This is a genomic window from Alysiella sp., from assembly GCF_030525755.1.
Lineage (GTDB): Bacteria > Pseudomonadota > Gammaproteobacteria > Burkholderiales > Neisseriaceae > Simonsiella.
The window spans coordinates 1-40,487 of record NZ_JAUNEC010000011.1; the positions used below are offsets into that span (position 1 = coordinate 1).

Sequence of the window (40,487 nt, forward strand, 5' to 3'; positions counted from 1 at the left end):
CTTTGAACGGTTCAGGTTTGGCGGTGGGTCGCGCTTTGGTGGCGGTGTTGGAAAACCACCAAAATGCAGATGGTTCAATCAATATTCCTGTGGCATTGCGTCCGTATTTGGGTGGCGCGGAGAAATTGGGTGGTTAAACCCATCCAAAATTAGGGTATGTGTTTTATCAGCAAGGTTGAAACTTTTGCAAAACTCGATTCGTAGGGGCAGATTTCATATCTGCCCTGTTTAGAATTGCAGAAATTTTTATTTTTATCAATAACGTGAACTCGGGATAAGTAACTGTCAATTTGCCAACAAACCTGCCCTCTCTCCCTATGGGAAAGCGTTGGAGAGAGGGCTTGTTGAGCAGCATACCCTCTCCCCAGCCCTCTCCCACAGGGAGAGGGAGCAAAGTGACTTAAATTTATCAATCACTTTTATCCCGAAATCGCGTTATCAATAAATTGAAAAAAGGGCAGATATGAAATCTGTCCCTACGAATTGAGTTTTGCAAAAGTTTTAGGTTGGGTATGGCACCCACATTTCCCATTATTTTGGAAAGGGATTTGTTGGCTTGGCAACCCAACCTAATTTGTTGATGGTCAATTTTAGACGAAGATAGCAATAGGGTATCCATGTTTCTTGTTGATTTGAAAGAATTATCTTGGCATATTGATTACGATGGGTTTTCTTGGTTGCTTAATGAAAGTAAATGGCGTTTTGAAGAAAATAAAGCCCATTATGCAGATAATTTAGGCTTAACTGAAGATATGTTACAAATGTCTTATATTCATAATGATGATTTATATGTGATAGATGTAGGGTGGTATCCTGATGGTGATGTTAATGGCAATTTTTGCATTGTTTTAATTAAAAATTCAGATTGGGTTCGCCCATTAGCCAAATATATTGTTCACTATCCCGATGAGGTTATCAATACAATTAAACAGCTCCAAGATAATGGTATAAAATAAGAATAAAAAAATTATCGTGAACCAAATACAAAATGGGGCATTATGTAGGGTGCAACAAGTGGCTCCCTTGTATGTTCAAACAGTTATCAACACAGCCATCACGCCCATTCCCTTGATTGGCAGATTCAGCGATGACATCAGCAAAGTTTTCGTTCATATGCTGAAAACATTGGTGCCTTTGCTGGCTGTGTATGCCTATGAACAAAGCAAAAATACGGTGAAAGCCAAGCTCAATTTGGGTGCAAAATCGCCCAAGTAAGCGCAAACCACACATCATTAAAGCTGTCTGAAAATGTTTTCAGGCAGCTTTTGGTGATAATTGCGCCCATTATCCAAGCATAGGGTGGGTGCTTTCACCCACACAATTTCAATATATCAAATCATTAAGCCATTATTTTCAGGCTGAGACCTTTGCAAAATTCCTAAAATTTGATTTTTAAAAATTTTAATATATTGAATTTTAAGAAATTTATTTTTCAGAAAAGTTCAAAAATAGGTTTTGCAAAGGTTTCAGGCTGCCTAAAACCCAAGTTGTTTTTTAGGTAGCCTGATTTTGAAATTAAATCAAGATTACGCTTGATTTTCTACTTGTTTTACGCGCAAACGCAAACTTAAATCACGCAATTGCTTGTCATCAACGGCATTGGGCGCATTGGTCAGCAAGCATTGAGCGCGTTGCGTTTTCGGGAAAGCAATCACATCACGAATGGATTCCGCGCCCGTCATCAGCGTAACCAAGCGGTCCAAACCAAACGCCAAACCGCCATGTGGTGGCGCACCGTATTTCAAGTTATCCAACAAGAAACCGAATTTTTCCTGTTGCTCTTCGGGCGTGATTTTCAATGCGGCAAACACTTTTTCTTGAATGTCTGCGCGGTGGATGCGGATTGAGCCGCCACCGATTTCCCAGCCATTCAACACCATGTCGTAGGCGCGCGCCAAGCAGTTTTCAGGGTCGGATTCCATCAAATCTTCGTGTCCCACTTTGGGCGATGTGAATGGGTGGTGTACGGCAACATAGCGGTCGGCTTCTTCATCGTATTCAAACATGGGGAAATCCACCACCCAAAGCGGTTTCCACTCGTCCACAAAATAGCCGTCTGCCGCGCCGTGTTCGTGTCCGATTTTGATGCGCAATGCGCCAATGGCTTCGTTCACGATTTTCGCTTTGTCCGCGCCAAAGAAGATGATGTCGCCATTTTGTGCGCCTGTTTCCGCGATAATCGTTTTCAGGCAGCCTTCCGACAAGAATTTCACGATGGGGCTTTGCAAACCGCTATTTTCATCATTGGTGATGTTGTTCACATCGTTTACTTTGATGTACGCCAAGCCTTTCGCGCCGTAAATGCCGACAAATTTCGTATAATCATCAATGTCTTTGCGGCTCAATTTTGCGCCATTGGGTACGCGCAATGCCACCACGCGACCGCCTTTCATATCGGCAGCAGCACGGAAGACTTTAAATTCTTCCGATTTCATCAATTCGGTCAATTCGGTGAATTTCAAATTCACGCGCATATCGGGTTTGTCCGAACCATAATAGAACATGGCTTCGCGGTAAGGCATACGCGGAAATTCGCCCAAATCCACGCCCAAAGCGTCTTTAAACACCTGTTTTGCCATGCCTTCGGTGATGTCCATGATTTCATTTTCAGACAAGAACGAAGTTTCCAAGTCAATTTGGGTAAATTCAGGCTGGCGGTCGGCACGCAAATCTTCATCGCGGAAACATTTGGTGATTTGATAATAGCGGTCAAAACCCGCCACCATCAGCAACTGTTTGAACAACTGGGGCGATTGTGGCAAAGCGAAAAATTCGCCAGCATGAACGCGGCTTGGCACGAGATAATCGCGCGCACCTTCGGGCGTGGAACGTGTGAGCATGGGCGTTTCAATGTCAATAAAGCCTTGCGCGTCCAAATAACGGCGCACACCCATCGCCACTTGGTAGCGCAAACGCAGGTTTTTCTGCATTTGTGGGCGGCGCAAATCCATCACGCGGTGGGTCAGGCGCACGTTTTCGCTGATGTTGTCTTCGTCAATGGGGAAGGGTGGCGTGGCGGCAGCGTTCAAAATTTCAATTTCTTTTGCCAAAATTTCAATTTTGCCTGAAACCATTTTGTCGTTTTCCGTGCCTTCTGGACGCGCGCGCACGCGACCTGTGATGCTCAACACATATTCGCTGCGCGCGCTGTCTGCCAAAGCAAAGGCTTTGGGGGTGTCGGGGTCAATCACGACTTGGACGATGCCTTCGCGGTCACGCAGGTCAATGAAAATCACGCCTCCGTGGTCGCGGCGGCGGTGCACCCAGCCTTTGACGGTTACGGTTTGGTCTAAATATTGTTCGCTGATTAAGCCGCAATAATTGGTACGCATATTGTTGGGTTTCCTTGTTAAGTATTTTTAATTAAATCAAAATTTTTGGTTTCAGGCTGCCTGAAAATCAAGCCGCCAAAACATCAAATAAATAATCTATGCTGCCATTTGGGTAATCGTATTTTTCACAATATTGTTGCACGATTTCAGCAGGTAAATTCAATAATTGACGTGCTACATGTTGTTTGTGTTCAGCATTATCCAGCCAATCTGTCATGATTTGCTGGTATTCGGGTTCATCATCGTCAAAGGTATCCACTGTTTCCTGTTGCCAAACATAATAATCCCAACTGGCATGAACAAAATGGATAATCGCTTGTGGTGTATCATTATTTTGCCAACGCTGCAAAAATGGGCGAATATCAATGTGCGCCTTGTGAAACATTTCCAAATAGGAAAAAATACTTTTATAATCAGTATTTTGTGTTAATAATTTATCCAAATAAGCATCGGCAAATTGTTGCCAAATCGCTAATTCTGCAACGGTAAATTCACTTTTCGGCACATAACCCACACGTGCAAAATAGATTTCCAGCGAATGATGTAATTCTTCATTTTGTGCAAACAATTCTATCATTCTCGGCAGAAAATATTTGATTTCGTTCGAATTTTGCGTTTTATCAATCACGCCACCGTTGTATTCATAAAAATGCTTTGCCCCTAATTCGCGCAAAGGCAAGGTTCGCATTTCACGTTCTAATTCAGGGGCGAGACAAATTGGGCAAATACAGGCATGTAGCGGTTCGTTTGGTGGTGGATAATCAAATATTTGGTAGCATTTTTGGATAATTTCTTCCATGTTTTGGGGCTTTCAGGCTGCCTGAAAATGAGTAAATCATTTCAAATCAATACTTTTCATTTTATTCAACGGCAAAGTAATATTACCCACCGCAAAATTTTGTTGATTTAAAATTTCGTTCAATTTGTCTTCTGGTAAACCTGCTTGTAATAAACTTTGGCGCAACTGGTTCATTTGTTGGATAAATGCTTGACGTGCATTTTCCACGCCATCTACGATAAATTGCGCGTCCAAATCCGCCTCTAATCGGTAAAATTTCACATTGGACACGCATTTGGCAAACCAATCGTACACCGCCGCGACTTCCTGTAATGCCAATGTGCCGTGTGCCTCGCTGATGTCATCGCTTGTGCTGATGTACACGCTGTCTTGAATGTTATCAAAACCGTGTTTTTTCAAAACAGTAGCGATATTGTAATAGGCATTATTGGGCGAATTGGCGTGATAATGTTGTTTTAAACAATCTTGGTTTAAATCAAAGGCAATCAAATATTTGTTCATGTTTTTCCCTTTTCAGACTGCCTGAAAAATCAAGGTAATGGCGCATTTTTATTTGCCAAAATTTTGTGGATTTTATCGCGGTAAATTTGTATGGTTTTGGGGAAAAGTAAGACAGAAACCGCAATCGGCAACAAAACCACATAAGCCACGCCAAGATATGCCAAATAGATGCACATTGCACTACCAATTAGCACCCCCAATATCTGCACAATCAAACCCCACAAAATGCCTTTGACATATTTCTGTTTTTCAGCAGGTAAATTATGCCATTCAGTTTCAGGCGAAAGTTGTTTCAATAAAAATGCAAACATGATTTTTCCCTTTTCAGGCTGCCTGAAGCCCAAATTCACACTTTTTCAGGCAATGTTTTGGGCGATTTCATCGGCAAATCATCGGGCATGACCATACCCAGCGAAATCACATATTTCAAGGCTTCGTCCACCGTCATGTCCAGTTCACGAATGTCGCTTTCGCGCACCATGATGTAGTAGCCGCCCGTTGGGTTGGGCGTGGTCGGCACATACACAGACACATATTTTTCGCCTTCAGGTAGCCCTATGGCCAATGCCTGCGGCACGCTGCCCGATACAAAAGCAATCGTCCAAATATTCGGTTGCGGAAACGGCACCAGAACGGGTGTTTTAAATGAGCGACTGTTGTCGGAAAGCAGACTTTCGGAAACTTTTTTGACACTGGAATAAATGGACTTGACAACGGGAATACGCCCAATCAGGCTATCCCAACCTTCCAATATTTTGCGACCCAATATATTGGCTGCCAAGATACCTGTTACAAATAAAACGACAACGGCTATCACAAAACCTAAACCTGGAATGTGAAAACCGAGATAATTAGCGGGTTGCCATTGGTTTGGGATAAAGGTAATGATGCGGTCGGTGGCGGAAATAATGTGGGTAATAATCCAAATGGTTACCGCCACAGGCAACCACACGAGTATGCCTGTTATCAGGTATTTTTTGAGTGCTTTGGCGATGCCGCCTGAACTGGGTTCTGCCATTTTTTGTGTGTTTGTCCTAAATTTAATTTTTTGCAGGCTGCCTGAAAGCCTTAAAAAATAAGCACGGTATTTTAACTGATTTTTCGTGAAAATGGCGGCTTAATTTTCAAAGTCATGTTCATTAACAGCCATTGATGCTAACAGTTTTGATGATGTGGTTACTTGTTGCCTGAAAGCCATGAAAAATGCTGTTTAATGCTGTCAATAATACTTTTTTTCCTTCTTTTTTGCTAATCCCAAATGCCCACACTGTTTTATTTCACTCAAACCTCATTTTGCAATATTTAAATTTCAATTCTGATATTTTTAAATACTTTAACCTGTATTCGTAAAATAATCCCATAAATGACACCGCATCGCTTAAAACTCGCTTTCTTGTGTGGTTTCTGCCGATGCCTTTTCCGATGCGGGCAGTGGCATCAAGGCATTCAAATTCAAAGCACTTGCATCAAGTGTTGGATAAGCATGGAATGTCAAGTGATAGCCACCGTTGTTATTGGGGCGCAACTGTGCGTGTGTTCCAAGTGGAAAACTGGTTTTATTGTTGATGTGTCCAAATGGAAAACCATTGAAAACGGGAATGCCGACAGTACGCGAAATGGTTTGCGCCACATTGTTCAAATTGTAGCTGCTGTCATACACATCGCGGATATTGCCCATGCGAAAATCACCCAACACAATCGCTTGCTGTTTCTTCAAAATACCTGCCAAATGAAGTGTTTGCAACATACGCTCAATGCGATAAGGTTGTTCTGCCACGTCTTCCAAAAACAAAATACCGCCATGAATATCGGGCATATAGGGACTGCCTACCAATGATGCCAATACGCTTAAATTGCCGCCCCACAATGTACCTGCGATTTCCTGTGCACGTTGAAATTGAAAAGCGGGGACAAATACCGTACTTTGTGGCTGGGTTGTGGTACGGATAAAACTGTCCATTGTGTAAGTATCGGGAATGGGTTTGGCAAATTCGCTGTACAACATGGGACCTGCGAAACTTGGCATGCCACTTTGCGCCAATAGAGCCAATTGAATGGCAGTTACATCACTGAAACCAAACAATAAAGTTTGCTTTTCTTTCATTCGTGCGCCCAAATTAACCCAGTCAATATGTGGCAATAAACGAGCTGCACCATAACCACCGCGCACACCCATTAGCACTTTGGGCGTGGGTACACGACCTGTTGCCACATCTTGCAAATCGGCAATACGTTCGGCATCATTGCCAGCGAAACGCTGAAAACGGCGATAAGGTGCAGCGGTATTGCTGACCACGAAACCTGCTGCACTCAATAAATCCAAGCCTCGCTGAATGCGACTGGTGTCTTCACAAAAACCCGAAGAGGCAAATAAACGCATACTGTTTGAGCTACCTGAAACAGAAAAAGGGTTTACATTCATATTGGACAATCGTTGTGAAGTGGAAGAAGATTGGCTTTGTGGCAACAATTTGTTTGGCTTACCGCCACAAGCCGACAACAATATGCTGCCTGAAACTGTCAAACTGGTCTGCAACAAACGGCGGCGCGATAATAAAGTGGGCATGGTTTTATCTCGGAATACAGACAAATTAAGATTGCGGAGCATTAAGGCGTTGTTTCACATCATCAAGCCAGTTTTCAGGCAGCCTGATGGTGTTTGTGCGTTGGCTGTTTGCCCAAATGGGTGCAGGGAAATGGGCATCGTCTGCAAAACGGGCGATGACATGCCAATGCAAATGCGGCACCATATTGCCCAAACTCGCCAAATTGATTTTGTGTACAGGCAAAACCGCACGCATGGCAGCTTCTACTTGATAAACTGCGTTCATCAATGTTTGACGGTCATTTGCGGATAAATCGGTCATCTCAGCAATGTGCTCATGCCAAATCACGCGACAAAAAGCAGGCACATTGGGTTCATTGTGTACCGCAATCACACGGTATTGTTCGGTTTGCAATAAAATGTCTTCGTGTCCTGTATGACAAAGTGGGCAAGTCATGGCGTTTTCCAATCATTTAATCTGTGGCTAATGGCAATTTTCAGGCAGCCTTGTATATTCCAGCCCCAAGTTAGGGGTAAATTGTAACAGTATCTAACTGTTTCGCAATTTCCAACCTGACTTCAATACACCATAAGCCAATGCTGAAGCCAGCAAAGCAAAAAACAGGGTCATGGTTAGCGACAAAACAGGGGGTGTGTCGCTGATACCAAAAAAAGCATAACGAAAACCGTCTATCAAATAAAATATGGGATTGACATGGCTCATGGTTTGCCAAAATTCAGGCAGGCTGCTGATGGAATAAAACACACCCGATAAAAAAGTGAGTGGCACAATGATGAAGTTTTGAAATGCCGCCAATTGGTCAAACTTTTCTGCCCAAATACCTGCAATCAAACCCAATGAAGACATAAACAGGCTGCCTGAAAGCGCAAACAGCAATACCAATAACACATTGTGCGGCAGGGGCAAACCAAATGGTGCAGTTGCCAATAATACACCGATGCCCACCATTAAACCACGCAACACAGCTGCACCAGAATACGCGGCAAATAGCACAAATGGCGAAAGTGGTGGTAACAAAATAAACACTAAATTACCCGTTATCCGCGATTGCATCAAGCTTGATGAGGTATTGGCAAAGGCATTTTGTGCCATGCTCATCATTGCCAATCCTGGAATCAGAAAAGCGTGATACGGCACATCAGGCAAGACTTCGATGTGTTTGCCTACCGCATGGGCAAAAATCAATTGATACAGCAAAGCTGTCAGCACAGGTGCGCCTATGGTTTGCAGCCAAACTTTGCTAAACCGCATCACTTCTTTGCGAAACAGCGTTTGAAAACCAATCCAATTCATGCTGCTTCTCCTGTTGTTAAACCCACAAAAACCTGTTCCAAATCTTTATCCAAAGTTTTCATGTCTAAAATCTGAACACTTGCATTTTTTAGACTGCCTGAAAGGGTAAACAGAGCATCAGGATTGTCCAACAGCAACACATAATGATGTTCTGCCAAAGTTTGCACACATAAGTGCATCAGGTTTTCAGGCAGCCTATTAGACAAATGCACCGCAAGACGTATGCCTTTGTCGTTGTGCAACAGATTTTCTGTTTTGTCCAAAGCGACCAACTTACCTTGTTTCATCACGGCAATGCGATGACAATATTGTTCAGCTTCTTCCAAATAATGCGTGGTTAAAATAATGGTATGTCCTTGTTGGTTCAACGATTGCATAAAGGTCCACAAGCTGTGGCGCAATTCCACGTCCACGCCCGCAGTTGGCTCATCTAAAATCAATAAAGGTGGACGATGCACCAAAGCCTGCGCTACCATCACGCGCCGTTTCATGCCACCCGATAGATGACGCATATTGCTGTCGGCTTTGTCGGACAAACCCAAATGATGCAACATTTCGTCTATCCAATCGTCATTGTGGCGAATACCAAAATAACCCGATTGAATCCGCAACACCTCACGTACCGAAAAAAATGGGTCAAACACCAACTCTTGTGGTACAAGCCCCAAATTTAAACGTGCATGGTATGGGTCTTTTTCCACATCGTAACCCATTACCTCAATTTTGCCGCCTGTTAAACAATTTAAACCTGAAATGGCAGAAATCAAAGTGGTTTTGCCAGCACCGTTTGGTCCCAATAAAGCAAAAAACTCGCCTTGTGCCACATCAAAATCAATGCCTTTAAGTGCCACAAAACCACCTGCGTAGGTTTTTTGTGCATTTTGAACGCGAAGGGCGAAAGTCATAAAAATGCTGCCTGAAAAATCAAAATAGCGATTATAACGCAGTTGCTGTGTGTTTTCAGGCAGCATTTGTGTATTTTAGGCTGCCTGAAATTCAGGTTAAAACACAACCCCAATCACGCTTCACGTTATAATACGACCCAATTCACTTTACAACATCATCATTATGCTGACCTACTCCGCACCACACGCTGTTCACAATCGCGCCACACCTGCCCCAAAACACCCATGGGCTTTATGTTTATTGGTGTTGGCGTGGTTGTGGTCAGGCGTGTTTTCACATGATTTATGGACACCAAGTGAACCCGAACTTTATACCGCAATTGAAGCATTCGTCCACTCGCCCACTTGGTTGCCCACGCTGTTTGGCGAACCTTATTGGGAAGCTGCACCCGTTTACATTTGGTTGGCTGGCAGCTTATTGAAATTGCTCTCACCCTTATCCCTAGACCCCTACGCCACCGCACGCATCAGCAGCGTGATATTTGCCAGCATCGGTTTAACGGCTTGTGGCATTGCAGGCAACAAACTATTGGGACAAGGTTTGGGACGTACTGTGGTTTTGATTTTAATGGGTTCAGCTGGCTTGCTGTTTCCCGCCCATTTTATCCATGCAGCAATTGTGCCTTTTGCCGCGATTGGACTGATTTTTTGGGGCATTTCCATTGCCACAAAACAGGTTTTCTTCGCCGCCATTTTAAGTGCAGCAGGTTGGATTTTAATCGGACAATCAATGGGTTGGCTGGTTGCTGGTACAGCATGGTTGGTGATTTTGCTGTGTGGCTTTTCCCCCTTGTGGCGCAGCAAACGTTTCAGCGTTTTTTTCGGTGTTGCCTCCGCCATTACCTTGCCTTTTGCCATTTTGCTGCCTTTGGTTTTGTTTTTCACACAAAACGCACTCTTTACCCACTATATACAACACCATATTTGGGGCGCATTTGGTGGCACAGCCCACTTTCAGGCAGGCTTTGCTCTGCATTATTACGCCACAGAATTACTGTGGTTTGCGTTTCCTGCTTTGCCATTGAGTTTATGGACACTTTCTCGCGGTGGCACACACACGCGTGCTTATGGCATTTTACTGCTATTGTGGTTAGGTGCATTCAGCTTGGTGCTGACTTTTCTGCCAGTACGCGACCAAGATAATTTAATGTTATTGCTTCCTGCTTTGGCGTTACTCGGTGCGGCACAACTGGACAATTTACGGCGTGGTGCAGCCGCCTTTTTAAACTGGTTTGGCATCATGACTTTTGGCTTTGCTGCCTTATTTTTGTGGGTCGGCTTCATCGCCATGAACTACGGTTTCCCAAGCAAACTGGCTGAACGTGCTGCCTATTTCAGCCCCTACTACACCCGCGACATTGCCATTTTCCCCGTATTGTGCGCCTTATTGTTTACCCCGATGTGGCTCATTGCCATCACACGCCGCCACATACGCGGTCGCCAAGCCATTACCAACTGGGCAGCAGGCACAACCTTTATCTGGGTTTTGCTGATGACCTTATTTTTACCTTGGATTGATGCAGCAAAAAGCCATCGTCCCATTGTGCAGCAAATGCAAAACGCGCTGCCCGAAACCGTACGCAACAGCCTGATTTCAGGCAGCCAATGTTTGTATATTGACCCACAATCCGAAAACACACGCATTGCATGGCAACAATACGGCATTTTGCCATTTAGCAGCAGCGACACAAACTGCCGTTATCATTTGTATGCCTTTCACCCCAAAAATCCACTTGCGGTTTCAGGCAGCCTATTGTGGCAAGGACATCGTCCACGCAATAAAAAAGAATACTTTGGCGTATGGGACACCCACGCTCAACCCTAAACACAATCAGGCTGAAAACACAGCGCCCATCTCTTTTCCACACCCATCGGCATCATCATGAAAAAATATTCAGGCGAACTTGCCCTATTCAGCGTTACCCTCTTGGCAGCATTGGGCTGGTTTGTCTCCAAATACGCCATAGCCGAAATGCCCCCAGCGGGTTTTTTGGCGGTGCGCTTTGGCATCGCCGCTTTACTGTTTTTGCCTTTTTCACACCAGCAACTGCGCCAACTGGATTCAGGCAGCCTATGGCGTGCCACGGCAGTAGGTTTGGCATTTTCAGCCAATATTTTTCTGTGGATACAAGCCATAACCCGCAGTACCCATTTTGGTGAAGGCGCGTTTTTAATGAGTTTATCCGTTTTGCTCGCGCCCTTATTATCTTGGCTCTTATTCGGTCATCGCCCTTTACGCGTGTTCTACATTTCATTAATCGTTGCCATATGCGGTTTGGCATTTTTGAATACAGGACGAACATGGGCACAATTTTCCCTATCCAGTTTCTTGTACGCCACATCAGCCCTAACAGGTGCATTGTTTTTCGTGCTCAATAATCAATACGCCAAAAACCTGCCCACGCTGGCATTGGCAACCGTACAACTGGCAAGCGCAGGTGTAATATGTTGCATTTACTCCCTCTTTTTTGAAACATGGTCACCCCACATTTCTCACACAGCGTGGATTTGGACAGCCATTTCCATTTTATTGATAACAAATTGCCGCTATTTTCTGCAAACATGGGGACAAAAACGCTGCACAGTAGGCAATGCAGCCTTAATCATGATTTTGGAACCCGTTTGGACACTGATATTAAGCATCATCTTATTAGGCGAAAACTTAACATGGCAAAAAGCCATAGGTGGCAGTTTGATTTTATTGGCACTCATGCTCTACCGTTTACCTTTACAACGGCTGAACAAACGTTTCAGGCAGCCTGAAAAACACAAAATGCCCAAATAAACACCCCAATCATGTACTTTCATTACAGGCTGCCTGAAACTTTCTGCTAAAATCCAGCCTGCTTCAAAACAGAATAAACCATTATGTCCGACACACCAAAAATCTACCTTACCCCAGCAGGGCAACGCGCCATGCAAAATGAGTTATACCAACTGGTACACAAAGAACGCCCTGAAATCGTACAAATCGTCAACTGGGCAGCTTCCAATGGTGACCGCAGCGAAAACGGCGATTATTTGTATGGCAAACGCCGCATGCGCGAAATTGACCGCCGCATTCGTTTTTTAAGTAAACGCTTGGAAAACGCGATTGTGGTTGACCCTGAAACACGCGAACACACCGACCAAGTGTTTTTCGCTGCCACCGTTACCCTTGAACGCGCCAATGGCACAGAACAAACCATTAAAATTGTGGGCGAAGACGAAATAGACATTAACCAAAACAAAATCTCATGGAAATCGCCATTGGCACGTGCCTTAATCAAAGCCCACGAAGGCGACCGCGTTTGGCTCAACACACCCGAAGGACGCGAACACATTGATATTTTAGAAGTGCGTTACATCAAAATTGATTGAGAACTTGTATTCATAGGATTTTTATCGCAAAATCATGCGAATACAAGGCAGATTTTGTACCAAAAATAAATTATTTTCATTTAAATCAATGAATTAGGTTTATGATTAGGCGATAGGAAACCGCTATCAAGATAGTGAATACAGGTTCTGACATTCAGGCTACCTGAAATTCCATACCCACCTTATCAGGCAGCCTAATTCATTAACTGTTTTATCTGCCAATCCAAACCCACTTTGTGAGAACACAACCATGTCCAACCCCACTTTTGAGCCGATATTCAAACAATTCAACGCCATTATTCTTGGTAAAAACCATGTTTTAAAACAACTCATTGCCTGTATTTTGGCAGGTGGACACGTTTTATTAGAAGACGTACCAGGTGTAGGCAAAACCACGCTTGCCACTTCATTGGCTGCTGTTTTGGGTTTACGTTATCAACGTGTGCAATTCACCAACGATATGCTGCCTGCGGATTTACTCGGTGTAAATGTGTTTCAACCCAATGAAAGCAGCTTCAAGTTTCACCCCGGTCCCGTATTCAACCAATTTGTGCTGGCAGACGAAATCAACCGCGCTTCGCCCAAAGTACAATCCGCTTTACTGGAAGCAATGGAAGAAGGACAAGTCTCAGTAGACGGCAAAACCTATCGCCTGCCCAAACCATTTTTGGTGGTCGCAACACAAAATCCCTCCGAACAACTGGGTACATTCGCGCTGCCTGAAAGCCAACTTGACCGCTTCATGATGCGTTTGAGCATGGGCTATCCAATTGAAGAAGCGGAAAAACACCTATACCACCACGGCGATCGCCGCCGCTTATTGGAACAAATCAAAGCCATTGGCTCACCCGAAAAATTGGCTGCATGGCAACAACAAGTACAAAACATCACCGTTTCCGAAGCAGTTGCCGCCTACATTTACCGCTTGGTTTCTGCTACACGCCGACCTGGCGTATTCGCATTGGGTTTAAGCCCACGCGCAGGTTTGGCGGTTGCCAATGCCGCCAAAGCATGGGCATTTTTAGAAGGACGTACGTTTGTGCTGCCTGAAGACGTGAAAGCCGTTTGGATTGCAGTGGCAAACCATCGCTTGCAATCGCTGCATCAACAAAGCAGCAGTAAAGTATTAGCGGAAATTGCCGAAAATGTCGCTGTTTAAAGAAAAAGAAATCGCGCTGCTCACACAAGAAACCGTATTGGCAAACCGCCATATCTCTTTGCGCCCTACCCGTTTGTGCATCAGCCTATGGATAGTCAGCTTGGGTGTATGGGTTGGTGCAGCAAATTACCAAGTCAATGTTGCCTATCTGATTTGCTTTTGGATACTGTGCTTCACAGGCATTGCCGCACTGCTGACACGTCGCCAACTGCTGGGTTTACACATTCACATTGATTACACAGACGAAGTGTTTGCAGGACAAACTACCCAAGCTCAATTTCGCACCGATGGTTCAGGCAAACGACCGCGTTTATTTTGGTTACGCAGCGAATGGGCATACGATATCGATGAAAACGAAACCGACAACATTGATTCATGGCAACGTTGTGAAATTTCAGGCAGTCGCAATGGTGCATTCCGTCAAGATTGGTACATTCCCATTAAACGGCGCGGTTATTTTCCACGCCCCTTATTATTGCGCTTGGCAACTTCCGCCCCATTTGGTTTATTTCATGCCGAATGTCGCCTTGAATGGCAAACCGATGCCCTTGCCTATCCTGCACCATTGGCACATCACGACTTTGGCTCACAAGCCATTCCCGACCCAGAACAAACACCCCAACAAGCAGGCATGCACGGCGAAGACATTGCCTATTTAAAAAACCACCAAGACGGCATTTCGCTGCAACACATTGCCTGGAAAGTGTATGCCAAACGCGGCGAATTGATGGACAAAGTGTTTGACGAACCGCCACCAATGAAACACAGCGAAATCATCTCTTACCGCGACTACCCAGCAGGCACACCCACCGATAAACTCGCCAGCTTACTGACCCATCGCGTCTTACAAGCCGAACAAATAGGCGTTCCCTACACGCTGGAATTACCCAACACCACCCTTACCCCACAAAACCAACAACGCGAAAAATGCCTGAACGCACTCGCACTGATGTAAAAACCTGTATTTGCAATATGATGAATACAAGTTTTGAGATTACTCACATGATGCACATTACCGAAACCCCAATTACCCATGCCCCCAATATTGAAAGCCACGTTTCAGGCTGCCTGAAAATCAATGGCATCAATTATTACCAAGCCGTCATAGTAGGCAGTTGGCACATTACTGAATTGCCGTCCACATTCACACCACAAGATTTAAATACACACAGTTTTCAGGCAGCCATAGACGACAAAGCTGAAGTCATCATCATTGGAACAGGCGACAAACAACAATTCTTAAATCCCCAAATCAATATTGCCCTTGCCCAACAAGGTATAGGCATTGAATACATGAACACCGCTTCCGCTTGCCGTACCATCACATTATTACAAAGTGAAAACCGCAATGTATGGGCATGGTTGTGGGCTTAAATTTTCAGGCAACTTTTGAAAATTTGGCAAGGCAACGTCAGTTAGAAATAAAAATTGAAAAATCATGAAAATAAATGATTCATGTAGGGTGGGTATTTGAACCCACCCTTTTCAGGCAGCCTGAAAAATCCATAATCAGAGCGATAAACGATGGGTTCAAGCCCCCCTACGGAGAACTGGCAGGTCTGAACTTATACCTGTTGAGATTAAGGAGGCTGCCTGAAACAAATAAGGCTATCCCAAATGGAACAGCCTTAATTCCTACCCCAAAATTCACAGGAATTTTAATGATAACATCACACCAACGGGGTAATCCCAACCACATCCTTAACTTCTGCCAACAATTCACGTGCTTGGTGTCGTGTTTTTTCCGCACCCGCCTGCAAAATCGCTTCAATACGTTTTGGGTTCGCCATTAAATCATGGTAAACATCGGTTTTATCGTCCAATTCTTCACCAATTTTCGCCGCCAACAGTTTCTTCGCTTCACCCCAAGCCAAGCCCTCATTGAGCATTTTTTCAAATTCTGCCGTTTCTTGTAATGTGGCAAAGGCTTGATAAATTTCAAATAGAGGGCTTTCGTCTTTTTGTTTAGGCTCCCCTGGTTCTTTCAAATTCGTGATGATTTTGTTCACGGCTTTTTGACGTTGTTTTGGCGTAACAAACAGCGGAATGGTATTACCATAGGATTTGGACATTTTTCGCCCGTCTAAACCCACCAGAAGTTGCACATTTTCATCAATCTTCGCTTCAGGCAGCGTAAACAATTCTTTGCCAAAACGATGATTAAAACGTTGGGCAATATCACGTGCCATTTCAACGTGTTGGATTTGGTCGCGCCCTACTGGAACTTCATGAGCATTGAACATCAAAATGTCTGCCGTCATCAAAATGGGATAACTGTACAAACCCATTTCAATTTGAAAATCATGGTCTTCTTGTCCATTATTCACATTATCTTGCACCGCTGCCTTATAAGCATGGGCGCGATTCATCAATCCTTTGGACGTGATACACGTTAAAATCCAATTCAATTCCAGAATTTCAGGCACATCAGATTGACGATAAAACGTAGTGCGTTCGGTATCCAAGCCACAAGCCAACCAAGTGGCAGCAACAGCTTGGGTGGACTCACGTATCATGGCAGGGTCGTGGCATTTGATGATGCCGTGATAATTTGCCAAAAACAAATAGCTGTCCACATTCTCTTGTGCAGCAGCACGAATAGCAGGGCGAATCGCCCCCACATAGTTGCCCAAATGCGGAATGCCTGTGGTGGTAACACCTGTTAAAACACGTTTTTTGCTGGTCATAACAATTCTTTCCAAAATATTTTCAGGCTGCCTGAAAGGGTTGTCCGGCAAGCGGAAAAACAAAATTGCCATCTTATCACACCGCCAAACAGAAAACACGTTTCAGGCAGCCTAAAATGCAGTCTGTTTAAAATCGGTGGCTGCGATTACCGTGTACAGATTAGTCGTTCAACATAGAAATAAGACAAGGTGGCAGCGACCGCAGTGTACAAATAGTACATAAGGGGGCGCAACACAGTATTATTTCTATGTTGGACGACTATCAATAATAAACCGCTTTATTGACTGCATCCAATCAATAAAGCGGTAACAGTTTTAAAGCGGTTTCAAGGTGCGGTCGCCATCGGAATTTTGAACAGGCGTGTTGCCGTTGTTGTGAATATTGATATTAATGGGATTGGGAGAGGAAACATTGCCGTCCGTAGGGCGAGTGCATTGGTATTCCTGTTCCACACGATAATGCACACAGTTTCTGCCCAAATAAGCCAAACAGGTTTTGGCCACATAGTCAAACGCTTCGGCTCCCTGATAACCCCATGATACACAGCGTTTTCTGGCCAAAGCCAAACCCTGACAACTATCGGACGGCGTATTTATCTGCCGCGCCTCCGCATCATAGGCCAGTTTTATCATGCCTTCCGCACGGCTGCCTCCTGCCGTTTTCCATGCCATAGGTTGCACGGGGGACCGCGGCTGTACATACGCCGCAACACACACCAGCAAAGCTGCCAAACCTATTTTTCCAACCGTTTTCATTGCTAAATCCGTCCTAAATTATTAAGATTTGTTAAATTTAGCAAAAAAAAAAAATAAGATGCAAGCCATTCCCGTCAAGACAGACTTATCCCCGAAATCCCGTGCTAAAATTGTCTGATGTTTATCAAAATAAAGCAACAGCAACAGGCTGCAATCCTTTTTATCTCATGGTCAGCCGCATCTCTGCATCAACATTATTTTACATTTTCATTCAGGAAAACATCATGGCTGGCAACACCTTCGGACAAATTTTTACCGTAACCACTTTTGGCGAAAGCCATGGCGCAGGCTTGGGCTGCATCATTGACGGTTGCCCGCCCAATTTACCGCTTACCGAAACCGACATTCAAGCCGACCTAGACCGCCGCAAACCCGGCACCAGCCGCCACGTTACCCAACGCCGCGAGCCAGACCAAGTGGAAATTTTATCGGGCGTGTTTGAAGGCAAAACCACAGGCACGCCCATCGCCTTGCTCATTCGCAACACCGACCAGCGCAGCAAAGATTATGGCAAAATTGCCGAACAATTCCGCCCAGCCCATGCCGATTACACCTACTGGCACAAATTCGGTACGCGCGATTATCGCGGTGGCGGCAGAAGTTCCGCGCGAGAAACCGCAGCGCGTGTGGCGGCTGGCGCGGTTGCCAAAAAATGGTTGCGCGAACAGTTTGGCACAGAAATCATTTGCTGGGTAACGCAAGTGGGCGAAAAAGCCATTGCGTTTGAACATGAAGATTTGATTTCGCAAAATCCCTTTTTTGCCGCCAACCAATCGCAAATTGCCGAATTGGAAGACTACATGGACAGCGTCCGCAAATCGTTGGACAGCGTGGGCGCAAAATTGCACATTGAAGCGCGAAACGTGCCAGTGGGCTTGGGCGAACCCGTTTTTGACCGTTTGGACGCAGACATTGCCCACGCGCTGATGTCCATCAATGCCGTGAAAGCGGTGGAAATTGGCGATGGTTTTGATGTGGTGGCGCAACGCGGCAGTTTTCATGGCGATGAACTCACGCCCACAGGGTTTAAATCCAACCGCGCAGGCGGCATTTTGGGCGGCATTTCCACAGGACAAACGATTACCGCCAATTTTGCGATTAAGCCAACCAGCTCCATCGCCACACCACGCGAAAGCATAGACATTTACGGCAATTCGGTGGAAATTGCCACCCACGGTCGCCATGACCCTTGCGTGGGTTTACGCGCTGCACCGATTGCCGAAGCGATGTTGGCTCTGGTGTTGATTGACCACGCTTTGCGCCACCGCGCCCAAAATGCCGATGTGCGTGTGGCAACGCCCGATATTGCGCGTTTGGGTGGAAAATAAAATTTCAGGCTGCCTGAAACCATTTTCAAAGGGAAACATCATGCGACAAATCCTTTATTTTGCCTTGATTGGTTTAACTGCTTGCACTGCAACCCATTATCCCATGCGTGAAGATGTGGTTTTATTCAATCAAGCCGACAATATTTTTTTGCGCAACCACCAAAAATTGCCCGAAGTCTTACCAATTTACACCACTTTGGCAGAAAAAGGCTTTACTGAAGCGCAATTTCGTTTGGCAACGGCTTATGAGGATTTGGCTTATCAAAGCACACAGCAATGGGAACGCACGTCATACCGTCAGCAGTCAGTATATTGGTATCACAAAGCAGCAAAAAATGGACACCCCATTGCCCAAAACAATTTGGCTTTATTCTATGGCGTAGGCGTGGACAATGTGCTTTCACAGGATTTAGAGCAAAAGTTTGCTTGGCTCCAACGTGCAGCACAACAAGGTTTTGCCACCGCACAAAGTAATTTAGGTGTGATGTATCATCGTGGCGAATATGTGGCACAAGATTTTGATATGGCAGATTTTTGGTATCGCAAAGCCATTTTGCAAAATTATGGAACAGCCAAACAACATTATGAAAATCTGTTGCGAGACAGAATAAATCAATCCAAATAACTTTTCAGGCAGCCTGAAAATCACCTGACCATGCCAACTTGAATGTCATAAAACAATATGAAAATCCTGCTTGTTCGCCTGTCTAGCATGGGCGATTTAATCCATACTTTGCCAGCCATTAGTGATTTAATGCAACATTGCCCTGATATTGAGCTACATTGGTTGTGTGAAAACGGTTTCGCCGATATTGCACGACTGCATCCTTTTGTGAAAAAAGTGTTGCCTATGCATTGGCGCAAATGGCGCAAAAACCTGTTTCAGGCAGCCGTACGCAGCCAAATGGCTGATTTACGCACACAACTGCTATCTGAACGCTACGATTGGGTTTTAGACAGTCAAGGTCTGATAAAAAGTGCTGTATTTGCCAAACTAACACATGCACCGATTACGGGATTGGACAAAAACAGTGCACGTGAACCTTGGGCTTCATGGTTCTATGCGCGCCAATTTGCGGTAGAAAAAGGGCGTGATGCTGTTTGGCGAAATCGCCGTTTGTTTGCACAAGCATTTGATTATCAAGAAAATCATATTGTGAATTTTGGTATCCAAGTCCCAACAGACATTTGGCAGACCCTTTCAGGCAGCCTGAATTTGTCCACACAGTATCACGTTGCTTTACACGCCACCAGCCGAGACAGCAAACTTTGGGCACAAGAAAATTGGTTGCAACTGTTTCAGCTTTTACATGAAACAGACGGTTTACCGATTTATCTGCCTTGGGGCAATGCAGCGGAAAAAATGCGTGCAGAAAATATGGCTGCTGCTTTGCCTTTTTTGCGCGTTTTGCCAGCCTTAAATTTATTGCAAGCTGCCACTTTATTGCAGCATGCCAAAGCAGTTATCGGAGTGGACACAGGTTTATTGCATTTGGCAAATGCAGCTGATGTGCCATTAGTGGGCATTTACACCGACAGCGATCCCATCAAAACAGGCGTGCAAACTTCACCTTATGCAGTCAATTTGGGAGGAGTGGGACAAATGCCCGATGTTCAAACTGTATTTACAGCAACACAAAATGTATTGACTGCGAAAAAATAAGTAATTTAGCTGGTCATTTGCTTATTTTTTCACGATAATGCCGCCGTTTTTCACTTTTAATTTAGGGACAATTTATGAAATCATGGCGTTTTAATCTATTGGTTTTGGGTATGGGTGTTGCATTGAGTGCTTGTGGTCAAACACCTGCTGCAACAGCCACCAAACCACAAGCTGCTTCTTCTGTACCTGGCAAACCTACTACGGTGCTTTCGGTTACCCAAGATGTCCCCGAGCAAACCGCCAAAACCATTACCGCCAACTTGGAACAAAACTATGCCACGCAAAATCTAAAAGTTAAAAGCATTGCCAACACACCGATTTCGGGCATATATGAAGTGGTACTCGATGGCAAACAAGTTGTCTATACCGATACCAACGGTCATTATATGTTGGTAGGCGATTTGATTGACACCCAAACCAAAACCAGCTTAACCGAAGAGCGACAATCTCAACTGAATGCCATTGACTTTGATGCCTTGCCATTAGAAAAAGCCATTAAAGAAGTGCGTGGCAATGGTGAATTGAAAGTAGCGGTATTCAGCGATGCCGATTGTCCTTATTGTCGCCGTTTGGAACGTGAATTTGCCAAAATGGACAATATCACAATTTATAATTTCATGATGCCCATTCCTTCTTTGCACCCTGATGCCCATCGTAAATCAGTACAAATTTGGTGTCAGCCCGACCGCACAGTAGCATGGACACAATGGATGCGTGAAGGCAAAAGCATACCCAATGTAGCCGAATGCAACAATCCCATTGCCGAAACCACCGCTTTGGGCGAGAGTTTCGGCTTCAACGGTACACCTACCATTGTATTCCCCAATGGCAAAGTCCAAGCAGGCTTTTCGCCCATGCCACATTTAGCAGAAATCATCAAACAAAACCAAAAATAATCCACTTTCGCATAAGGCTGCCTGAAAGTATCTGATTGCTTTCAGGCAGCCTCATTATGATGATACCCACTCAATCAAACGGCTTTTTATGCCACCATTTTTTCTCTGCCAATTTAAAAACATCAATCTGTTTTTGTCCATCAAACTGCAAAATCAAGCCTCCTTGTTTATCAGTTCTCAATAAAGATACACCATGCGCACGCAAACGGGTTTGTACTGTTGGATGCGGGTGGCGATAAGGATTGGCAAAACCGCTACTGGCAATGCCATATTGTGGCGCAACCGCATTGATAAAGCGACCGCTACTGGACGATGCACTGCCATGATGTCCTAGAACCAAAACTTGACTGTGTAAACTGTCACCATAATGTTGCCACAACCATTGTTCGCCGCGCTCACCTAAATCACCTGTAAGCAATACCGCTTGTTCACCAAATTGCACCCGTAAGACGCAACTTAAATCATTGTCTGTACCTTGTTGGCGCGTGAAATCAATGGGTGGCGTTAAAAATTCAAAATGCACATCATCAATCGTCCAAGCTGTGCCATTGGTACAATGTTTGGCATCAGCATAAAATTCAGGCTGTCCTGCCCATAAGTTGTCCCAAGTATGCCTGTGCGACAAGTCAGAAAAACCACCATCGTGGTCATTATCGTGATGCGACAAAATCAAAGCATGAAAGTGTTGCACACCAATTGCGCGTAAATTGGGCAATAAAGCACTTTCCGCTACAGGCATTCCCGTGTCAAACAAAACCCGTTGAGATGGGGTTTCCAATAACACCGATAGACCTTGTCCCACGTCCCACACCGTCATTTTCAAGCTGCCTGAAAACGGTGGCGGACGATAAAACGCAAACAGCAACAACATCAATCCTGCCAATGGTTGCACGCGCAAACCCACAGGCAATAAACACAATAAAGCAGCCACTACCGCCGCCCCCAATAATGGCGCAGGTGCGTGTGCCATCGTTATTTCAGGCAGCCTTTCGCCCCAATACAATAAAACCATCATGCTTTGTTCGCCCAGCCAAGCGGAAAAGGTTTGCACAAAATCCACAGGCACAAAGGAAGCCAATAAAGCCAATGGCACCAGAACCAACGTAAAAAACGGAATGGCAATCGTATTGACCAAAGGTGCAAACACAGCCCATAAACCAAAAAAATGTACTGCTGCCACGCTACCCAATAAAAATGCCGCCCATTGCGCACGCATTGCCACTTGTATTTTAACAAAGCCATTCACTTGCGTTTCAGGCAACCGCCACGCAAAAACCCACAACAAAACCGCAACCAGTCCAAATGACAACCAAAATCCAGCCGTCAATACTGAAGCAGGGCGATACAACAAAACAACCAGCAATGCTGTCCACCATGTTTGCCACGAACCAATGCGCCCACGCCAAGCCCAAAAAACCGCAAATACGGTCAACATCAATAAGCTGCGTAAAGCAGGAATTTCAAAGCCCGCCAACGCAGTATAAACCGCCGCCACACAAACCCCGAATGCGAGTTGCCAAACACGCGGTCGCGCAGGCAAACGCGGTAAAAAACGCATAACTTGTTTACACAATATACCTGCCAACATACCCATCATGGTAATGTGCAAACCTGAAATGCTGATTAAATGATTGATACCCAAAGGACGAAATGCCGCCCATGCTGTCATACTCAAACCCGAACCGTCGCCAATTGCCAATGCTCGCATCAAAGCCGTGCCTTGTGGATAAGACATGAAAACCGTTTGCCAATTTTGCTGAATGCGTTCACGAATGCGGTTGGCCAAAATACGGGGATAATCCCAAAAGTTTGCTGCTGTTTCCACGCTTTCAGGCAACTTCTCACGATCTGCACCTATTGTTGCCATACCGTCAAAATCATTTGCCAATGCCCATGCTTCACGGTCAAAACCCACCCGATTGCGTGTGCCAATCGCGGCACGCACACGCGCTTTCACTTGCCAATGCGAACCAACTTGCCATGCACGCCCCAAAAAATCTTGCGCTTGAACACGAAAACGGCGACCATCTGCCGTATGCAGTGTCGCCGTAAAACGAACCCTTCCTCTTTCATCGTATTCAGGCAGCCCAATGACCGAAATGGAAACGGATTGGGCAGGCGTTTCATCTGTTACTGTCCATTGCTGCGATAAATCCCAACTGGTGCGTGCCACACCATAAATCATGCCTGATACACACAATACAATAGCCAATAATGTGCGTGTTTGTGGTGTATTGCCCCAACGTTTCAGGCTACCTGAATACACAATAATGCTTATGCCCAATAAACCCAGCCAAAACCAGCCCGTTCCGCGTTCAGGCAGATAAAAAGACAACATCACACCAACACAAAAAGTCGCCAAATAAAATGATGAAAACATGAATTAAAACAAATTCTGCGCTAATGAAAAAATCGGTCTTTTTGAGATTCAGACAATCTGAAATACAGGTATTCTCAATTCAATACGCCCAATACCGCATCTGCCACATCGTCCGCACTATTGGGCAATGCCAATGTGCGTGCATTTTCCGCCCATTGTTGGCATTGCTCGCGTGTTAAAGCAGCAAACACTTGAGCCAATTTTTCGGCAGTAAGTTGCGATTGAGGCAACAATAAACCTGCTTGCGCAGCAACAAAATGCCGTGCATTGGCGGTTTGGTGGTCATCAACCGCATGTGGGAAAGGCACCAATAATGCACCCGTACCTGCGGCTGCCAATTCGGCAATGGTCAGCGCGCCTGCACGACATAAAAGAATATCAGCATCACGATAAACTGCCGTCATATCCTGAATGAACTCAATACATTGCGCTTGCACACCAGCGGCAAGATAGGCTGCCTGAACGCTTTCTTGTTTACCGCGTCCACATTGATGAGTGATGATTGGGCGTTGCTCTGCTGGCAAAAGCTGCATGGCTTGTGGCAAAATCTCATTGAACACTTGAGCCCCCAAACTACCACCTACCACGCTGACTTTCAGGCAGCCTGAACGCTTGGCAAAACGTTCCTTCGGTTCGGGTAAAGCTGCAATTTCAGCGCGCACAGGATTGCCTACCAAGCCTTCTTTTTTCAAATGGGGAAAAGCGTGCGGGAAAGCATACAACACTCGTTTTGCCCATTTTGCCAGTTGTTTATTTGCCATACCTGCAACGGCATTTTGCTCATGTATCACAATCGGAATGCCTGCCAATTTAGCAGCCAGGCCACCAGGAAAAGTAACAAAACCACCGAAACCTACTACTACATCAATTTGATGACGCACCAAAATGGCTTGAGTTTGACGTAAGGCTTTAAACAACATCAAGGGCATAGCAAGTTTGCGTTTGAAGCCATTGCCACGCAAACCTTTCATGGCAATGGTTTCCAGTTGAATACCATATTGTGGTACCAAACGTTCTTCCATGCTGTCTTGGCTACCCAACCAAACCACATGATGACCACGCGCTTGCAGAACCTGCGCCACAGCCAAAGCAGGGAAAATATGACCACCTGTACCACCCGCCATCAACAGAATATTTTTGCGTTTATCATTCATGATGCTCCCCTTTATTTGTTAAATCGGTGTTTTCAGGCAGCCTTTCACGCGGGTCTGCCACATTAAAACCGCGTAACACACGGCGGTTTTCGTAGTCCACACGCAAAAGCAAGGTAAAAGCAATCATCATCAAAAACAATGAAGTACCACCATAAGAAATCAAAGGCAAGGTTAAACCTTTATTGGGCAATAAACTGATGTTTACACCAATATTGATGAAACTTTGTGCCGCTACCCACAAACCTATGCCAATGCCCACAAAAAAGTTAAAATGCAAATCCAAATCGCGTGCTTGTTTGGCAATGGAAAAAGCCCGTCTAATCAGCCACAAATAAGTGAACATCAAAGCAATCACCGCTACCATGCCCAATTCTTCACCCATTACGGCCAAAATAAAATCAGTATGTGCTTCGGGTAGAAAACCGTGTTTCACAACGGCATTACCCAAACCTTTACCCCACAAACCACCTTCATGCAAAGACATCAATGAACCCAAGCCTTGAAAACCTGTGCCTGTTGGGTCTTCCCAAGGTTTCCACATCACGCTGATGCGGCGCATACGGAAATCGCTGCTGAAAATAATCACAGCACAAGCCCACAAACCGATGCCTACTGCCGACCAAAACCATTTCATTGGCATATTGACCAAATACAATAGAGCCAAAAACAGCCCCACCACCACAATCGCCGAACCCAAGTCGCGTGTTAAAAGCACCAATGCCACCGCAATCGCAATCGGCACGGCAACCCATTTAACCCGATGAAAATCATGCAAAATGTCCACTTTTCGCTTAAAAAAGTCTGCTACATATAAAATGGTTGCCAATTTCAGCAATTCACTAGGTTGAAAGTTAAAACCCAAAGGTAATCTAATCCAACGTACTGCACCTTTTACCGTATCACCTGTCAGCAAAACCACAATCAAAGACAATATTGCCAAACCCAAAAGATAACGCGCCCAGCGTTGCCAACGCCACAATGGCACATAAGACAAAATCAATGCCGCAATCAAACCCAATGTGGCAAATTCAGCTTGACGAATCAAATAATAAAAGCGGTTTTCAAATGTGTTTTGGATAGCAGATGCCGAAAACACCATAACCAAACCCAAACACAATAAACACGACAACACCAAAACCAAGGCTTTATCGTAGTTATCACCATTTTTCAAAAGATTGGGGCGACCCAATAAGAAATTTTCGTTGAAAAAATAACTGTGCTTAAATTGAGACCACATCGTTGTGCATTCTATAAAAAAAACAAAGAGATATTTTTCAGGCAGCCATATTTATTTAAGTATGGTCGCTTAAAATTAAAATAGGATAAGGCAACAACGAGAGCCGTGCATATACCCAATACATAAGGGCGTTGGCAACGCTGTGCCATTTGTATGCATTTGAAACGACTATACAATAAGCTACTAAACATCACAAAGCATGAAACGCTTCAATAAATACTTGTGCGCGATGAGCATAGTTTTGAAACATATCCAAACTGGCACAGGCAGGACTTAATAAAACCGAATCGCCTACTTTTGCTACCGCATAAGCTTTTTGCACTGCTTCGGGCAAACTGTTACAAAACACAATTTCCACGCCACAATCAGCCAAATCTTGTGCAATTTTAGGTGCATCAATGCCAATTAAAAACACCGCCCGCACTTTATCACGCAGAACTTCACGCAAAGGTGTGAAATCCTGTCCTTTGCCTTGTCCACCTGCAATCAAAACCAACTTTTCAGGCAGCCCTGCAATCGCGGCGACGGTTGCACCCACATTTGTGCCTTTGCTGTCATCAATGAACGTGATGCCATTTTTTTCGCCAATGGTTTCAACACGGTGGGGCAATCCCTTGAAACTGGCAATGTGACGCACCAATTCACAACGTTGTATGCCAATCGCTTCACATAATGCCAATGCCGCCAACACATTGGCAGTATTGTGGCTGCCTGAAAGGGGAATGTCTTTTTGCGCCATAATGGTTTGATTTTGGTGTTTCAGGCAGCCTGAAAGCGAGTCAAAAACATAATCTTGTGCTGGGTTTTGCAACGAAAAATAAACGGTTTGCCGTGCTTCTCGCCTCATGGCTTGACACAATACATCATCGCCATTTAATACTTGCGTGCCTGTACCATTGAAAATCTGGTCTTTGGTACGCGCATAATCCAATAAATCATCATATCTGTCTAAATGGTCTTCGGAAACATTCAAACAAACCGCAGCATCAGCATCAAGATAAGCCGTTGTTTCCAACTGGAAGCTGGACAATTCCAATACCCACACATCAGCAGGTTTGCCTTTGCGTTGCAACCATGCTTGCAAAACAGGTGTACCAATATTGCCTGCCACTACTGTATCCAAACCGCTTTTTTTACACAAATGCCCCACCAAACTGGTTACGGTGGTTTTGCCATTGCTGCCCGTAATGGCAATGATTTTATCTGATTGATTTTTCAATAAATCAGATAAAATTGCCACATCGCCGATTACCTGACCGCCACACTGTTCAAATTCACGGATTTCAGACAACCTACGTGTCATGCCTGGACTTAACACCAAAACATCACATTCACGCAAAGCATCTTTTAGGCTGCCTGAAAACAAGGGAAATTCAGGAAATTGATGTTTCAATTGCTGTTCACGTTCCGAAGACAAATGGGCATCGTAGCCTACTACCTTCGCGCCAATGTGGGCACAATAAGCCAAAACCGACACACCCGTATCGCCCAAACCTGCGACCAAAATTGTTTTATTTTTGAAATCCATGATTTATTCTTTCGTTTCAGAACGCTGTAATTGCCCATCTTTGTATTCTTGCACTTGCACCGAAATGATGCGTGGCTCGCCCGTTGGCAAAGGTTTTTCCAAAAATTCAGCAATATCATTGGGGTTCTGCATGGCTTTTTCAGGCAGCATTTGCGGTTGATGAGCATCTGCCACATCGGCTTGCACTTCAATATTGGGCGAGACCACATTCACTTGTGAGGCACTTTCGCGCAAAGAAACCCCCTCTGCCTCAAGAACAGATATTTTTTTGCTCCAATCATTGGCAGTTTGACGCAATAACACCCCTGCGCTCATTTGTGGATAATCTGCGCCACCACGTTCACTGTCGCCCACCGCTACAATTTGCGCCACCACACGGCGACTTTTTGCCGCACGCACTGCTTTACTTTGCCAACGTGGGTCTGTAATCACAAAATGGGCAAGTGTATTGCTGCCTGAAAGCAAATTCTCGGCAAACTGTGCTTCCACTACTGTCATTGGTGCAACGGGTTCATTGCCACCGTCTAAATACAGCTTAAAACCCACAAACACACCACCTGCTGCAAAATTGCCTTGATTGAGCAAAGACAAGCGAATGTGTGGCTCACCATTGCGATAAGCAAATTCGCCAGCTTTAATCAGCAAATCTTGACCATTGCTCACGCCCTGCTCAGCTTGAACCAACACAGTCAAACTGGCCGCACTGACTGCCATATTGATCTGCTGCTCAGCTGCAAGTGTGCTGCTGTTGTGGGTATTTGATGATGTTGATACTGTATGCTGCGCCATGTTTTCCGTATTGTGGTGCACATCTTGAATCAAGCGATAACCCAAATACGCCATACCGCCCAATAAAATGGCAGCAGTCAAAGCCACCGCCAAACGCACCGAATGTTTTGCCAACATTTTTTTACTCTTCTCCCATGCTGCCTGAAACAGCACAAAACGGCATGATTTTAACATTGTTTAAACGGTTTCAGGCAGCCAACACATTAGGGGCTATTGACAATTACCGGATTTTTAAAGTGGATAAACCCACCAATACCAACACAATCGTAATAATCCAAAACCGCACCACCACCTGCGTTTCTTTCCAACCTTTTTGCTCGTAGTGATGATGAATCGGTGCCATCAAAAAAATTCGTTTTTTCGTGCGCTTGTACCAGCTTACCTGCAGCATCACACTCAAGGCCTCCACCACAAACAAACCGCCCATAATCACCAACACAAACTCTTGGCGCACAATCACTGCCACCGTTCCCAAAGCCGCACCCAATGCCAACGCCCCCACATCGCCCATAAATACCTGTGCAGGATAAGCGTTAAACCACAAAAAGCCCAAACACGCGCCACACATCGCCGTACAGAAAATGACCACTTCATTTGCCCCAGCCACAAAAGGCAATTGCAAATACGAAGCAAATTGCGCGTGTCCCGTTGCGTACGCAAAAATCGCCAAACCGCCAGCCACCAGCACCACAGGAAATGCCGCCAAACCGTCCAAACCATCGGTCAAATTCACCGCATTAGACGTACCGACAATCGTCAAATAACTCAAAATCAAAAAACCCACCACCCCCAAAGGCAAGGCAATCTGCTTGAAAAACGGCACGATTAAAATATTATTGGCCGAATTATTTGCCAAATAAAACAAAGCCAAGCCTGCTGCCAAAGCCACCGCACTTTGCCACACCATTTTGAATTTCGCCGACACACCCTTCGGGTCTTTATAAACCACTTTGCGCCAATCGTCATAAAAACCCAATGCCCCAGTTGCCAACATCACACCGAGCAAAATCCACACATACGGATTATTCAACCTTGCCCACAATAAAGTTGCCACCGCAATTGCGGTTAAAATCAGCGAACCGCCCATAGTAGGCGTACCGTTTTTAACCAAATGCGTTTGTGGCCCATCGGTGCGCACCGCCTGCCCCACTTTCAAAGCCGTCAATTTGCGAATGGTCCAAGGCCCGAGCAGCAGACTGAATATCAATGCAGTCAAAGCCGCCATAACGGCACGGAAAGTGGTGTATTGAAAAACATTAAATGCCGTAATGTATTGTTGCAGATACTCTGCCAGATAAATCAACATTCTATTTATTCCTGTGCGTCATTTTGATGTATGTGTCAAAGGTTTATTGTGCCACCTTTGAACAATCATATTCATGGTGGTGCAAACAGGCTGCCTGAAACAAGCTAGACACGAAACCCGTATTTTTTCACAAATCCCACATTCAAGCAAAAGGCTTTCAGGCAGCTTGTTCAAGATGCAACTCAATAAACCATTCACAGCCAAGCCAATGCAACCCAAAATTCATGATTTTCCATAATCATTCAGTTGCTTATGACAAGTGGAAAAAATTAGGACATTTCGTAGGGTGCAACTTGTTGCACCCAATCCTTGTTTGATTAAGAAAATGATGCAACAAGTTACTCCCTACATTTGTCCTGTTTTCAAATAAATTAACCATAAAGTCAATGATTTTTGTGGTGTAAGTGATGACAGCTACCGTTTTCAGGCAGCCTCAAAATCAATTGTTACCACATTTATGGTCGTTTCAAATTATGGTAAACCCAATAGAAAACAGGACACACAAAAGGGCGAACACCTAATCCGCCCTTTTGTATTAAACTGCCCAATTTACCTTACCATTGAAACAATGCGCCTGCGCCGATGCCTGCTTTGCCACGCGTATCCACAGACACATTGCCTTTCACAATCCAATTACCGCTATCGGTCATCGCAGAGATGCCCAAAGCAAAGCTGGATTGACCTCGATAATGCCCCGTTCCCACGCCAAAACCTGTTGCACCAGGGCGCGTAACCTGTGGAATGGCAATCTGTGCGATGGTGCCTGCAATACCTGCACGCGCATCTTTATCCACATCATCAATACGTTGGTTTAACTGATTAATGGCAGGTGCAACGCTGTTACTGATGCTACGCGCCACTTGATACAACTGCGAACCATTGATGGCATCGGTAGAAGTTTCCGAAATTTCGCCTGCCGCCACATTTTGAATGCGGCGTTCTGCTCCTGATGAACCCACAGAAACCGCACCTGCTGCTTTCGCACCTTCAAAACCGCCGTATGTCACGCCATTTACCGTAGCGGAATTGACTTCACCTGTTGCACCCGCCGTTGTAGCGCGTGTACCGTTTGTGCCATTGGTGTTCTTGGTTTTCAGGCTGCCTGCGCCTGTGTATGCACCACCAGCGCCCACGTCCGTAATGGCTGTACCCGCACCCAAAGCAACCGAATTTTTCTCGGTAACCGTAACACCATTGCCCAAAACAAAAGTATCCGTATCGGTATTTTTGATTTCATTATTGCGACCAATGGACACAGAACGGTCGGCATCAACCTTACTTTGATCACCAATCACAACCGAACTGTTGCCCTGATTGGTCAATTCACGTCCAATTGCAATACCCGCTGTTTTATCTTCTGCCACCTTACTGTTTGTACCAATTACAACACTGTCATTGGACAAGGCTTTTGCACCCAAACCCAACGCAATGGCTCTGTATCCCGATTCAGGTTTACCTACTCTAGCCTCAACGGCAGCTTGCGCCCCCTCACCAATCGCAATCGCATATTTGGCATAAGCATTGCTGTTGATACCCATTGCCAAAGAGCGATTACCTTGTGCATTGGCATTATGACCAATGGCAATTTCGCCATAGCCGCCAACAGCAGCAGTTGTTGTGTCATAGCGAGCACCCGATGACGCATTAACCACAGACTCAATCCCTGCTTTTGCCCCTTGTCCCAAAGCCAAGGAATTGGTTGTACCTGCTTTTGCTTTATAGCCCGTTGCTGTTGCCCCACTTTCCATTGCTTCACTCAAAGTACCCGATGCCAAAGACCATTGTCCTGTTGCCTGCGCCTTATCGCCCAATGCGGTTGCTGACCCCCTATTAGGTCCTGAAGAACCTATAATATCCTTGGGTTTGGCAATCGCCCAATGTCCAATCGCCATAGAGTTTTGTCCCTCAACATTCGCTTCATCACCAATCGCCACACCCGAAGCAGTCACATCTGTACTACCTGCTACTTTGGCATTGTAACCAATCGCCACCGATTTTTCCCCAGAAACTGAACTCTGTGTACCCATTGCGATACTGTTCTTGGAATCATATCCACCTGTTGCATTAATTGTCGCTGCTGTACCAATGGCAATACTGTTCATTGAAGCATTGCCTTCAATTTTGGCATTCAGACCCACTGATACCGCATTTTGCCCAGTAGCAACGGCATTCACGCCCACCGATACCGTATTTTGCCCAGTAGCAAGAGCATTCATACCTGTTGCCACTGCACCTGCTGCTGTGGCTCGCGCATTATTACCTGTTGCCACCGTATTCCCTGCTGTTGCTTGGGCATTTACACCTGTTGCAACTGCACCACTTCCTGTTGTCTGCGCCCCTGTGCCTGTTGCAACTGAATTACCACCTATGGCACGCGCACCCTCGCCTATTGCTACGGCACTTTGCACAGCATTTGCACTACCATTTGTACCTGTTCGAGAAATGGCAATACCATTTTGATTACGAACAAAGTCAGCTGCCAAAGCAGGAGCAACCAGCCCCCCTGCCAGTAAAATCACACCAGCAACAACACTTTTGCGGGTGCTTTTGCCTTTGGCTCTCACATTTTCCTGTACCACAGCCCAAGTTTGGGTAGTGGCGTTCCAAATGATGCGGTAAATTTTATTCATGATTTGACGCTCCGATTGTTTTGATAGATAAAAAATGCTTTTTGTGCTTTCAGACAGCAAAAGCATAAGTATAATGGAATGCACCATCTAAACTCAAACGCGAACTTGAAATAAGAAAAATAACCTTTTGTTTAAAAAATTGTCGCAGAGTGGGTACGGGCATCCACCGTTTTCACACAACAATAATTGATTTTCAAGCAGCCTGAAATCATTTTGTGTAGAGTGCGTATCACGCACCAAAATCATTGCAATTGCTTTAAATTTGGTGCATGGTACGCACCCTATAATCAAAATTGCCGTGTAATAAAAATCTACCTGAACAATGGTGGGTGCAATCACCCGCGCTACAACGGCTTAAATTAAATTTAGATACCGCATAGGTTTGTCCTATGCCAGTCATTTATTTTCAAGGAAACCTCATGATTACCCCTCAACAAGCCCTTATACGATTGATTGACAACAATGAATTGTTTTACGATGAAATGACGGATTTGATGCGTCAAATTATGCGTGGCGAAGTGCCACCTGAACAAATCGCAGGTTTATTGGTTGGCTTGCGGATTAAAGTGGAAACCGTATCCGAAATTGCCGCTGCCGCCAGCGTAATGCGTGAATTTGCGCTAAAAGTAGCGGTTAAGCAGCCTGAAAAATTGGTGGACATTGTCGGCACAGGTGGTGATGGCGCAAAAACGTTTAATATTTCCACTACTGCCATGTTTGTTGCCGCTGCCGCAGGCGCACACGTTGCCAAGCATGGCGGTCGTTCTGTTTCTTCGTCCAGCGGTGCGGCTGATGTGTTGGAACACATGGGCGTAAATCTGAACCAGACACCCGAACAAACCGCTGCTCACATTGAAAATCTGGGTTTGGGTTTCATGTTTGCCCCAACACATCATACTGCAATGCGTTATGTTGCGCCTGTTCGTAAGTCTTTGGGGTTTCGCACCATTTTCAATATTTTAGGACCTTTGACCAATCCCGCAGGTGCTGCTAATCAACTGATTGGCGTATTCCACTTTGATTTGTGTGGCATTTTGTCGCGTGTTTTACAACAATTGGGCGCAAAACACGCTTTGGTGGTACACGGCAGCGATGGTTTGGACGAAATCACGGTTTCAGGCAGCACGCGCATCGCGGAATTGAAAAACAGAGTTATTCAGGAATACGATTTGCACCCAGAAGACGTGGGGTTACCCGTTTACCCTGATTTAAGCTGCCTGAAAGTGGACAATGCTGCTGAATCTTTGGCGATGATGAATCGTGTTTTGGCTGGCGAAAAAGGGGCTGCACGGGATATTGTTTTAATCAATGCGGCAGCGTGTTTGTATGCAGGTGGCATTTCAGACAGCCTAAAAGAAGGTGTGCAACTGGCGATTGAAGCGATAGACAGTGGCAAAGCCCAAGCCAAACAACAGGCTTTTATTGCAGCAACCCAACAGGCTGCCTGAAAACATCTTGCTCGTATCAAACCCAATCTCAATAAGGAAAACCACATGAAATCAAGGTATTTTGCATTATGCAATCTGTTTGTGGTCGGCACTTTATTAACTGCGTGTTCACAAAGCCGAAGCCCAACACCACAAATCGCGCCCGATGTTGCCATTACCACCCCCACACCTGCACCTGAAATGCAATCGGGCGTGGTGCTTTATGGACAAATTCACGGTGGTACGGAAAATACCACCATGCTCAAACGTGATGCATTTATCGGTTTATTGGGCTCGACAACAAAAGCCGAATACATCAGACCAATCGAAAACCGCGAACGCTACGGTAAAATAGACAACAACCCCGTGCAAACTGTGGTACACAATCCCGTTTCTACATTCAGCATAGATGTGGATACAGGCAGCTATGCCAATGTACGCCGTATGCTCCAAAATGGTAGTTTGCCGCCCAGCAATGCTGTACGCATTGAAGAATTGATGAATTATTTTGGCGTGCGCTATCGGCTGCCTGAAAATAATCTGCCCTTTGCAGTACATACTGAAACCGTTGATTCACCTTGGCAAAAAAACGCCAAGTTAATCCGCATTGGCATACAAGCACAAGATTTACAAAGCAAAACGTTACCACCTGCCAATTTGGTGTTTTTGGTGGACGTTTCAGGCAGCATGAGTAGCGATGACAAACTGCCTTTGGTCAAACACACTTTGCGTTTACTGACCGAGCAACTGCGTCCACAAGATAAAGTGAGTATCGTAACGTATGCCAGCGGCGAAAAGTTGGTTCTGCCTCCCACATCAGGCAAAGAAAAAGACACCATTTTGCGTGCCATCAATGAATTACACGCAAGCGGCAGTACCGCTGGCGAAAAAGGCATACGCATGGCATATCAAGCCGCACAAGATGCCTATGTGAAAAACGGCATCAACCGCATTTTGTTGGCGACCGATGGTGATTTCAATGTAGGCATTACCAGCTTTGATGCACTCAAAGATTTGGTTGCCGAAAAACGCAAAAGTGGTATTTCGTTGACCACATTGGGTTTCGGTACAGGTAATTACAATGAACACTTAATGGAACAACTGGCAGATGCAGGCGATGGCAATTACAGCTACATTGACAATCACAACGAAGCCAAAAAAGTCCTACAACGCCAGCTGTCATCAACTTTGGCAACAGTTGCTCAAGACGTAAAAATCCAAGTGGAATTCAACCCTGCCACCGTAAAAGAATATCGCTTGGTCGGCTATGAAAATCGCCTCTTAAAGCAAGAAGATTTCAATAACGACAGAGTAGATGCAGGCGATATCGGTGCTGGACACAGCGTAACCGCCTTATATGAAATCATTCCTGTTGGACAACAAGGCTGGTTAGATACATCACGCTACCAAACCACCCCAACCGTTTCAGGCAGCCAAAATGAATACGCTTTTGTGAAACTGCGTTACAAATTGCCCAATCAAAAAGACAGCAAACTTATCAGCCAAGCCATTGGAATCCAAAGTAAACCTATTGCACAAGCCGATACCAGCACACGTCTCACAATCGCCGCAGCGGCTTACGGTCAAGCCTTGCGTGGTGGACAATACAACGGCAAAATGACATGGGACGACATTATCCAATTAGCCCAAACCGCCTCAAAACCCGACCCTTATGGTTTACACGAAGAATTTGTGGCATTGATTCAAATTGCCAAAAGTTTAAGCAGTAAACCACGTTAAAAATACAGGTCTAAACCCAAATACCATTTTATTCAATAAAAACCATATGCAACCCTTGCAATACTGCCAAAACAAAGCACAACAAAGCGGTTCCAGCTTTTTAGCAGGCTTCCGATTTCTCCCCACGCCCCAACGCGAAGCCATAACGGTTTTATACGCCTATTGCCGCGAGTTGGACGACATTGTGGACGACTGCACCGACATCAGCATTGCCCGCACCACATTAGCATGGTGGCGACAAGATTTGGCAAAAGCGTTCGTCCCCAACCAGCAACCAGAACACCCTGTTCATCAAGCCCTGCAACCCATCGCCGCCACTTTCAGGCTGCCTGAAAATGAACTGGTAGAAATCATCAATGGCATGGAAATGGACTTGCACCATGTCCGCTACGCCACATTTGACGACCTGCAATATTATTGCTACCGCGTAGCAGGCGTGGTTGGGCGACTGATAACGCGCATACTTGGTTTCAGACAACCTGCAACGCTGGATTATGCCGAAAAAATGGGCTTGGCATTGCAACTGACCAACATCATACGCGATGTAGGCGAAGACGCACGAATGGGGCGAATTTACCTGCCAATGGACGAATTGGCACGGTTTAACGTACCAGCACACACCATTTTATCCGCCCAAGCCACACCCGAATTTGCCGAATTGATGCGTTTTCAGTTCAACCGCGCCCAAGAAACTTATCGCCAAGCCATCTGCATGCTGCCTGAAAGCGACAAAAAAAGCCAAAAAACAGGCTTGATTATGGGCAGCATTTATTACGCGCTGCTTTTGGAAATTGAACGCGATGGTTTGGTAAACATTTTGAAATACAAAATCAAAATCCCCAATCCGCGTAAAATGCGGATTGCGCTAAAAACGTGGTTATTTGGGTTTAAACCATAATAAACATTTATTGCACCCCATATTTTCAGGCAGGCTTCCAGTACATGACCATAATTAAAAAAACGCACCCTATATCAAATCTTGAGACGGTCTAAAACCAAAATCACAGAGGAACCCTATGAAACACATCGCCATCATCGGCGCGGGTTGGGCAGGTTTGTCCGCCGCTGCCGAACTTGCCACACAACACCACGTTACATTGTTTGAAGCATCGCGTGTTGCAGGTGGGCGTGCACGTGGTGTGCTAGCAAACGGTTTTTCTTTTGCCGATAATGGTCAGCATCTGTTGATTGGTGCATATGCTGGCGTGTTCGCGCTACTTGATAAAGTGGGCGTGAATATGCGTCAAACCTTTGTACGCCAACCTTTACAATGGCATTTGGCAGATGGCGTGCGTTTTCAGGCAGCATCATGGTTGCCTGCACCCTTGAATTTATTGTGGGCAATTTTGACCGCACAAGGGTGTAAACTGTCTGAAAAAATGGCTTTACTCCAACAAATGAATGCGTTAAAAAAATGGCACCATGCCAATTTACCTGACCAATCGCTTGCATCATGGTTACAACAAAATACAGATGATTTCTGGCAAAAACAATTTTGGTTACCTATGGTATTGGGTGCGCTAAATACCCCTTTGGAACATGCCAGTTTGCGTGTATTGTGCAATGTGTTGGCAGATGGCGTGTGGGCAAAACGTGCCGCCAGCGATTATTGCCTGCCACGCATGGATTTAACCGCCTTGCTTGCTGAACCTGTTTTACAATATATTCAATCACATGGTGGCATTTGGCTGCCTGAAACACGCGTGGCACAGTTATCTTGCAAAAACGGTAAAGTGTGCGTGAATGGCACATGGTTTGATGCGGCAATTGTGGCGGTTGCGCCTTATCATGTGGCAAAATTGCTGCCTGAAAATTGGGGTAATGGTGTGCGTGCGGCGATTGAAGAATTGGATTATCACGCGATTACCACAATTTATCTGCGTTACAAAAAACCCATTAAACTACCTGCCTTAATGACGGGTTTTGCCGATGGCACAGCACAATGGCTGATTGACCGCACACGCATCAATGGCGCAAATGAAGTGGCAGCGGTTGTGAGTTTATCGGACGTTCTTTCAGGCAGCACCCCAAACCGCGATTGGGCAACAGCAGTACATCATGATGTATTGCGCATTTGTCCCAATGCTGGCGAAATTGTGGCACAACAAGTGATTACCGAAAAACGTGCCACCATTGCCAGTACGATAAACCGTAAGCTACCTGAAATGTCAGATTTGAACACAGCCAACATTTGGCTCGCTGGTGATTGGCTCTATCCGCGTTATCCCGCCACTTTGGAAGCAGCAGTATTGAGTGGTAAAGAAACCGCAATAAAGGTTACACGCTGCTTATGATAAAATATAGATTGATTACTCAACACGCCCCAATATGGCATAAATCTCATTTTTCAGGCAGCCTGTAAAAAAACAGCTACCACAATCCACAAACCCCACTCAACTTAAAATTTATGGCTCACTCTCCTTTGCTTACCCCATTGATTTACCTTATCCGCGCCCTGCCCCTGTCCTTACTACAAGGTTTTGCACGCAACATTGCGCGTTTACTCATCACACTCAATCGTCAAAAGCAACTGAAAACCGTACGCCTGAATCTGGCGATTGCTTTCCCTCATTTATCCAAGACCGAACGCGAAACATTAAGTGAACTTGCTTACCAAAACGAACTGCAATCCTATGCCGAATTCATCAAAATCTGGGCAAATCCAACACACAAAAACATCGATTTAATTCATTGCGTTACAGGAAAAGAATTATTGGAGCATGCCTTAAATGAGCAAAAAGGCGTGGTATTGGTCGTACCTCATTTCGGCACTTGGGAAGTCATGAACCCATGGGTCAGTCAATTTACCCCCATGAGCATCATGTACAAGCCCTTCAAAAATCCATACATAGACCAATTTGTTCGCGATGCCCGCAGCCGTGAACAAGCCATATTGGCAACCAGCGATGAACAAGGTGTCAAACAAGTCTTTAAAGCCCTCAAACAGGGTGGCATTACCGCCATTTTGCCCGACCACAACCCACAAATTGAAAATGAAATGAACACATGGTTTGACATACCTTTGTATTCCAGCCAACTGGTCGCCAAACTCATTCAAAAAACCCAAGCCACGCCCCTGATGCTCTACGCCATTCGCAACAAACAAGCAGGATTTGATATGTTCATTGAAGCCTTACCAGCCCAATTACACAGCAACAAACACAATGGCATGGAAATACTGTATCAATCCATAGAAAAACTCATTGAAAAATACCCCAGTCATTACCATTGGCATTACCGTCGCTTCCACACCAATCCACAATTACGAGACATTTACCGACAGGATTTTGAGCAAGCTTTAGCACAAGTTCAACAAGTACGCGAACAACATCAAACACAATAAATCATGTCTAAATCCGATGTCTTTCAGGCGGTTCAAAACAAATCACACCAAACAATCTCATAAAGCGTTAAAATACGCAAAATTTGCCATTTCAGAAAGCCCATAATGGAAAAAGCATTACACAATAAAACCATCTTAATCACAGGTGCATCACAAGGCTTGGGTGCAGAAGTTGCCAAAGCATGTGCCGCTGCTGGTGCAACAGTAATTCTGGTGGCGCGCAATCAGAAAAAACTGGAAACAGTTTACGATGAAATTCTTGCCACAGGCAGCCCCGAACCGTTTGCCATGGTATTTGACATGATGCCCGCCGAAGAAAAAGAATTTGAACAACTGGCACACACCATTGCCGAAGCCACAAACAGCAAATTAGACGGCATCGTACATTGTGCCAGCTATTTCTACGCACTCTCACCTCTGGATTTTCAAACCGTAAACGAGTGGGTCAATCAATACCGCATCAACACCGTTGCACCTATGGCTTTAACACGCGCCTTATTGCCCTTATTAAAACAATCAGATGATGCTTCAGTTGTCTTTGTTGGCGAATCACACAGTGAGACACCGCAAGCCTACTGGGGGGGCTTTGGTGCAAGCAAAGCCGCTTTAAACTATCTGTGTCAAGTCGCCGCTGATGAATGGACACGTTTTGAACATTTACGCGCCAATGTATTGGTACCAGGGCGCATCAACTCACCACAACGCATCAAAACCCACCCTGGTGAAGCAGCTTCTGAACGCAAAAACATGACCGACATCACACCCGATTTTGTTTGGTGGTTAAGCCAACAAAGTCGCGGACGTTCAGGTGAAATTGTGTATTTATGAATTTCAGGCAGCATCAAAAGCATTTGTCGCACAGCAAGCCATTGTGTACAATTCATCAAAAAACCATTACCACTTATGGAACAAAAACTTATGCTGTGGAATATCCCCATTTTTCTCACTTGGATGCGGATTTTACTGATTCCTTTTTTTACCGTTCTGTTTTACTTACCCGATAACTGGCTCAGTAGCCAACTGACCAATTTAATAGCTGCCGCCATTTTTGCCATCGCCAGTGCAACAGATTGGCTAGACGGTTTTTTAGCCAGACACTGGAAACAAACATCTGATTTTGGTGCTTTTTTAGACCCCGTTGCCGATAAACTGATGGTCGCAGTTGCCTTGATTTTATTGGTAAAATTAGACCGAACTCTAGCATTGTATGCCATGATTATCATCGGTCGCGAAATCACCATTTCTGCACTAAGAGAATGGATGGCACAAATGGGAAAACGCAACAGCATCGCCGTAGCCTACATCGGCAAATTAAAAACCGCTGCCCAAATGTTGGCGATTTTTCTTCTGCTGCTCAACTGGAATGATTTTTACGGTTTTAACTTCCAAATATGGGGTAACATATTGATGTTTATCGCTTCTGTTCTTACCATTTGGTCCATGTTCTATTATTTAAAAATGGCTTGGCAAGAATTTCGTTAATTTTTTACCGCAACACTTGACAAAAACACCAAAAGGTTTATAATTCGCAGCTTCTTTGCTTTACAGCAAAATTCAAGCGGGAATAGCTCAGTTGGTAGAGCGCAACCTTGCCAAGGTTGAGGTCGCGAGTTCGAGACTCGTTTCCCGCTCCACTCTGATTACGATGTACCAAGCGGGAATAGCTCAGTTGGTAGAGCGCAACCTTGCCAAGGTTGAGGTCGCGAG

At 45.1% G+C, this 40,487-nt stretch carries 37 protein-coding genes, 1 tRNA gene and 1 pseudogene; 21 read left to right on the forward strand and 18 right to left on the reverse strand.

Translation table 11 applies throughout. The features are described from left to right. From Q4B82_RS03555 to Q4B82_RS03565, 3 genes and pseudogenes are all read left to right on the forward strand, one after another. Nucleotides 1–137: pseudogene (locus tag Q4B82_RS03555) on the forward strand (serine--tRNA ligase); the annotation flags it as partial. A 480-nt stretch (nt 138–617) separates the two neighbouring features. Next, nucleotides 618–956 (forward strand): hypothetical protein, encoded by a 339-nt coding sequence (locus tag Q4B82_RS03560; protein ID WP_303065059.1) that lies wholly within the window; start codon nt 618–620, stop codon nt 954–956. A gap of 16 nt (nt 957–972) precedes the next feature. Beyond that, nucleotides 973–1,215 carry a hypothetical protein gene (locus tag Q4B82_RS03565; protein WP_303065060.1) on the forward strand — a complete coding sequence of 81 codons (243 nt, stop codon included), beginning with the start codon at nt 973–975 and terminating at the stop codon, nt 1,213–1,215. A gap of 311 nt (nt 1,216–1,526) precedes the next feature. Here the strand turns inward: Q4B82_RS03565 and aspS are convergent, their stop codons facing one another. The 9 genes from aspS to Q4B82_RS03610 form a co-directional block, all read right to left on the reverse strand. After that, nucleotides 1,527–3,332 (reverse strand): aspartate--tRNA ligase, encoded by a 1,806-nt coding sequence (aspS, locus tag Q4B82_RS03570; RefSeq protein WP_303065061.1) that lies wholly within the window; start codon nt 3,330–3,332, stop codon nt 1,527–1,529. Nucleotides 3,333–3,399: 67 nt separating this feature from the next. After that, the gene (locus Q4B82_RS03575; RefSeq protein ID WP_303065062.1) at nt 3,400–4,131 is read right to left on the reverse strand and encodes a hypothetical protein; all 732 of its coding nucleotides are present in this window, start codon (nt 4,129–4,131) and stop codon (nt 3,400–3,402) included. A 36-nt stretch (nt 4,132–4,167) separates the two neighbouring features. Next, the gene (locus Q4B82_RS03580) at nt 4,168–4,632 is read right to left on the reverse strand and encodes a VapD (protein ID WP_303065063.1); all 465 of its coding nucleotides are present in this window, start codon (nt 4,630–4,632) and stop codon (nt 4,168–4,170) included. 29 nt (nt 4,633–4,661) lie between these two features. Further along, the gene (locus tag Q4B82_RS03585; RefSeq protein ID WP_303065064.1) at nt 4,662–4,943 is read right to left on the reverse strand and encodes a hypothetical protein; all 282 of its coding nucleotides are present in this window, start codon (nt 4,941–4,943) and stop codon (nt 4,662–4,664) included. Between the two features lie 35 nt (nt 4,944–4,978). Further along, the gene (locus Q4B82_RS03590) at nt 4,979–5,650 is read right to left on the reverse strand and encodes a DUF502 domain-containing protein (protein WP_303065065.1); all 672 of its coding nucleotides are present in this window, start codon (nt 5,648–5,650) and stop codon (nt 4,979–4,981) included. A 360-nt stretch (nt 5,651–6,010) separates the two neighbouring features. Next, entirely contained in the window at nt 6,011–7,198 is a 1,188-nt protein-coding gene (locus tag Q4B82_RS03595) for an LD-carboxypeptidase (protein WP_303065095.1), read from the reverse strand. Between the two features lie 25 nt (nt 7,199–7,223). After that, nucleotides 7,224–7,634, reverse strand: a complete 411-nt coding sequence (locus Q4B82_RS03600) for an HIT family protein (RefSeq protein WP_303065066.1) — start codon at nt 7,632–7,634, stop codon at nt 7,224–7,226. 93 nt (nt 7,635–7,727) lie between these two features. Beyond that, the gene (locus Q4B82_RS03605) at nt 7,728–8,492 is read right to left on the reverse strand and encodes an ABC transporter permease (protein ID WP_303065067.1); all 765 of its coding nucleotides are present in this window, start codon (nt 8,490–8,492) and stop codon (nt 7,728–7,730) included. After that, a complete protein-coding gene (locus Q4B82_RS03610) occupies nt 8,489–9,397 on the reverse strand; it encodes an ABC transporter ATP-binding protein (RefSeq protein ID WP_303065068.1) in 909 nt (302 codons plus the stop codon). The genes Q4B82_RS03605 and Q4B82_RS03610 overlap by 4 nt, the downstream gene beginning before the upstream one ends. A 163-nt stretch (nt 9,398–9,560) precedes the next feature. On the opposite strand from Q4B82_RS03610, the gene Q4B82_RS03615 reads away from it, so the two are divergent. The 6 genes from Q4B82_RS03615 (at nt 9,561) to Q4B82_RS03640 (ending at nt 15,290) form a co-directional block, all read left to right on the forward strand. Next, nucleotides 9,561–11,222 (forward strand): glycosyltransferase family 39 protein, encoded by a 1,662-nt coding sequence (locus tag Q4B82_RS03615; RefSeq protein WP_303065069.1) that lies wholly within the window; start codon nt 9,561–9,563, stop codon nt 11,220–11,222. 57 nt (nt 11,223–11,279) lie between these two features. Further along, nucleotides 11,280–12,182, forward strand: a complete 903-nt coding sequence (locus Q4B82_RS03620) for a DMT family transporter (protein WP_303065070.1) — start codon at nt 11,280–11,282, stop codon at nt 12,180–12,182. A gap of 83 nt (nt 12,183–12,265) precedes the next feature. Continuing rightward, nucleotides 12,266–12,757 (forward strand): transcription elongation factor GreB, encoded by a 492-nt coding sequence (gene greB, locus Q4B82_RS03625; protein ID WP_303065071.1) that lies wholly within the window; start codon nt 12,266–12,268, stop codon nt 12,755–12,757. Between the two features lie 250 nt (nt 12,758–13,007). Then, on the forward strand, nt 13,008–13,916 hold the full coding sequence (locus Q4B82_RS03630; protein ID WP_303065072.1) for a MoxR family ATPase: 909 nt from the start codon (nt 13,008–13,010) through the stop codon (nt 13,914–13,916). Further along, nucleotides 13,903–14,871 (forward strand): DUF58 domain-containing protein, encoded by a 969-nt coding sequence (locus tag Q4B82_RS03635; protein WP_303065073.1) that lies wholly within the window; start codon nt 13,903–13,905, stop codon nt 14,869–14,871. Before Q4B82_RS03630 ends, Q4B82_RS03635 begins: the two co-directional genes overlap by 14 nt. 20 nt (nt 14,872–14,891) lie before the next feature. Further along, complete coding sequence (locus Q4B82_RS03640; protein WP_303065074.1) at nt 14,892–15,290, forward strand: Mth938-like domain-containing protein; 399 nt, start codon at nt 14,892–14,894, stop codon at nt 15,288–15,290. Between the two features lie 296 nt (nt 15,291–15,586). Here Q4B82_RS03640 and trpS read toward each other — a convergent pair whose 3' ends face one another. Together trpS and yecR are read right to left on the reverse strand one after the other, a co-directional pair. Beyond that, nucleotides 15,587–16,603 carry a tryptophan--tRNA ligase gene (gene trpS / locus Q4B82_RS03645; RefSeq protein WP_303065075.1) on the reverse strand — a complete coding sequence of 339 codons (1,017 nt, stop codon included), beginning with the start codon at nt 16,601–16,603 and terminating at the stop codon, nt 15,587–15,589. 315 nt (nt 16,604–16,918) lie between these two features. Then, on the reverse strand, nt 16,919–17,359 hold the full coding sequence (yecR, locus tag Q4B82_RS03650; protein ID WP_303065076.1) for a YecR family lipoprotein: 441 nt from the start codon (nt 17,357–17,359) through the stop codon (nt 16,919–16,921). A 224-nt stretch (nt 17,360–17,583) separates the two neighbouring features. Here yecR and aroC point away from each other — a divergent pair, with 224 nt between their 5' ends. From aroC to Q4B82_RS03670, 4 genes are all read left to right on the forward strand, one after another. After that, nucleotides 17,584–18,687, forward strand: coding sequence for a chorismate synthase (gene aroC / locus Q4B82_RS03655; RefSeq protein ID WP_303065077.1), 1,104 nt, complete (start codon nt 17,584–17,586; stop codon nt 18,685–18,687). A gap of 40 nt (nt 18,688–18,727) precedes the next feature. Then, nucleotides 18,728–19,312 carry a tetratricopeptide repeat protein gene (locus tag Q4B82_RS03660; protein WP_303065078.1) on the forward strand — a complete coding sequence of 195 codons (585 nt, stop codon included), beginning with the start codon at nt 18,728–18,730 and terminating at the stop codon, nt 19,310–19,312. 57 nt (nt 19,313–19,369) lie between these two features. Beyond that, nucleotides 19,370–20,350: a lipopolysaccharide heptosyltransferase I gene (gene waaC, locus Q4B82_RS03665; RefSeq protein WP_303065079.1), complete on the forward strand. Its 981-nt coding sequence runs from the start codon at nt 19,370–19,372 to the stop codon at nt 20,348–20,350. A 74-nt stretch (nt 20,351–20,424) separates the two neighbouring features. Then, nucleotides 20,425–21,246, forward strand: coding sequence for a DsbC family protein (locus Q4B82_RS03670; protein ID WP_303065080.1), 822 nt, complete (start codon nt 20,425–20,427; stop codon nt 21,244–21,246). A gap of 70 nt (nt 21,247–21,316) precedes the next feature. Here the strand turns inward: Q4B82_RS03670 and Q4B82_RS03675 are convergent, their stop codons facing one another. From Q4B82_RS03675 to Q4B82_RS03705, 7 genes are all read right to left on the reverse strand, one after another. After that, nucleotides 21,317–23,626 (reverse strand): DNA internalization-related competence protein ComEC/Rec2, encoded by a 2,310-nt coding sequence (locus Q4B82_RS03675; RefSeq protein WP_303065081.1) that lies wholly within the window; start codon nt 23,624–23,626, stop codon nt 21,317–21,319. Nucleotides 23,627–23,700: 74 nt separating this feature from the next. After that, nucleotides 23,701–24,780, reverse strand: a complete 1,080-nt coding sequence (gene murG, locus Q4B82_RS03680) for an undecaprenyldiphospho-muramoylpentapeptide beta-N-acetylglucosaminyltransferase (RefSeq protein ID WP_303065082.1) — start codon at nt 24,778–24,780, stop codon at nt 23,701–23,703. Continuing rightward, nucleotides 24,773–26,017: a putative lipid II flippase FtsW gene (gene ftsW, locus Q4B82_RS03685; protein WP_303065083.1), complete on the reverse strand. Its 1,245-nt coding sequence runs from the start codon at nt 26,015–26,017 to the stop codon at nt 24,773–24,775. The genes murG and ftsW overlap by 8 nt, the downstream gene beginning before the upstream one ends. Nucleotides 26,018–26,207: 190 nt before the next feature. Next, nucleotides 26,208–27,545, reverse strand: a complete 1,338-nt coding sequence (gene murD, locus Q4B82_RS03690; protein WP_303065084.1) for a UDP-N-acetylmuramoyl-L-alanine--D-glutamate ligase — start codon at nt 27,543–27,545, stop codon at nt 26,208–26,210. A gap of 3 nt (nt 27,546–27,548) precedes the next feature. After that, nucleotides 27,549–28,508: a hypothetical protein gene (locus tag Q4B82_RS03695; protein WP_303065085.1), complete on the reverse strand. Its 960-nt coding sequence runs from the start codon at nt 28,506–28,508 to the stop codon at nt 27,549–27,551. A 46-nt stretch (nt 28,509–28,554) separates the two neighbouring features. After that, nucleotides 28,555–29,640, reverse strand: a complete 1,086-nt coding sequence (gene mraY, locus Q4B82_RS03700; RefSeq protein ID WP_303065086.1) for a phospho-N-acetylmuramoyl-pentapeptide-transferase — start codon at nt 29,638–29,640, stop codon at nt 28,555–28,557. Nucleotides 29,641–30,194: 554 nt separating this feature from the next. Then, nucleotides 30,195–32,270: a YadA-like family protein gene (locus Q4B82_RS03705; protein ID WP_303065087.1), complete on the reverse strand. Its 2,076-nt coding sequence runs from the start codon at nt 32,268–32,270 to the stop codon at nt 30,195–30,197. A 419-nt stretch (nt 32,271–32,689) separates the two neighbouring features. On the opposite strand from Q4B82_RS03705, the gene trpD reads away from it, so the two are divergent. From trpD to Q4B82_RS03745, 8 genes are all read left to right on the forward strand, one after another. Continuing rightward, entirely contained in the window at nt 32,690–33,718 is a 1,029-nt protein-coding gene (gene trpD, locus Q4B82_RS03710) for an anthranilate phosphoribosyltransferase (protein WP_303065088.1), read from the forward strand. A gap of 45 nt (nt 33,719–33,763) precedes the next feature. Then, the gene (locus Q4B82_RS03715) at nt 33,764–35,437 is read left to right on the forward strand and encodes a VWA domain-containing protein (protein WP_303065089.1); all 1,674 of its coding nucleotides are present in this window, start codon (nt 33,764–33,766) and stop codon (nt 35,435–35,437) included. Between the two features lie 46 nt (nt 35,438–35,483). Then, nucleotides 35,484–36,335, forward strand: coding sequence for a presqualene diphosphate synthase HpnD (gene hpnD / locus Q4B82_RS03720; protein ID WP_303065090.1), 852 nt, complete (start codon nt 35,484–35,486; stop codon nt 36,333–36,335). A 118-nt stretch (nt 36,336–36,453) separates the two neighbouring features. Next, complete coding sequence (hpnE, locus tag Q4B82_RS03725; RefSeq protein ID WP_303065091.1) at nt 36,454–37,731, forward strand: hydroxysqualene dehydroxylase HpnE; 1,278 nt, start codon at nt 36,454–36,456, stop codon at nt 37,729–37,731. A gap of 113 nt (nt 37,732–37,844) precedes the next feature. Further along, entirely contained in the window at nt 37,845–38,780 is a 936-nt protein-coding gene (locus Q4B82_RS03730; protein ID WP_303065092.1) for a lysophospholipid acyltransferase family protein, read from the forward strand. A gap of 105 nt (nt 38,781–38,885) precedes the next feature. Then, complete coding sequence (locus tag Q4B82_RS03735) at nt 38,886–39,608, forward strand: SDR family oxidoreductase (protein WP_303065093.1); 723 nt, start codon at nt 38,886–38,888, stop codon at nt 39,606–39,608. A gap of 90 nt (nt 39,609–39,698) precedes the next feature. Continuing rightward, complete coding sequence (gene pgsA, locus Q4B82_RS03740; protein WP_303065094.1) at nt 39,699–40,262, forward strand: CDP-diacylglycerol--glycerol-3-phosphate 3-phosphatidyltransferase; 564 nt, start codon at nt 39,699–39,701, stop codon at nt 40,260–40,262. A 76-nt stretch (nt 40,263–40,338) separates the two neighbouring features. Further along, nucleotides 40,339–40,414, forward strand: a tRNA-Gly gene (locus Q4B82_RS03745). Nucleotides 40,415–40,487: the final 73 nt, after the last annotated feature.

Bases quoted from the DNA above. Each gene is read 5' to 3' on its own strand.
- ftsW (WP_303065083.1), bottom strand. From the start codon at position 26,017: ATGTGGTCTCAATTTAAGCACAGTTATTTTTTCAACGAAAATTTCTTA.
- Q4B82_RS03595 (WP_303065095.1), bottom strand. From the start codon at position 7,198: ATGCCCACTTTATTATCGCGCCGCCGTTTGTTGCAGACCAGTTTGACA.
- trpS (WP_303065075.1), bottom strand. From the start codon at position 16,603: ATGACCAGCAAAAAACGTGTTTTAACAGGTGTTACCACCACAGGCATT.
- hpnE (WP_303065091.1), top strand. From the start codon at position 36,454: ATGAAACACATCGCCATCATCGGCGCGGGTTGGGCAGGTTTGTCCGCC.
- aroC (WP_303065077.1), top strand. From the start codon at position 17,584: ATGGCTGGCAACACCTTCGGACAAATTTTTACCGTAACCACTTTTGGC.
- Q4B82_RS03605 (WP_303065067.1), bottom strand. From the start codon at position 8,492: ATGAATTGGATTGGTTTTCAAACGCTGTTTCGCAAAGAAGTGATGCGG.
- yecR (WP_303065076.1), bottom strand. From the start codon at position 17,359: ATGAAAACGGTTGGAAAAATAGGTTTGGCAGCTTTGCTGGTGTGTGTT.
- trpD (WP_303065088.1), top strand. From the start codon at position 32,690: ATGATTACCCCTCAACAAGCCCTTATACGATTGATTGACAACAATGAA.
- Q4B82_RS03640 (WP_303065074.1), top strand. From the start codon at position 14,892: ATGAATACAAGTTTTGAGATTACTCACATGATGCACATTACCGAAACC.
- pgsA (WP_303065094.1), top strand. From the start codon at position 39,699: ATGCTGTGGAATATCCCCATTTTTCTCACTTGGATGCGGATTTTACTG.
- aspS (WP_303065061.1), bottom strand. From the start codon at position 3,332: ATGCGTACCAATTATTGCGGCTTAATCAGCGAACAATATTTAGACCAA.
- Q4B82_RS03670 (WP_303065080.1), top strand. From the start codon at position 20,425: ATGAAATCATGGCGTTTTAATCTATTGGTTTTGGGTATGGGTGTTGCA.
- Q4B82_RS03560 (WP_303065059.1), top strand. From the start codon at position 618: ATGTTTCTTGTTGATTTGAAAGAATTATCTTGGCATATTGATTACGAT.
- Q4B82_RS03630 (WP_303065072.1), top strand. From the start codon at position 13,008: ATGTCCAACCCCACTTTTGAGCCGATATTCAAACAATTCAACGCCATT.
- Q4B82_RS03635 (WP_303065073.1), top strand. From the start codon at position 13,903: ATGTCGCTGTTTAAAGAAAAAGAAATCGCGCTGCTCACACAAGAAACC.
- Q4B82_RS03730 (WP_303065092.1), top strand. From the start codon at position 37,845: ATGGCTCACTCTCCTTTGCTTACCCCATTGATTTACCTTATCCGCGCC.
- Q4B82_RS03590 (WP_303065065.1), bottom strand. From the start codon at position 5,650: ATGGCAGAACCCAGTTCAGGCGGCATCGCCAAAGCACTCAAAAAATAC.
- Q4B82_RS03705 (WP_303065087.1), bottom strand. From the start codon at position 32,270: ATGAATAAAATTTACCGCATCATTTGGAACGCCACTACCCAAACTTGG.
- Q4B82_RS03735 (WP_303065093.1), top strand. From the start codon at position 38,886: ATGGAAAAAGCATTACACAATAAAACCATCTTAATCACAGGTGCATCA.
- Q4B82_RS03600 (WP_303065066.1), bottom strand. From the start codon at position 7,634: ATGACTTGCCCACTTTGTCATACAGGACACGAAGACATTTTATTGCAA.
- hpnD (WP_303065090.1), top strand. From the start codon at position 35,484: ATGCAACCCTTGCAATACTGCCAAAACAAAGCACAACAAAGCGGTTCC.
- Q4B82_RS03675 (WP_303065081.1), bottom strand. From the start codon at position 23,626: ATGTTTTCATCATTTTATTTGGCGACTTTTTGTGTTGGTGTGATGTTG.
- murD (WP_303065084.1), bottom strand. From the start codon at position 27,545: ATGGATTTCAAAAATAAAACAATTTTGGTCGCAGGTTTGGGCGATACG.
- mraY (WP_303065086.1), bottom strand. From the start codon at position 29,640: ATGTTGATTTATCTGGCAGAGTATCTGCAACAATACATTACGGCATTT.
- Q4B82_RS03660 (WP_303065078.1), top strand. From the start codon at position 18,728: ATGCGACAAATCCTTTATTTTGCCTTGATTGGTTTAACTGCTTGCACT.
- Q4B82_RS03575 (WP_303065062.1), bottom strand. From the start codon at position 4,131: ATGGAAGAAATTATCCAAAAATGCTACCAAATATTTGATTATCCACCA.
- waaC (WP_303065079.1), top strand. From the start codon at position 19,370: ATGAAAATCCTGCTTGTTCGCCTGTCTAGCATGGGCGATTTAATCCAT.
- Q4B82_RS03610 (WP_303065068.1), bottom strand. From the start codon at position 9,397: ATGACTTTCGCCCTTCGCGTTCAAAATGCACAAAAAACCTACGCAGGT.
- Q4B82_RS03695 (WP_303065085.1), bottom strand. From the start codon at position 28,508: ATGTTAAAATCATGCCGTTTTGTGCTGTTTCAGGCAGCATGGGAGAAG.
- Q4B82_RS03615 (WP_303065069.1), top strand. From the start codon at position 9,561: ATGCTGACCTACTCCGCACCACACGCTGTTCACAATCGCGCCACACCT.
- Q4B82_RS03585 (WP_303065064.1), bottom strand. From the start codon at position 4,943: ATGTTTGCATTTTTATTGAAACAACTTTCGCCTGAAACTGAATGGCAT.
- Q4B82_RS03580 (WP_303065063.1), bottom strand. From the start codon at position 4,632: ATGAACAAATATTTGATTGCCTTTGATTTAAACCAAGATTGTTTAAAA.
- Q4B82_RS03715 (WP_303065089.1), top strand. From the start codon at position 33,764: ATGAAATCAAGGTATTTTGCATTATGCAATCTGTTTGTGGTCGGCACT.
- Q4B82_RS03620 (WP_303065070.1), top strand. From the start codon at position 11,280: ATGAAAAAATATTCAGGCGAACTTGCCCTATTCAGCGTTACCCTCTTG.
- murG (WP_303065082.1), bottom strand. From the start codon at position 24,780: ATGAATGATAAACGCAAAAATATTCTGTTGATGGCGGGTGGTACAGGT.
- greB (WP_303065071.1), top strand. From the start codon at position 12,266: ATGTCCGACACACCAAAAATCTACCTTACCCCAGCAGGGCAACGCGCC.